The 57,671-nt window shown below is 71.6% G+C and carries 49 protein-coding genes (1 of these 49 running past the window's edge); 28 read left to right on the forward strand and 21 right to left on the reverse strand.

Going from position 1 to position 57,671, the window contains the following annotated elements; all coding sequences use genetic code 11:
- Window positions 1-151: 151 nt before the first annotated feature.
- The 6 genes from ACZ7M2_RS40560 to ACZ7M2_RS40585 form a co-directional block, all read right to left on the reverse strand.
- Complete coding sequence (locus ACZ7M2_RS40560) at window positions 152-2,779, reverse strand: SpoIIE family protein phosphatase (protein WP_471599583.1); 2,628 nt, start codon at window positions 2,777-2,779, stop codon at window positions 152-154.
- Window positions 2,776-3,534, reverse strand: coding sequence for a hypothetical protein (locus ACZ7M2_RS40565; protein WP_471599584.1), 759 nt, complete (start codon window positions 3,532-3,534; stop codon window positions 2,776-2,778). The genes ACZ7M2_RS40560 and ACZ7M2_RS40565 overlap by 4 nt, the downstream gene beginning before the upstream one ends.
- 491 nt (window positions 3,535-4,025) lie before the next feature.
- Window positions 4,026-4,433, reverse strand: a complete 408-nt coding sequence (gene msrB / locus ACZ7M2_RS40570) for a peptide-methionine (R)-S-oxide reductase MsrB (protein ID WP_471599585.1) — start codon at window positions 4,431-4,433, stop codon at window positions 4,026-4,028.
- A gap of 28 nt (window positions 4,434-4,461) precedes the next feature.
- Window positions 4,462-5,847 carry a UDP-N-acetylmuramate--L-alanine ligase gene (gene murC / locus ACZ7M2_RS40575; protein ID WP_471599586.1) on the reverse strand — a complete coding sequence of 462 codons (1,386 nt, stop codon included), beginning with the start codon at window positions 5,845-5,847 and terminating at the stop codon, window positions 4,462-4,464.
- Between the two features lie 213 nt (window positions 5,848-6,060).
- Window positions 6,061-6,534, reverse strand: a complete 474-nt coding sequence (locus ACZ7M2_RS40580; RefSeq protein WP_471599587.1) for an indole-3-glycerol phosphate synthase — start codon at window positions 6,532-6,534, stop codon at window positions 6,061-6,063.
- A 206-nt stretch (window positions 6,535-6,740) separates the two neighbouring features.
- A complete protein-coding gene (locus ACZ7M2_RS40585) occupies window positions 6,741-7,577 on the reverse strand; it encodes a pyrimidine reductase family protein (protein WP_471599588.1) in 837 nt (278 codons plus the stop codon).
- On the opposite strand from ACZ7M2_RS40585, the gene zapE reads away from it, so the two are divergent.
- From zapE to ACZ7M2_RS40625, 8 genes are all read left to right on the forward strand, one after another.
- On the forward strand, window positions 7,576-8,718 hold the full coding sequence (gene zapE / locus ACZ7M2_RS40590) for a cell division protein ZapE (RefSeq protein ID WP_471599589.1): 1,143 nt from the start codon (window positions 7,576-7,578) through the stop codon (window positions 8,716-8,718). The two genes, ACZ7M2_RS40585 and zapE, sit on opposite strands and share 2 nt — an antisense overlap.
- 123 nt (window positions 8,719-8,841) lie before the next feature.
- Complete coding sequence (locus ACZ7M2_RS40595) at window positions 8,842-9,180, forward strand: hypothetical protein (protein WP_471599590.1); 339 nt, start codon at window positions 8,842-8,844, stop codon at window positions 9,178-9,180.
- A 70-nt stretch (window positions 9,181-9,250) separates the two neighbouring features.
- The gene (locus ACZ7M2_RS40600) at window positions 9,251-9,829 is read left to right on the forward strand and encodes a carbonic anhydrase (RefSeq protein ID WP_471599591.1); all 579 of its coding nucleotides are present in this window, start codon (window positions 9,251-9,253) and stop codon (window positions 9,827-9,829) included.
- Between the two features lie 26 nt (window positions 9,830-9,855).
- Window positions 9,856-11,310: a SulP family inorganic anion transporter gene (locus tag ACZ7M2_RS40605; protein WP_471599592.1), complete on the forward strand. Its 1,455-nt coding sequence runs from the start codon at window positions 9,856-9,858 to the stop codon at window positions 11,308-11,310.
- A 99-nt stretch (window positions 11,311-11,409) separates the two neighbouring features.
- A complete protein-coding gene (locus tag ACZ7M2_RS40610; RefSeq protein ID WP_471599593.1) occupies window positions 11,410-12,345 on the forward strand; it encodes a slipin family protein in 936 nt (311 codons plus the stop codon).
- 170 nt (window positions 12,346-12,515) lie between these two features.
- A complete protein-coding gene (thrS, locus tag ACZ7M2_RS40615; protein WP_471599594.1) occupies window positions 12,516-13,781 on the forward strand; it encodes a threonine--tRNA ligase in 1,266 nt (421 codons plus the stop codon).
- Window positions 13,782-13,908: 127 nt separating this feature from the next.
- On the forward strand, window positions 13,909-14,139 hold the full coding sequence (locus tag ACZ7M2_RS40620; protein WP_471599595.1) for a hypothetical protein: 231 nt from the start codon (window positions 13,909-13,911) through the stop codon (window positions 14,137-14,139).
- Between the two features lie 64 nt (window positions 14,140-14,203).
- Window positions 14,204-15,103, forward strand: coding sequence for a PPK2 family polyphosphate kinase (locus tag ACZ7M2_RS40625; RefSeq protein WP_471599642.1), 900 nt, complete (start codon window positions 14,204-14,206; stop codon window positions 15,101-15,103).
- A 67-nt stretch (window positions 15,104-15,170) separates the two neighbouring features.
- Here the strand turns inward: ACZ7M2_RS40625 and ACZ7M2_RS40630 are convergent, their stop codons facing one another.
- Complete coding sequence (locus ACZ7M2_RS40630) at window positions 15,171-15,704, reverse strand: hypothetical protein (RefSeq protein WP_471599596.1); 534 nt, start codon at window positions 15,702-15,704, stop codon at window positions 15,171-15,173.
- A 244-nt stretch (window positions 15,705-15,948) separates the two neighbouring features.
- On the opposite strand from ACZ7M2_RS40630, the gene ACZ7M2_RS40635 reads away from it, so the two are divergent.
- The 10 genes from ACZ7M2_RS40635 to ACZ7M2_RS40680 all read left to right on the forward strand — a co-directional run bounded on the left by ACZ7M2_RS40635 (window position 15,949) and on the right by ACZ7M2_RS40680 (window position 25,510).
- Window positions 15,949-16,830, forward strand: a complete 882-nt coding sequence (locus ACZ7M2_RS40635) for a polysaccharide deacetylase family protein (protein ID WP_471599597.1) — start codon at window positions 15,949-15,951, stop codon at window positions 16,828-16,830.
- Window positions 16,831-16,861: 31 nt separating this feature from the next.
- Complete coding sequence (locus ACZ7M2_RS40640; protein ID WP_352048076.1) at window positions 16,862-17,050, forward strand: hypothetical protein; 189 nt, start codon at window positions 16,862-16,864, stop codon at window positions 17,048-17,050.
- 73 nt (window positions 17,051-17,123) lie between these two features.
- Window positions 17,124-17,879, forward strand: coding sequence for a peptidyl-tRNA hydrolase (locus tag ACZ7M2_RS40645; RefSeq protein WP_471599598.1), 756 nt, complete (start codon window positions 17,124-17,126; stop codon window positions 17,877-17,879).
- A gap of 46 nt (window positions 17,880-17,925) precedes the next feature.
- The gene (locus tag ACZ7M2_RS40650; protein ID WP_471599599.1) at window positions 17,926-18,570 is read left to right on the forward strand and encodes a TetR/AcrR family transcriptional regulator; all 645 of its coding nucleotides are present in this window, start codon (window positions 17,926-17,928) and stop codon (window positions 18,568-18,570) included.
- Window positions 18,571-18,686: 116 nt separating this feature from the next.
- Window positions 18,687-19,325 (forward strand): TIGR03086 family metal-binding protein, encoded by a 639-nt coding sequence (locus ACZ7M2_RS40655; RefSeq protein WP_471599600.1) that lies wholly within the window; start codon window positions 18,687-18,689, stop codon window positions 19,323-19,325.
- 119 nt (window positions 19,326-19,444) lie between these two features.
- Window positions 19,445-20,233, forward strand: a complete 789-nt coding sequence (locus ACZ7M2_RS40660) for a DUF4142 domain-containing protein (protein WP_352048072.1) — start codon at window positions 19,445-19,447, stop codon at window positions 20,231-20,233.
- 187 nt (window positions 20,234-20,420) lie between these two features.
- Window positions 20,421-21,782: an MbnB/TglH/ChrH family RiPP precursor modification enzyme gene (locus tag ACZ7M2_RS40665; RefSeq protein ID WP_471599601.1), complete on the forward strand. Its 1,362-nt coding sequence runs from the start codon at window positions 20,421-20,423 to the stop codon at window positions 21,780-21,782.
- A 282-nt stretch (window positions 21,783-22,064) separates the two neighbouring features.
- Window positions 22,065-22,820, forward strand: a complete 756-nt coding sequence (locus ACZ7M2_RS40670) for a DUF4142 domain-containing protein (protein WP_471599602.1) — start codon at window positions 22,065-22,067, stop codon at window positions 22,818-22,820.
- Window positions 22,821-22,942: 122 nt separating this feature from the next.
- Window positions 22,943-23,731: a TIGR04222 domain-containing membrane protein gene (locus ACZ7M2_RS40675; RefSeq protein ID WP_471599603.1), complete on the forward strand. Its 789-nt coding sequence runs from the start codon at window positions 22,943-22,945 to the stop codon at window positions 23,729-23,731.
- Window positions 23,732-23,851: 120 nt separating this feature from the next.
- Window positions 23,852-25,510, forward strand: coding sequence for an alpha/beta hydrolase (locus ACZ7M2_RS40680; RefSeq protein ID WP_471599604.1), 1,659 nt, complete (start codon window positions 23,852-23,854; stop codon window positions 25,508-25,510).
- Here ACZ7M2_RS40680 and hemQ read toward each other — a convergent pair whose 3' ends face one another.
- Window positions 25,511-26,242, reverse strand: coding sequence for a hydrogen peroxide-dependent heme synthase (hemQ, locus tag ACZ7M2_RS40685; protein WP_352048067.1), 732 nt, complete (start codon window positions 26,240-26,242; stop codon window positions 25,511-25,513).
- Between the two features lie 4 nt (window positions 26,243-26,246).
- A complete protein-coding gene (gene hemG, locus ACZ7M2_RS40690) occupies window positions 26,247-27,707 on the reverse strand; it encodes a protoporphyrinogen oxidase (RefSeq protein ID WP_471599605.1) in 1,461 nt (486 codons plus the stop codon).
- A 179-nt stretch (window positions 27,708-27,886) separates the two neighbouring features.
- Between hemG and ACZ7M2_RS40695 the strand changes: the two genes are divergently transcribed.
- Together ACZ7M2_RS40695 and ACZ7M2_RS40700 are read left to right on the forward strand one after the other, a co-directional pair.
- Window positions 27,887-28,885, forward strand: a complete 999-nt coding sequence (locus tag ACZ7M2_RS40695) for a DUF4349 domain-containing protein (protein ID WP_471599606.1) — start codon at window positions 27,887-27,889, stop codon at window positions 28,883-28,885.
- A gap of 27 nt (window positions 28,886-28,912) precedes the next feature.
- Window positions 28,913-30,301 (forward strand): FAD-dependent oxidoreductase, encoded by a 1,389-nt coding sequence (locus tag ACZ7M2_RS40700; RefSeq protein WP_471599607.1) that lies wholly within the window; start codon window positions 28,913-28,915, stop codon window positions 30,299-30,301.
- Between the two features lie 21 nt (window positions 30,302-30,322).
- Here the strand turns inward: ACZ7M2_RS40700 and ACZ7M2_RS40705 are convergent, their stop codons facing one another.
- Complete coding sequence (locus ACZ7M2_RS40705) at window positions 30,323-30,658, reverse strand: hypothetical protein (RefSeq protein WP_082417462.1); 336 nt, start codon at window positions 30,656-30,658, stop codon at window positions 30,323-30,325.
- Between the two features lie 124 nt (window positions 30,659-30,782).
- On the opposite strand from ACZ7M2_RS40705, the gene ACZ7M2_RS40710 reads away from it, so the two are divergent.
- The gene (locus ACZ7M2_RS40710; RefSeq protein ID WP_471599608.1) at window positions 30,783-31,601 is read left to right on the forward strand and encodes a rhomboid family intramembrane serine protease; all 819 of its coding nucleotides are present in this window, start codon (window positions 30,783-30,785) and stop codon (window positions 31,599-31,601) included.
- 40 nt (window positions 31,602-31,641) lie between these two features.
- Here ACZ7M2_RS40710 and hemE read toward each other — a convergent pair whose 3' ends face one another.
- Window positions 31,642-32,712: a uroporphyrinogen decarboxylase gene (hemE, locus tag ACZ7M2_RS40715; protein ID WP_471599609.1), complete on the reverse strand. Its 1,071-nt coding sequence runs from the start codon at window positions 32,710-32,712 to the stop codon at window positions 31,642-31,644.
- Window positions 32,713-32,916: 204 nt separating this feature from the next.
- Here hemE and ACZ7M2_RS40720 point away from each other — a divergent pair, with 204 nt between their 5' ends.
- The 5 genes from ACZ7M2_RS40720 to ACZ7M2_RS40740 all read left to right on the forward strand — a co-directional run bounded on the left by ACZ7M2_RS40720 (window position 32,917) and on the right by ACZ7M2_RS40740 (window position 39,557).
- Window positions 32,917-33,543 (forward strand): DUF3000 domain-containing protein, encoded by a 627-nt coding sequence (locus ACZ7M2_RS40720; protein WP_403701274.1) that lies wholly within the window; start codon window positions 32,917-32,919, stop codon window positions 33,541-33,543.
- A 345-nt stretch (window positions 33,544-33,888) separates the two neighbouring features.
- Complete coding sequence (locus ACZ7M2_RS40725; protein ID WP_054234007.1) at window positions 33,889-34,551, forward strand: response regulator transcription factor; 663 nt, start codon at window positions 33,889-33,891, stop codon at window positions 34,549-34,551.
- 123 nt (window positions 34,552-34,674) lie between these two features.
- Entirely contained in the window at window positions 34,675-35,952 is a 1,278-nt protein-coding gene (locus ACZ7M2_RS40730) for a ribonuclease D (protein WP_471599610.1), read from the forward strand.
- A gap of 255 nt (window positions 35,953-36,207) precedes the next feature.
- Window positions 36,208-37,434 carry a thiolase family protein gene (locus ACZ7M2_RS40735; RefSeq protein ID WP_352048059.1) on the forward strand — a complete coding sequence of 409 codons (1,227 nt, stop codon included), beginning with the start codon at window positions 36,208-36,210 and terminating at the stop codon, window positions 37,432-37,434.
- Window positions 37,431-39,557 (forward strand): 3-hydroxyacyl-CoA dehydrogenase NAD-binding domain-containing protein, encoded by a 2,127-nt coding sequence (locus ACZ7M2_RS40740; RefSeq protein WP_471599611.1) that lies wholly within the window; start codon window positions 37,431-37,433, stop codon window positions 39,555-39,557. The genes ACZ7M2_RS40735 and ACZ7M2_RS40740 overlap by 4 nt, the downstream gene beginning before the upstream one ends.
- 196 nt (window positions 39,558-39,753) lie before the next feature.
- On the opposite strand, the gene ACZ7M2_RS40745 is transcribed toward ACZ7M2_RS40740, so the two are convergent.
- The 6 genes from ACZ7M2_RS40745 to ACZ7M2_RS40770 are packed head-to-tail and all read right to left on the reverse strand — an operon-like array spanning window position 39,754 to window position 49,903.
- Window positions 39,754-40,770 carry a PLL family lectin gene (locus ACZ7M2_RS40745; RefSeq protein WP_471599612.1) on the reverse strand — a complete coding sequence of 339 codons (1,017 nt, stop codon included), beginning with the start codon at window positions 40,768-40,770 and terminating at the stop codon, window positions 39,754-39,756.
- Between the two features lie 28 nt (window positions 40,771-40,798).
- Complete coding sequence (locus ACZ7M2_RS40750) at window positions 40,799-42,760, reverse strand: hypothetical protein (protein ID WP_471599613.1); 1,962 nt, start codon at window positions 42,758-42,760, stop codon at window positions 40,799-40,801.
- Window positions 42,757-44,853: a glycosyltransferase family 4 protein gene (locus tag ACZ7M2_RS40755; protein ID WP_471599614.1), complete on the reverse strand. Its 2,097-nt coding sequence runs from the start codon at window positions 44,851-44,853 to the stop codon at window positions 42,757-42,759. Before ACZ7M2_RS40755 ends, ACZ7M2_RS40750 begins: the two co-directional genes overlap by 4 nt.
- Window positions 44,850-46,613, reverse strand: a complete 1,764-nt coding sequence (locus ACZ7M2_RS40760; RefSeq protein WP_471599615.1) for a stealth family protein — start codon at window positions 46,611-46,613, stop codon at window positions 44,850-44,852. The genes ACZ7M2_RS40755 and ACZ7M2_RS40760 overlap by 4 nt, the downstream gene beginning before the upstream one ends.
- Window positions 46,610-48,223, reverse strand: coding sequence for a sugar phosphotransferase (locus ACZ7M2_RS40765; protein ID WP_471599616.1), 1,614 nt, complete (start codon window positions 48,221-48,223; stop codon window positions 46,610-46,612). The genes ACZ7M2_RS40760 and ACZ7M2_RS40765 overlap by 4 nt, the downstream gene beginning before the upstream one ends.
- A gap of 15 nt (window positions 48,224-48,238) precedes the next feature.
- The gene (locus tag ACZ7M2_RS40770) at window positions 48,239-49,903 is read right to left on the reverse strand and encodes a stealth family protein (protein WP_471599617.1); all 1,665 of its coding nucleotides are present in this window, start codon (window positions 49,901-49,903) and stop codon (window positions 48,239-48,241) included.
- A 447-nt stretch (window positions 49,904-50,350) separates the two neighbouring features.
- Between ACZ7M2_RS40770 and ACZ7M2_RS40775 the strand changes: the two genes are divergently transcribed.
- Complete coding sequence (locus ACZ7M2_RS40775) at window positions 50,351-51,454, forward strand: LCP family protein (RefSeq protein WP_471599618.1); 1,104 nt, start codon at window positions 50,351-50,353, stop codon at window positions 51,452-51,454.
- 455 nt (window positions 51,455-51,909) lie between these two features.
- On the opposite strand, the gene ACZ7M2_RS40780 is transcribed toward ACZ7M2_RS40775, so the two are convergent.
- Window positions 51,910-53,034, reverse strand: a complete 1,125-nt coding sequence (locus ACZ7M2_RS40780; RefSeq protein WP_471599619.1) for a PLL family lectin — start codon at window positions 53,032-53,034, stop codon at window positions 51,910-51,912.
- Between the two features lie 179 nt (window positions 53,035-53,213).
- Between ACZ7M2_RS40780 and ACZ7M2_RS40785 the strand changes: the two genes are divergently transcribed.
- Entirely contained in the window at window positions 53,214-53,588 is a 375-nt protein-coding gene (locus tag ACZ7M2_RS40785) for a PIN domain-containing protein (RefSeq protein WP_471599620.1), read from the forward strand.
- 79 nt (window positions 53,589-53,667) lie between these two features.
- Here ACZ7M2_RS40785 and ACZ7M2_RS40790 read toward each other — a convergent pair whose 3' ends face one another.
- From ACZ7M2_RS40790 to dxs, 3 genes are all read right to left on the reverse strand, one after another.
- The gene (locus tag ACZ7M2_RS40790; RefSeq protein ID WP_471599621.1) at window positions 53,668-55,134 is read right to left on the reverse strand and encodes an ArnT family glycosyltransferase; all 1,467 of its coding nucleotides are present in this window, start codon (window positions 55,132-55,134) and stop codon (window positions 53,668-53,670) included.
- 74 nt (window positions 55,135-55,208) lie between these two features.
- The gene (locus ACZ7M2_RS40795) at window positions 55,209-56,729 is read right to left on the reverse strand and encodes an amino acid permease (protein WP_471599622.1); all 1,521 of its coding nucleotides are present in this window, start codon (window positions 56,727-56,729) and stop codon (window positions 55,209-55,211) included.
- A 153-nt stretch (window positions 56,730-56,882) separates the two neighbouring features.
- Window positions 56,883-57,671, reverse strand: the final stretch of a protein-coding gene (dxs, locus tag ACZ7M2_RS40800; RefSeq protein ID WP_403701192.1) for a 1-deoxy-D-xylulose-5-phosphate synthase. 1,143 nt of this gene lie beyond the right edge of the window; the window shows 789 of its 1,932 coding nt (coding positions 1,144-1,932); its start codon lies off the right edge, out of view — the gene reads right to left on this strand; its stop codon occupies window positions 56,883-56,885.

The raw sequence follows: 57,671 nt of genomic DNA on the forward strand, positions 1-57,671 counted from the left end.
ACCGAGGCCAACATCAACGGCACCAAGGAACTCCTCGGCCTGCTGGGCCCGTTGACGCACGCTCCTCCGGCGGCCACTTCTTCGCCCTGCCGGGCGTGAAGGACCGCTCCGACTGGCTGGGTCCCCGCTCGCTGAACAGCTGAACAAACGTTCACAACAGGGCCTGCTCTGCCCAGATGGTCTTGCCGGAGGGCGTGTAGCGTGTTCCCCACTGCTCGGTGATCTGGGCGACGATGAAAAGGCCGCGGCCGCCCTCGTCGTCGTTGGCGGCGTGGCGGAGGTGGGGTGAGGTGTACCCGGTGTCGGAGACCTCGCAGATGAGGCTCTGGTCGCGGATGAGCCGGACATGGATCGGTCCGGCTGCGTGGCGGATGGCATTGGTGACCAGCTCGCTGACGATCAGTTCGGTGGTGAACGACAGGTCTTCGAGTCCCCACTCGGCCAGTTGGCCCGTGGTCACCGTACGGGCGTCGCCGACCGTTGCCGGGTCGGCGTCCAGCTCCCACACCGCCGTCCGGTGCTCATCGAGCATCTGCGTGCGTACGAGGAGCAGGGCGGCGTCATCGCCCACGGGCCCGGGCAGCAACGTCGCCACCGCACGGTCGCAGAGCTCCTCCAGGGGAAGCCGGTGCTGGGCGAGAATGCCGGCGAGCAGGCCGAGCCCCACGTCGGTGCCGTTGTCGGGGGCTCGGACAAGGCCGTCGGTGAAGAGGGCGATGAGGCTGCCCGCGGGTAGCTGGAGTTCTGCGCTCTGGAAGGGCGGGCCACCCAGCCCCAGGGGTGGGCCCGGCGGGAGTTCCGGATAGGTGACGGCGCCGTTGTCCGGGCTCACGACAGCGGGTGGCAAGTGGCCCGCACGCGCCATGCTGCACAACCCGGACACCGGGTCGTACACCGCGTACAGGCAGGTCACCCCGAAGTCCTCGGCACCCTCGGAGCCGGTGCCGTCCCCACCGTGCACACTCGCTTGTTCCTTGGCGTTCTGCCCGACCACGTCGTCCAGGTGCGCGAGGAGCTCGTCCGGAGGAAAGTCCAACCGGGCGAGGACGCGGACGCTCGTACGGAGACGTCCCATGGTGACGGCAGCGTGCAATCCATGGCCGAGCACCTCGCCGACGACCAGGCCGACACGGGAACCCGACAACGGAATGAGATCGAACCAGTCACCGCCCACCCCGGACCGGCTGTCGGCGGGCACATAGCGGCTCGTCGGCTCGACAGCCGTCTGCGGCGGCAGGCTACGAGGCAGCAGGCTTCGTTGGAGCCTGAGGGAAGCGGTGTAACCACGCGTAGTGACCAGCATCAGCACTACGCCTAGCAGCAGGGCTCCGAGCCCCACGACGGTCACTCCGCCCGTCCGTCCGATGAAGGGCAGGTCGATGGAGGTGGCGCCGTAGTCGGGGTCGGCATAGACGACGAAGGCGGCGTAGCAGAAGAAGTAGAACATCATCAGCCCGCCCAGACCCGGCAGCAGGCCCTTGCACAGGAAGTCCCGGGAGCTGCGGGTGAGCACCTTGCGGTAGTACCAGACGCAGGCGAAACCGGTGAGGCCGTAGTAGAACGCGATCGCGAGGCCGACCGATTCGATGGAGTCGGCCAGGACGTTGCGGCTGATCGTCGTCAGCAGGATGAGGAAGCCGATGGAGACCAGGCCCACGCCGACTGTCGACCAGGTCGGGGTGAGGAATCTGCGGTGGACCCGGGCGAGGCGGGAGGGGATGGCCTTGTGCGCGGCCATGGAGAAGACGGTCCGGGCCAGGGGCAGGATCGTGGTCTGGGTGGAGGCGACCGCGGAGGTCAGCACCATGAAAATCAGCAGCTTGCTGAAGAACCAGCCCAGGCCCTGGCTGCCGAAGACGGCGTTGCCCAGGCCCGAGAGCACATCCCCGGAGTTGTTCGTGTTGCCCAGCCCGATGCCCTCGGTGCCGACTCCGGCGAACGCTTGCGCCGAGGTGGAGACCAGGCCGTAGACGATCAGCAGCAGCACGGTGGAAATGACCGCCGCACGCCCGGGGGTGCGCGTACTGTCGGCGGTCTCCTCGTTGACGGTGACAGCGGTGTCCCAGCCCCAGTAGATGAAGACGGCGGCGAGGACGCCTGCGGTCAGTGCTCTGGCCGAGTCCACATGGAGGGGGTTGAACCAGGAAGCGGCGATGTGGATCGCGGTCGGAGGCGGGCTGACGTAGACCTTGACCAGGGCCGTGACGGCGAACAGGACCAGCATCGCCACCTCGGTGCACAGCAGCCAGCGCTGAACGGTGGCCGAGACCTCGATGCCGACGTAGCAGACCGCGGTCGTCACGATGATCCAGACGACGCCCGCGACGGTGGTCCACATCCTGCTGTCCGCGAGTGAGTCGAAGCCCAGGAGCCGGAAGCCGTAGATACCGGCGATCTCTGCGAGGTTCGCCATGACGATGACGTCGGCGACGATGATGCCCCAGCCGCCCATCCAGCCCGTGCGCGGACCGAAGGCGCGGGTGGCCCAGGTGAAGGCCGTCCCGCAGTCGGCGTCGCTCGTGTTGAGCTCCTTGTAGGCGTAGGCGATCAGCAGCATGGGGATGAAGGCCAGCATCGTGATGATCGGGGCCTGCAGCCCGACCCCCGCCACAATGAGGCCGAGTGTGGCCGCCAGGCTGTACGCCGGGGCGGCGGAAGCCAGTCCGATGACCACAGAGGAGAACAGCCCCAGGGCGTCGGTTTTCAGCCCCTTCTTGCCGGCGGCCGAGCCAGGCGCAAGCGGCGCGGCGGACTCTACGGGACCACCGAAGAGCTTCACATCCGATTCCAACTCCGCAGCTCGCTCGCGCGCAACACGGGCTTTCCGTGGTGGTGGCCCGCGTGCCTGGTGGGCATGTGGCGGATGGCGATGAGGGAGGCGGCGTCGAGGCATGCTCCGGTATGGGCGAGCAGATCGCGCTCGGTCCACCGGGCGGCGCGTTCGACGAACGGGCAGAAGGTACCGTCTTGATCGCGGGCTTCGACTACGCCGTCGGCGTCATGCAGGAAGCCGTCGGTGTAGAGCAGCAGGGTTTCCCCCGCTTCGAAGGAAGACAGGTCGAAGGTGTGGTCGGCAGGGCCCAGGCCGAGCCCCAGCGGGGGTGCGGGGGACAGGTCGCCGCCGATCTGGGCCTCGTCCTCGGCCACCAGGTACAGGCAGGCAACCTGAAGTGGGCCCGGCCGGTCCGGCAGCGGCCACAACAGCACGTGCTGAGCGGCCTCGGCGACCGACCGCACCTGGGCCGGCCGCCGTCTGTGCTGCTTGCGGACCACGCAGAAGAACACGATCAGTGAGGAGAGCACCGCGAGGGCGAGGACATGCACCATCACGTTCCGAGAGAACAGCACGCCGAAGTGCCACCCGATGAACGCCTGGGCCGCCACGGCCAGGGCTCCGATCGCCCCGGTCGGCAGGGACCCGGCGAACGAGGCGGTGATCGCCGAAGCGATGACCGGCAGTGGACCGAGATGTACGTCGGCCGGGACCAGGATGTCCACCACCGTGATCACCACGATGAGCACCACCGGGATCACGAGCAGCGCATGGCCCGATTGCCACGGCTGCCTCAGACCAACAAAGCGCTGCCGCAAACCCACATCTTCCACAGTGCACCGTCCGGAGGCGGCTGACGAGCGCGGAGTACGGCGCCTGTCTCGGCGCGCGACCGCCACTGCGCGTACGTGCCTCGACCGAAAGGTCTGGACACCTATGGGCCCCAGGCGACTGGAGAGCAAATGGCCGTTGTCGACAAGACACGAGAATCGCGACGCGCGGACGGAAACGGCTGCTCGCGCTGTACCCGGCGTACAGCCCGAATCGTCGGCCATTGGGCCCTGGCCAGGGGAAACGTCCCGGCCAGGATCCCAATCCGTTCTAGGGGTGTTCCCGCCCGTACCTGCGGTTTCCCGGGAGTTCCCGCGTTGGAGTGGGCGGCCGCCAGGAAACGCGTCGGCAACGCGCTGGCGATCAGTACGCGGCGATCGGCCGGAGTGCCAGCTTCTCCCGAACAGAAACGGCTTCTCCGTTACTCCTCGTCCGGCGCCAGTCGCAAGGAGATCGAGTTGATGCAGTACCGCTGATCCGTCGGCGTCGGATACCCCTCGCCCTCGAAGACATGGCCGAGGTGCGATCCGCAGCGGGCGCACCGCACCTCCGTGCGGACCATCCCGTGGGAGCGGTCCGCGATCAGCTCGACCGCGTCGGATTCCTTCGGGTCGTAGAAGGACGGCCAGCCGCAGTGGGACTCGAACTTCTCGTTCGAGGTGAAGAGTTCGGCGCCGCACGCGCGGCAGGAGTAGACCCCCTTGGCCTTGGTGTCGGTGTACTCGCCCGTGAAGGCGGGCTCGGTGCCCGCCTTCCGCAGGACGGTGTACTCGGCCGGGGTCAGCTCCGCGCGCCACTGCTCGTCCGGCTTTTCGATGTCGTACGACATGAAGCTCAACCCCTCACAAACGTCACGGCTACTTCGACAGGCGGGTCAGGATCTCGGGACCGAGGTCCGTCACGTCTCCCGCGCCCATGGTGAGAACGAGATCACCGGGCTTCGCCATTCCCGCGACGAGCGAGGGCACCTGCGCCTTGTCGTGGACCGGTGTCACGTCCGCGCCCGCCGCCCGCGCCGCCTCGATGATCAGCTCGCTGGTGACGCCCGGGATCGGGTCCTCGCGGGCCGGGTAGATGTCGAGCACGATCGAGGCGTCGGCCAGAGCCAGGGACTCGCCCATCTCCTTGGCCAGCTCCTGGGTGCGGGAGAACAGGTGAGGCTGGAAGACCACCAGGATGCGGCCCTCGGCACCCGCGCGCATGGCCTCCAGGTCGGCCGTCATCTCGGTCGGGTGGTGCGCGTACGAGTCGACGACCTGGACGCCCGCCTCCTCGCCCTTCAGCTGCAGACGCCGCTTCACGCCCGTGTAGAAGGCGATCGCGGGGGCCAGCTCCGCGGCCGGAATGCCCAGCGCCGCGCCCGCCGCCAGCGCGGCCACCGCGTTGTGCGCGTAGTGGCGGCCGGGGACGGAGACGGCGAAGGTCAGCTCCTCGCCGTCGAGGAGCACCGTCACCTCGCTCTTCAGGCCCTGGGGGAGCACGGACAGGACCCGTACGTCCGCGTCGGGCGCGTCGCCGTACGTCACCACCCGTACGTCCGCCGGCAGGCGCCGGGTCAGTTCGCGCGCGCCCTCGTGGTCCGCGGAGATCACCAGCGTGCCGCCCGGCACGATCTTGGCCGCGAAGGTCTCGAAGGACTCGTAGATCTCGTCGATGGAGGCGTAGTTGGCGTGGTGGTCCAGCTCGACGTTGAGGACGATCGCGACCTCGGGGGCGTACTTATGGAAGCTGCGGTCCGATTCGTCGGCCTCGGCGACGAAGATCTCGCCGTCGCCGTGCAGGGCGTTCGAGCCGGGGGCGTCCAGGTCGCCGCCGATCGCGTACGAGGGGTTCAGCCCCAGCGCCGAGAGGGACACCGCGAGCATCGACGTGGTCGTGGTCTTGCCGTGCGTGCCCGCGACCGCGATCGGGCGCAGGCCGTCCATCAGCCGGGCGAGGGCGTCCGAGCGGTGGACCACCGGGATGCCGAGCTCGGCCGCGCGGGCCAGCTCCGGGTTGTCCGCGCGGATCGCCGAGGACACCACGACACAGGTGGCGTCGGAGGCCAGGTGGTCCGCCGCGTGGCCGATGTGCACGGTCGCGCCCAGCGCCCGCAGGGCCTCGGCGGTGGCGGACTCCTTCGCGTCGCTGCCCGCCACCTTCGCCCCGCGCTGCGCCAGGATCTTGGCGATGCCCGACATCCCGGCGCCGCCGATGCCGATGAAGTGCGGTCGGTCCATGGCGGTAGGAAGGCCGGGTGCCATGCGTGTATCTCCCAAGATCCGGTACGACGGTGAGCGCGCTCCCACAGACAGGAACCCGCCCCAGCCTATTCCGTGCGGCCCCCCGCAACCTCCCAGGGGCGCGGGGCCATGGCATGTGCGGCTCCGCCGCGCGGGCGCGACCCGCCACGTGCCGGCCGTACCCGACCGATCCCAGCAGCCCCCACGGCCCCCACGCCCACGCCGCCGGGAGCCCTAGACCTTGCTGTGCGAGAACAGCTTCAGCACCGGCACGCCGACCTTGTGGCGGGCCCGCGAGGCCCAGTCCCGGTGGAAGAACTCCTCCACGTAGTGCGGGTCGGTCAGCACGATGACCTCGTCCGCGTCGATCTCGTCGACCAGGTCCTTGAGCGCGTCCAGCGGGTGGTTCTCGATGAGCCGCCCCTCGGCCTCGCTGCCGGCCGAGCGCAGCGCCACCAGCGACACGTCGAGGGCCTGCTGCCCCTGACCGGCCGCGTCCGCACCCTCGGGCGTCTCACGCTCGTGGGCCGCTTCGTCCAGCTCCCCGAGCGCGACGTCGTCGATGGCCCGCAGCAGCCGGTCCGCCTGGTCGCCCCGCGGCTGGAGCAGCACATGGAAGGCGACCGCCTCGTCACCGTGCAAGGTAGTGACGAACTCCACGTCGGCGGACGTCAGGGCCTTCTCGATCATCAATACGCTTGTGAACACGACAGGCGCCCTTCTCCTCCGTGGGCCTCCTTGGCCCCCTGCGGAAACCATCCTGCCCCGTGATCGCACGGGGACTGCGATTTTCAGTGTGCCCATCGGAAGATAAACGGAACGATCTACTCCGCTACCTTGCCGTGGCCGACGGTCTTGCCCTGGCCGACGACCTTGCCCTGGCCGACGGCCGGGACCGACGCCAGGGCCACCGGTCAGGGGCGACGGTATCGGGCGAAGAGGAATCCGGCCTCCTCCAGGAGGGACGCCAGTGCGAGCCGCTCGGGAACCGCCATCGCGGGCCCCCCGGCGATCCGCTGCGCGTCTCCCGCGGTGAGCGTCGGGGAAAGAGTCAGGCACAGTTCGTCGAGGACACCCGCCGCGACCATCTGGCCCAACAGCCGCGGGCCGCCCTCCGTCAGCAGCCGGGTCATGCCGCGCTCGGCGAGGGCACGCACGGCCCGTACCGGGTCCACGCCCGTCCCGTCCCCGGCGATCACCACCTCGGCGCCCGCCTTCTCGGCCGCCGCCACCCGGTCGGGGGCCGCCGCCGCGCCCGTCAGGACGAGCGTGGGCACCAGCGGCGAGGTGAACAGGGGCAGCGAGAAGTCCAGGTCGAGGCTCGCGGTGACGACGGCGATCACGGGCGCCGGGCCCTGTCCGGCCGCCTCCCGGGACCCCGCGAACTCCGCACGTGCGCGTGCCGGACGGTAACCCTCCTGGCGCACCGTTTCCGCGCCGACGACCACGACGTCCGCGAGAGCCCGCAGCACCCCGAAGATCCGCATGTCGGCGGCGCTGGAGATGCCCTGGGACTTTCCGTCGTGCTGGGCGGCGCCGTCGAGCGTGGAGACCATGTTGGCCCGCAGCCAGGGCTCCCGGACACCGGCGGGGCGGAGCTCAGGGTAGGCGTACGCCTCCGCCAGCTCCAGCAGTTCCCACTCGCGGTCCGTCGCATCCGTCACATCCGCCACAGCCGCACCAGGGGCATCGGGGGCCCCGGCGGTGGCCTGGGCTGCTGTTTCGTAGGTCACAGGGAACAGGCGTCGCATGTCGTGCAGTGTGGCACGGCCCTTAGAGTGGGGAACCGTGTCGTCCTCCACCGCCGCTTCCGGGATCGAACCGATACCCGAAGCAGCCCCCACGTCCCTGTGCGCCCGCGAGCCGCACGTCCCCGCGGACCGGCTGGTCGCCGAGATGGTGCCGCCGCCGCGCTTCGACTCCGTGCGCTTCGAAACGTACATTCCGGACCCGAACCAGCCGAGCCAGACCGAGGCCGTACAGGTCCTCGCCGGCTTCGCGGCCGGTCTCGGCGGGGCGCACGCGCTCGGCGGCGGCAAGCGGGGCTTCTTCGGCTTCGGCAAGGCCAAGGCACAGAAGACCCCGGCCGGCCCCCGGGGCGTCTACCTGGACGGCGGCTACGGCGTCGGCAAGACCCATCTGCTCGCCTCCCTGTGGCACGCCACCCCGGCCGAGCCCGCGCTCAAGGCCTTCGGCACCTTCGTGGAGCTGACGAACCTGGTCGGCGCGCTCGGCTTCCAGAAGACCGTGCAGACGCTCTCCGGGCACCGCCTCCTGTGCATCGACGAATTCGAACTCGACGACCCGGGCGACACCGTCCTCGTCTCCACCCTGCTCGGCAAGCTGGTCGACGCGGGGGTCGCGCTCGCGGCCACCTCGAACACCCTGCCGGGCAAGCTCGGCGAGGGCCGGTTCGCGGCCGCCGACTTCCTGCGCGAGATCCAGGGGCTGTCCGCGCACTTCCGGCCGCTGCGCATCGACGGCGAGGACTACCGTCACCGCGGGCTGCCCGAGGCCCCGGCGCCGTTCACCGACGAGGAGGTCACGAAGGCCGCGTACGCCACGCCCGGGGCCTCCCTCGACGACTTCCCGCATCTGCTCGACCACCTCGCGCGCGTGCACCCCAGCCGCTACGGCGCCCTGACCGACGACCTGAAGGCCGTCTGCCTCACCGACGTCCAGCCGGTGCCCGACCAGTCGACGGCGCTGCGGCTCGTGGTGCTCGCCGACCGGCTGTACGACCGCGAGGTGCCCGTCCTCGCCTCCGGGATGCCCTTCGACCAGCTCTTCAGCGAGGAGATGCTGAACGGCGGCTACCGGAAGAAGTACTTCCGCGCGATATCCCGGCTCACCGCGCTGGCCCGCGACGCCAAGGGGCTCGTCGAGGCGTAGTTTTTCGGCCCCTCCACAGCGTTTTCGGCCCACTTCGCTGTGAAACGTCGAGTTAACCCTGCAAACAACTTGCCGCGTTAACCTATGTATTGACATGGAGGACGAGACGTCGGGAGGGGGCGCATGTTACGAGGTACGACGGCCCGACCCCTGTACGTGGTGATCGCCGCCGTCCTGATCAGCCTCCAGCTCTTCGCTCCCACCGAGGCGTTCGCGTCCGCGCACAGGGGCGAAGTCGTCTCCTGCGCCGAAGCGGAGCATCCGCACAAGGTGGCACCCCCTCTGGGCGCCCGTCAGCGGACCCGCGACGAGGATCTCGTCCCCGACACACCCCCGCGCGCGCTGCTCGCGAGCGACCCCGCGGCCTCGTACGCGCCGCTCGCGCCCGCCCCGGCACACCCGCGCACGTCGAGATCCCAGGCCGCCCACTCCCCCGCCGCACTTCAGGTCTTCCGCTGCTGAGCGGAGCGCGTCCCCCCACGCTCCGTCTTGTAAGCCGACGCGCCCTCAGGGCGCGCCAGGAGGAACTGACATGCAGCCCCTCATCGACCATGCCCGCTCCTTCGGCCGGCGGCCCGAGGAGTTCGCCTCGCTCGCCGACGGCCAGTCCCCGCAGGTCCTGTTCATCACCTGCTCCGACTCCCGGGTCGTTCCGGCCCTGATCACCGGCGCCCGCCCGGGCGAGCTCTTCGAGCTGCGCACCGCGGGCAACATCGTCCCGCCGTACGTCCCCGGCCGGCCGACCTCCGAGGCGGCCACCGTCGAGTACGCGGTGGACGTGCTCGGCGTGTCCGAGATCGTGGTCTGCGGCCATTCGCACTGCGGCGCCGTCGGCGCGCTGGTGCGCGGCGAGGACCTGACGGCCGTACCCGCCGTGCGCGACTGGCTCGCGCAGGCCCAGCGCCCGTCCGACGCACCGGGCGACGACCCCACCGTCGCCGACGCGGTGCAGAACCATGTCCTCGCACAACTGCTCAGGCTCCGCGGATACCCCTGTGTGGAAAGGGCCCTGACGACGGGCCGGGTGCGTCTGCACGGCTGGTACTACGAGGTCCACACCGGGGCCGTGCGCGAACACCGTGCGCACACCGACACCTTCGAGGCCCTGTGAGCCGCGCGATGAACACGTCGAGCCCGATGAGCAAACTCCCCCACCTGCGGCAGGACTTCGCCGCCTCGATCGTCGTGTTCCTGGTCGCCCTGCCGCTGTGCGTGGGCGTCGCCGTCGCCTCCGGTGTCCCGGCGGAACTCGGCCTGGTCACCGGCATCGTGGGTGGTCTCGTCACCGGCCTGATGCGCGGCAGCAGCCTTCAGGTGTCGGGGCCCGCGGCCGGACTGACCGTGCTGGTCTTCGAGGCCGTACGGGAGTACGGGCTCGCCGTCCTCGGAGTCGTCGTGCTCGCCACGGGTGTGCTCCAACTCCTCATGGGCGCCCTGAAACTCGGGCGCTACTTCCGGGCCATCTCGGTGGCCGTCGTCGAGGGCATGCTCGCCGGGATCGGCCTCGTGCTGATCGCGGGCCAGCTCTACTCGATGGCCGGGCTCAAGGCGCCCGCCTCCGGACTCGACAAGCTCGCCGGACTGCCGGAGGCCGTCGTCGACGCGGCCCGCAGCACCGAGGCGCTGGCCTCGGTCGGACTCGGGGCGGGCACGATCGCCGTGCTCGTCCTGTGGCGGCGACTGCCGCGCCGGGTGCGTACCGTGCCGGGGGCCCTCGGCGCGGTCGTGCTGGCCACCCTGGTGGCCTCGGGGTTCGGGCTGCCGGTGGCCAAGGTCGAGGTGCGGGGGCTGGTCGGCTCGATCCAGCTGCCGAGCCTGGAGGCCTTCGGGGAGCTCGCGAGCGTGGGCGTGCTCGGCACGGTGCTCGCCTTCACGCTGATCGCCTCCGCCGAGTCGCTGTTCAGCGCGGCGGCCGTGGACCGGCTGCACGACGGCCCCCGGACCGAGTACGACAGGGAACTGATGGCGCAGGGCGCGGGCAACACGGTCTGCGGACTGCTCGGCGCGCTCCCGATGACGGCGGTGATCGTGCGCAGCGCGGCGAACGTCCAGGCGGGCGCGCGGACGAAGGCGTCCCGCGTGCTGCACGGCGTCTGGCTGCTGCTGTTCGCGGCGCTGCTGCCCGCCGCGCTCGGCGTCATCCCGCTGCCCGCCCTCGCCGGCATCCTGGTGCACGCGGGCTGGAAGCTGGTCCCGCTGCGCGAGGTCGTCTCGCTGTGGCGCGAGCACCGGGGCGAGGCGCTGATCCTCGTCGTCACGGCGGTGTCGATCGTCGCCGTCAGCATGTTCGAGGGGGTGCTCATCGGGCTCGCCCTGGCGATCGCCAAGACGGCATGGGAGGCCTCGCACGTCCGCCTGGAGGTCATAGACAAGGGTGCGGGCCCCGTCCAGGCGTATCTGTCGGGCAACGCGACCTTCCTGAGGCTGCCGAAGATCCTCGACAGCCTCGAGGCGCTGCCCCAGGACCGCCCGGTCGAACTGGACCTCTCCGGCCTGCACCACCTCGATCACGCCTGCCGCACCGCGCTGGAGAACTGGTCGGCGCGGCACAGTCAGGCGGGGACGGAACCGGTGAAGATGACCATCGGCTGACCCCCGGGGCTCGCGGTCGGGGGGATCCTCGACCGCGAGCCCGCGTGAGGCATATCGTGGGATTAGTGGTGGTATACGGCGGCTCGAAAGGGGGTCGTCATGCTCGAAGAGCTCTTGGCCACGGCCGCGGTGGCCGGTACCGCGGGGCTGGTGTACGTCGCCGCGGCGGCCCGGGTCGTCAAGCAGTACGAGCGGGGCGTGGTGCTGCGGCTCGGCCGACTCCGGGGTGGCATCAGGCCGCCCGGGTTCACGATGATCATCCCCGGTGTGGACCGGCTGCGTAAGGTCAACATGCAGATCGTGACGATGCCCGTCCCCGCGCAGGACGGCATCACGCGGGACAACGTCACGGTCCGGGTCGACGCGGTCATCTACTTCAAGGTGGTCGACGCGGCCGACGCGGTCATCCAGGTCGAGGACTACCGCTTCGCGGTCTCGCAGATGGCGCAGACCTCACTGCGCTCGATCATCGGCAAGAGCGACCTGGACGATCTGCTCTCCAACCGGGAGAAGCTCAACCAGGGCCTGGAGCTGATGATCGACAGTCCTGCCATGGGCTGGGGTGTGCAGATCGACCGGGTCGAGATCAAGGACGTGTCGCTGCCGGAGACGATGAAACGGTCGATGGCCCGGCAGGCCGAGGCCGACCGCGAACGGCGGGCCCGCATCATCAACGCGGACGCCGAACTCCAGGCGTCGAAGAAGCTGGCGGAGGCCGCCGGGGTGATGTCCGAACAGCCCGCGGCGCTCCAACTGCGGCTGCTGCAGACCGTGGTGGCGGTCGCCGCCGAGAAGAACTCCACCCTGGTGCTCCCCTTCCCGGTGGAACTGCTGCGGTTCCTGGAACGGGCGCAGGTTCAGCCGGGGGCGCCGACGGTGGAGCAGATACCGACGCGTCCGCGGCCCGACGAGCACAGGGACGACGAGTTCGTGCTCGATGAACCCAAGGGTGACAAGTTCAGGCGCGGCGGGGCGGAGGACGACGAGTTCCCGCTCGACAACCCCGGCGCAAGCCCTCTCCCCGGCTCCGACTGATCGCCCCCACTGATCGCCTCCACTAATTGCCGCGACCGCCCGCCGACTGCCTGCTAGCGTCCCTCCCATGAAGCGTGCCGCCGTGAAGACGACGACGCCGGAGAGTGTCCCGGCGCGCTGACTGCTGACGAGTCCGAAGCCCCGGGGCGAGTGCCCCGGGGCTTCGCCGTGTGGTCACTCGCCCCTCGAGAAGCGAGGAGACCACCATGACCGCCCTTCCCGACCACCGCCGCCTCGGCCGTGAACTGGACCTGTTCGACACCGATCCCCTGATGGGCGCGGGTCTGCCCTACTGGCTGCCCGACGGCGCGGCCGTGCGCCACGCCCTGGAGGCGTACGTCCGCGAAGCCGAGCGACGCGCGGGCTACCAGCACGTGTACTCACCGGTGCTGGGCAAGCGGGAGCTGTACGAGATCTCCGGGCACTGGTCGCACTACAGCGAGGACATGTTCCCGCCGATGGAACTCGGCGGCGAGCAGGTGGTGCTGCGCCCCAGCCTGTGTCCCCACCACGCGCTCATCTACCGCTCCCGTTCCCACAGTTATCGCGAACTCCCGATCCGTATGGCCGAGTTGGGCGGGATGTACCGCTCCGAGCCGTCCGGTGTCCTCGGCGGCCTCACCCGCGTACGCGCCATCCAGCTCAACGACGCGCACCTCTTCTGCACCCTGGAGCAGGTCGCCGAAGAGGCGTCGGCGGCACTGGAGTTGATCCACCGGGCGTACGAGGCGATGGGGATCCGCGCGGCCCGTCACCGGCTCTCCCTGCCGGGCCCCGGCGGCAAGTACGTCGCCGACCCCGAGCTGTGGCGGCGCTCGGCGGCGCTGCTGCGCGAGGTCCTCGACCGCTCCGGGGTGGCGTACGAGGCCGTCGAAGGCGAGGCCGCGTTCTACGGCCCCAAGATCGACATCCAGATCGCCGATCCGGCGGGCCGGGAGTCCACCCTCTCCACCGTCCAGATCGACTTCCACCAGCCCGAACGCTTCGACCTGCACTACATCGGCGCCGACGGGGCGAAACACCGGCCGGTCATGGTCCACCGCAGTGTCATCGGCAGCCTGGAGCGAGCCGTCGCCCACCTCATCGAGGCGCACGGCGGCGCCTTCCCGCCCTGGCTCGCCCCGACCCAGCTGGTGGCCCTGCCCGTCTCCGACGCACCGGCCGAGGTCGAACAGGCGGCCGATCTCGTACGCCGCTGCCTCGACCGGGGTCTCCGGGCCCGGCTCATCACCCCTGACCAGGGCACCCTGGGCGCCCGGATCCGCGCTCACCGCCTGGTCCCGTACCAGGCGGTGATCGGCCCCCGGGAGACCGCGGCCGACGAGATCGCCCTGCGCCTGCGCGACGGCCGCCGCCTCGCCCCGCAGCCCGCCGCCGTGGCGCTGGACCGCATCACCCGTCTCGTTCGCGCCCACACCACCGAGCTGATCGGCTAGATTCCCGCGCCGTGGACGAACTGCCGGCACACCAGGGGTGGTTGAGGCAGCGGTGGCGGTCGGTGGCCGTGCTGGGAGCGGTCTTCGCGCCGGCCGGGGCGGGGCGCTGTAGGTGCAACTCCGCCCGGTGTTCCCCCCGCGGACGGACGCGCGGGCCCGCTCCGACAGCACCGTGCCGCCGGCGGAGCAGGCCGACGCGGCCGCGCTGACGCCGCCCGAGCAGGCGACGGACCTGCGCTACGACACCGTCCGTCTCCGCCTACGGACCGGGACCCCGTACGGGCTGCGTCTCATCGTGAACATCGACCCCGACAGCCGTCCGCGACCGGCCGTCCTGGTCACCCTCGACGAGGCCTGAGCACGACTCGCGGGTGCCCATCTCCCGTCGCACCATCGAGGGACACGGCCGGAAGGGGTACGCGGTGGCCAAGAAGGACGGCAAGGGTACGAAGGACGGCGAACAGCGCGAGGGCGGGACCCCGGCCCCGCTGCGCCGGCTGCTGCGCGTTCCCGGCGACAAGGACGTCGACCTCTCCTCGTACGACGCCAGGGCCACGCCCGCCGGTCCGCGCGACAAGGCCGCCGGGCTTGCCGCCGTCGCCCAGATGGTCGAACGCCTCGGCAGCCTGCAAGAACGCCTGTGGGCCGCGAGCACGGCGGGTGACCGGCGCCGGGTCCTGCTGATCCTCCAGGGCATGGACACCAGCGGCAAGGGCGGCACGGTCAAGCACGTCAGCGGGTATTTCAACCCCGCGGGCTGCCGCATCCGGGGCTTCAAGGCACCGACCGCCGAGGAGCGCGGACACTCCTTCCTCTGGCGGATCAGACGGGCTCTGCCCGAACCCGGCGAGATCGGCATGTTCGACCGCTCGCACTACGAGGACGTCCTGATCGCCCGCGTCCGCGAACTGGCTCCCCGCAAGGAGATCGCCCACCGCTACGGCGAGATCAACCGCTTCGAGAAGTCCCTCGCCGACGACGGCGTCACCGTGGTGAAGTGCTTCCTGCACATCTCCTACGACCAGCAGCGCCGCCGGCTCCTCCAACGGCTCGACAACCCCGACAAGCACTGGAAGTTCAGCCCCGACGACATCGCCGACCGTGAGCTGTGGCCCGCGTACCAGAAGGCGTACGAGATCGCCCTGGAGCGCTGCTCCACACCGGAGGCCCCCTGGTTCCTCGTCCCCGCCGACCGCAAGTGGTACCGGAACTGGGCGATCAGCACCCTGCTCCTGGAGCACCTCGAGGCACTGGCCCCGCAGTACCCGAAGGCCGACTTCGACGTGGCGGAGGCCAGACAGCGGCTGCTGGAGGACAGCTGACCTGCGGCCTCGGGCTGCCCGTCCCGGGCCGCGGGGTCCCGCGCGGGCGGCTGCCCGTCCCCGGCCTCTACGGCGACCGAGGCGGTGTGCGCGTGGCCGGCGCCGTGTGGCAGCCGAGTTGGGCGTCGATCTGGGCGGCGGTCCTCGGGCCGTCGTCGGTCCAGTACTGACCGGGCTTCAGTTTCGCGGCGGCGACCGTCCGCAGGCTCACGACGTAGTCGAGCCCCTCACCCGAGGGGTCCAGGTATGCCACATCGAGGGTGCGCGGCACCGGGGCGGGCTCGGCCGCATGACGGTCGAACCCCTCGGCGGACCAGAGCCTGACGACGCCGCTCTTCGCCGAGGCCGTCCTCGGGCCGGAGGCCCACCAGACGATCGGCGGGTTCGTGTCCTCGGCCTTGTCCCAGTCCGTGACCTCCACCCGCCGCAGTACGTCGGAGGGACAGAGCGGGATCTTGACGACGATCGTCTCCCCTTCGACCCTGGCCCCGGCCACCATCGTGTCCGCCGGATCCGAGGGCCCCAGGAAGCACCCGCTCGCCAGCAGGGCGATCGCGGTGACGAGGAGGACCGGTGGAGCAGCGCGTCGCCGGTTCGGCACCGGTACCCATCCCGTCTCGCGTCGGTCCTGCCGTTCGGATCGGTCGCGACAGGGGTTCGATCCTGCACGCGGACACGGGAAAAGGGAACCGGCGTACGAGACCGGCACATGAGACCGGCTCACGACACGGCGGGAGAGAGGGCGTGCGTTTCGCCGGGTCCAGCCGGGTGACTTCCGCGCCCCGGCCGCCGGGCACGTGCGAACAATGGGCGAATAGTAAGCATTGCCCACATATCTTCATCGGGTGATCATTCCAGTACGACGAATCGCCGCGACCTGCGCCCTCGGCGCACTCGGGGTCGCGCTCGCCGCCTGCGGGCCCCCAGGAACCCCGCACGCCGCCCGCCCAGGGCACCCCGCGTCGGCCTCGGGCAGCGCAACCGCCCAGCCCTCGCGACCCCCCACACTCGCCCCCGGCTCCAGCGGTATCACCCCCGTCTTCACCAACGGTCCGCGCACGCAGGGCAAGACCGTCGCGCTGACCTTCGACGCGGACATGACCGCCGACGAGGGGCCACGGGCCGCGGCCGGCGAGCACTTCGACAATCCCGAACTGATCGCCACGCTGCGCGCGTTCAAGGTGCCGGCGACCCTGTTCATGACCGGACGCTGGGCCGACGAGTACCCCAAGGAGGCCAGGGACATCGGGCAGGACCCGCTGTTCGAGGTCGCCAACCACTCGTACAGCCACTACGCCTTCACCGACAACTGCTACGGCCTGCCCACCGTGCCCCAGGAGCGGATGCGGGCCGAGGTGGAGGAGACCTACACCGCCCTCAAGAAGGCGGGCGTGCCGCACGCGATGCCCTACTTCCGGTTCCCCGGCGGGTGCTACGACCAGCAGGCCCTGCGCACACTGAGCGCCGTGGGCGTGACCGCCGTGCAGTGGGACGTCGTCAGCGGGGACGCCTTCGCGACCGACGCCGACGCCGTGGCCCGGCAGGTGCTGGAGGGTGTGAAGCCCGGATCCGTCGTCGTCATGCACTGCACGCGCAGCGCGGCTCCGGTGACCGAACAGGCCCTGCGGACGATCGTCCCCGAGCTGCGCAAGCAGGGTTTCCGCTTCGTGAAGGTCTCCGAGATGATCGGCTCGGCGACGCAGAGCGAGCGGCACGGCACCACGTAGGCGTGCTCCGGTCCCGGCCTACGCTGGGACCATGAGCGACGACTACTGCGCCACCCCGGCGGCCCCCGTCCCGGCACCGGACCCGACCGACGCCGGGCCGCCGTTCGCCGAGTGCGTGCTGTGCCGGAAGCCGACCGAGTACCCGGAGTCGTACAAGGGGATCACGCTGTGCCCCGTCTGCGAGTGGCAGGAGGCACAGCGGACCGCCTGTTCCGGGTGAGGGTGCCGGTGACGGTGACGGCGGCATGACCGCTCGCCGAAGAACCGATCTTCCGCCTGGCACACTGGAGGGCGTGAGCAGCGACCCGACCGTAGCCGACGCACCCGGCCGACCCGACGTACCCGGCTCGGCCGAGGACAGCCCCTTCCGATCCGAGCGCACCGCGCGCGACGAGGCCCCGCAGTTCGTGCTGCCGCTGGTCGCGCGCATCGAGAAGGCCGCTCCCCCGGCACGCACGGACGCGCTGGAGACCGCGGCCCGCGCCGTGCTGACGATCCTCAGCGATGAGCGGGCCCTCGGGGACGGCGACTGGGCGCAGGCGGTGCGGGACTGGCAGGACGCCCGGATCCGCAAGGTCGTACGACGAGCGCGCGGCGCCGAGTGGCGGCGGGCCGAGGCTCTGCCCGGCATCACGGTGACCGGGAAGTCCGCCGAGGTGCGCGTCTTCCCGCCGGTCCCCCTGGACGGCTGGCCGAAGGACCTGGTCAAACTCCAGGTGTCCGGCACCGACCTCGACGACCCGGAACCGCCGGTGGACGCGGACCCGACGGCGCCCGTGCTGTGGCTCAACCCCGACCTCGACATGTCGGCCGGCAAGACGATGGCGCAGGCCGGGCACGGCGCGCAGCTGGCCTGGTGGGAGCTGTCGGACGAGGAGCGGGCGGCCTGGCGCGACGCCGGTTTCCCCCTCGCCGTCCGCACCGCCGACCCGGCCCGCTGGAGCGGACTCACCACCTCCGGGCTGCCGTTGGTGCGCGACGCCGGGTTCACGGAGATCGCGCCGGGGTCGTGCACGGTGGTGGCCGACCACCCGGCGCTGCGCTCCTGACCGATCCCGACCGACCCTGAGTGACCTACGGACCCGAGGAGGCGCGATGGCCGGGACCCGGCTGGACGGCAGGGTCGAACGCGGCAACCGCACACGGCAGTTGGTGCTCCGCCGCACGGTCGACATCGCCTCGGTCGAGGGACTGGAAGCACTGTCCGTGGGCCGTCTCGCCACCGAGCTCCAGCTCAGCAAGAGCGGGGTCTTCGCGCTCTTCGGCTCCAAGCAGGAGCTGCAACTGGCCACCGTGCGGGAAGCGGCGCGCATCTACGTCGAGCAGGTGACCCGGCCCGCGTCCGAGACCCCCGCCGGTGTCGCCCGGACCTGGCGGCTGTGCGAACTCTGGCTGGACTACTCCCGGGGCCGGGTCTTCCCCGGCGGCTGTTTCTTCTACGAGGTCATCGCCGAGTTCGACGCCCGGTCGGGGCCCGTGCACGACGCCGTCGCGGAGGCCCAGCGGGACTGGGCGGCCCATGTGGAGCACACCGTCACCGAGGCCCGGGACCTGGGTGAGCTGCGCTCCGACACGGATGCCGCGCAACTCGCCTTCGAGCTCATCGCGTTGATGGAGACGGCGAACGCGGTGTCGGTGCTGCGCGACGAGACGGACGTCTATCGCATGGCCCGCGTCGCCATCCGTTCCCGGCTGCGCGCGGCGGCGACGGACCCGTCCCTCGTACCCGAGCCTTCCTGACCTGCCGAGGTCTCCTGACCCGCCGAGCTCTCCCGACCTGCCGAGCCTTCGACGCGGGAAGCCTCACGGCCGAAAACAAGTAGCACGATCGTTCGCTCAGTTTTATGCTCGGCTGTATGACATCGACCGGACTGGACATCGTCGAGCTCGACCGGATCGCCGTGTACGAGTCGCTGCGGCTCGTCGGGCTGGCGCGGGGCACGGACTGGGAGCGGGACACACCGTGTGCGGGGTGGACGCTGCGGCGGCTGGTGGCGCACATGGCCGCGCAGCACCACGGGTTCGCGGCCGCCGCCCGGGGAGCGGGGCACGAGACGGCGTACTGGCGGGAGCCGCAGGACATGAGCGACCCGGAGCGGACCTACCGGGGAGCGGCGACGGCGGCGCTGGCCGCGTTCGCCGAACCGGGCGTGACGGAGGGGGAGTTCGTGCTGCCGGAGATCAGGGACGGGGGCGGGTTCCCCGGCGGGTTGGCCCTCGGCTTCCACTTCGTCGACTACGTGGTGCACGCATGGGACGTCGCCGCCACGCTCGGCGCCGGGCTCGAACTGCCGGACCACGTCCGCGGGGCGGCCCTGGCCGTCGCCCGCCTCGTACCGACGGATCCGGCCGGTCGCGGGCCGGGGTTCGCGTTCGCGCCGCCGGTCGACGTGCCCCCGGGCGCGGATCCGCTGGACGAGGCGCTGCGACTGCTCGGACGTACACCGGAGAAGTGGCCGCTGTCGGCCGACGGTGCGGATCCACAGCTGATTTGACCTGAACCGAGGGTTTGCTTTACTCGTGCTTGAACATTCCCGATGTGCCGCACGTATCTCACGTCGCTGGCCAAGTACAGGTTTCCAACGACCAGTTGGTTTCCGCCGGGAGGCTCATTTTGCGGCGTATCAATGGTTCCGCCTTCGTCATCGCCACGCTCGCCGCCACGGTCGGCGCGCTCGCGTTCCCGGTGTGGTCGTACGCCGACCGCGCCGGCACGGGGCAGGCGAATCTCGCGGCGGGGACGGTGAACACACAGTGGGGACCCCTGTCCGCCGCCGACCGCGATCTGATCGTGCGCGTGCGGCTGGCCGGACTCTGGGAACTGCCGGCGGGACAGCAGGCGCTCGAACGGGCCCCCAACAAGGCGATCAAGGAGGTGGGCGATCACCTGATCGTCGGCCACACCGACCTCGACAAGCGGGTGCGGGTCATCGCGGCCCAGCTCAACGTCGAGCTGCCGAACCAGCCGAACGCGCAGCAGCAGGGCTGGCTGCAGGAGATGACCGCGGCGACGGGCACGGAATACGAACGGAAGTTCGTGAACCTGCTGCGGGCCGCGCACGGCAAGATCTTCCCGGCGATCGGCGCGGTCCGTAACTCCACCCGCAACACGCTGGTCCGACAGCTGGCCACGGACGCCAACCAGACCGTGCTCGACCACATCACCATCCTGGAGAAGACCGGGAGCGTCGACTTCGACGCCATCGCCAACGACACGGCCGCCCTGTCGACCGCGAGCCCGAGCGGCCCCCCGGCGCCGGCCGCCGGCGTCACGGCGCCCTCCGCGCCGCCGGTGCAGCCGGCCGACGGCGTCGTCGCCACGTCGAGTCCGTCGCCCGCGCCGCCGGGACAGGTCAACACCGCCCGGCCGGAGCCCTCGGATCCGGACAACGTGCCGCGGTAGCCGGTGCGGCCGCCGACGCCTCGGGGCGCCGGCGGAACCTCAAATGTTGCTCTGAACGTCCGGCGACATGGGTTCGGCCCCGCTTCCCGGGGCCATGACTCCGTCACGCCGGAACACGGGTCCGTCGTGAGGAGACAGCGGCCAGGGTTGCAGCAGCCGGGGTTCGAGCGGTGACGGAGGAGGCGACATGACACAGCCGAGGCGGCTGGGGACGGGAATCGGGTGGCGGCCGGAGATCGCCGAGGCCGTGGAGCGCATGCCCGGCATCGACTGGGTCGAGGCCGTGGCGGAGAACCTGTGCCCCGGGCATCTTCCCGAGTCGCTGCTGCGGCTGCGTGAGCGGGGCGTCACGGTGGTGCCGCACGGGGTCTCGCTCGGCCTCGGCGGCGCGGACCGGCCCGAGGAGTCCCGGCTCGCCGCCCTCGCGGAGCGGGCCGAGGCGCTGGGCTCACCCCTCGTCACGGAACACATCGCGTTCGTACGGGCCGGGGGCGCGCTCACCGCGTCGCCCTCGCTGGAGGCCGGGCACCTGCTGCCGGTCCCCCGCACCCGGGACGCCCTGGACGTGCTGTGCGAGAACGTCCGTATCGCGCAGGAGGCCCTTCCCGTCCCGCTCGCGGTCGAGAACATCGCCGCGCTGATCTCCTGGCCCGGGGAGGAGATGACCGAGGGGCAGTTCCTGTACGACCTGGTGGACCGCACCGGCGTACGCCTCCTCATCGACGTGGCCAACCTCCACACGAACCACGTCAACCGGGGCGAGGACCCTTCGAAGGCCCTCGACGAACTCCCCGTCGAGGCCATCGCCTACGTCCATGTCGCCGGCGGCTTCGAACGGGACGGCGTCTGGCACGACAGCCACGCCCACCCCGTCCCCCGGCAGGTCCTCGACATCCTGGCCGACCTCGCCTCCCGCGTGACGCCACCGGGGGTCCTCCTGGAACGCGACGAGAACTTCCCGGACCCGGGCGAACTGGAGAGGGAGCTCGGGGCGATCAGAGTCACCCTGACGAAGGCACGGGCACGGGTCGTGACGCCGTCCGAAACCCCGGCAGGCCCGTATTCGGGTGAGGCCGCCGCCACCGCGAGCGGCACCCCCGGGGCAGCGGGGAACAACGCGGCCGACGTGGCCGTGGGTACGCGGCAGCGGCTTGCGCTCGGGCAGGCCGCGCTGTTGTCCGCACTCGTCGCGGGTACCCCCGTACCCGAAGGGTTCGACCGGGGGCGGCTGGGTGTGCAGGCGCGGGCGCTCGCGGCCAAGCGGGCGGACGTCGTCGCGAAGGTGGCGGTGGAGCTGCCGGAGATCCTCGGGGACGCGTACCGGCCGGCGTTCCTCGCGTACGCGGGAGGGCGTCCGATGAGCGGTGGGTACCGCCGCGACGCGTTGGACTTCGCCGAGTACATGCTGCTCGCGGGGCACCCCGAGGATGCGGAGACGCGGCGGCGGCTGCGTGCGTGGTGGCTGGAGCGGTCCGGCCCGACCCCGCCGTCGCAGCGGCCCACGGCCCGGCTGGCCCGCGCGACCCGACGGGTACTGCTGCGCCGCTGACCCCGCCCGCGTCACAGGAGCCGACGCGCACTCCTACGCGCGCCGTAGTGCCGCGCTCCGGCAGAGTGTGCCGGGGTTAACACCGGTCCCCGTCCGACCGGATCCCACGTCCGTTTTCCAGGGTTTCCTGACGGTCTGGACTGCGGTCGAACTACCCCATTCGGCGCCTTCCTCCCACCCGGCAACCCTTTCTCCCCGTACGGCAGTTGGCGTAGCGCCCGAAGTAATATGCCAACCCGCACCCGTAGCGCACTAGCGTGCGGTGCCGCAACAGGAGGCACCATGCGATCCATCAACCGCACCGGATTGGTCAGTGGGACAGGACTCATCGTCGCGGCCCTCACCGCGACCCTCGCCGCCCTGATCTTTCCGATCTGGTCGTACGCGGACCGCGCCGGCACCGGCCTGGACACCCTGAACGCCCAGTCCGTGTCGACACAGTTCGGTCCGCTGTCCGCACTGGACCGGGAGTTCATCACCAAGGTCCGGCTCGCCGGGCTGTGGGAGCTGCCCGCCGGCCAGCAGGCCGAGGAGCGGGGCACCACCCAGGCCGTGAAGACGGCGGGCGCGCACCTCGTCGAGGGCCACACGTTCCTCGACGCGCGCGTCCGGAACGTCGCCGCACGGCTCGGACTCGAACTCCCGAACCAGCCCAACGCCCAGCAGCGCGGCTGGCTGGCCACGCTCGACGCCGCGCACGGCACGGACTACGACCAGAAGTTCGCGAACATCCTGCGCAGGGCGCACGGCAAGGTCTTCTCCGTCGTCGCTCAGGTCCGCGCGAACACCCGCAACTCCCTCGTACGGGACCTCGCCGACGACGCGAACACCACCGTGCTCGACCACATCAAGGTCCTCGAAGCCACCGGGTACGTGGACTTCGACGCCCTCGCCCAGGACGCCGCGACCGCGAGCCCGCCCCCGCTGACGGCCTCCCCGGCCCCGCCGGGTCCCACCGAGTCCCCGGACAGCCCCGTCCCCGTCGCCCCGTCCGGAACCTATCCACTGCCCCCGGCCGCGTCCCGCCCCAAGAGCTAGCACCGCGGCGCCCCTTGGGGAGCGCCACGGGGGGGCACCGGAACGTCACAGAGCCACAACGCTCCGTCCATATCGTGGGCATACCGTGGCGCCGACCTGGACTCCTCGCGTAGAAAAACGCCATGTTCTGGGTCCTTCTCCTGCTCCTGGCCTGGGCCGCGGCCGGTATCTCCTGCACTCGGCTGTGCCTGGCCGCCGTGCGCGCGGCGGCGGTCGACGCCGACGCGGCGCGCGGACACCACCTCACGCTGTACGAGGCGGCGTTCCTGTCCGGCGGCCCCGCCCGGGTCGCCGATCTGACCCTGGTGTCGATGGCCCGTCAGCGGCGGCTGCTGCTCGCGCACACGGGCTGGGCGACCGTCGTGGACCCGCGCGGTCGCGACGAGATGGAGCGCTCGGTGATAGGGGCGATCGGTCCGCAGGGGCAGTCCCGGATAGCTCCCGTACGGGCGAGCACGGCCGCCGCGGACTCCGTACACCGCCTCGCCGACCGTCTCGTCGCCGCGGGCCTCGCCGTGCCCGACGGCGCCCGCACCACCGTCGCGAGCGCCATCCGCCAGGTCCAGGCCGCCGCAGCGGCCGTCCTCGCGCTCGGCGCCGTCGCCGTGCTGATGCCCTCCCAGTCCCGGGTGAGCGAGAACGACGTGCCGATCGCCGTGTGGTTCTCGCTGCCGCTCATCCTCACCGTGAGCTGTCTCGCCATCGCCCGCATCGAGGTCCACCCGTACACGCGCTGGGCCTCCCCGGCCGGACAGCGGCTGCTCGGCACCCTCGCCCGGCACCCCGACGCCACCGGCGACGACCGTACGTACCTCACCTCGGTCGCCGTACGCGGCGTCCGCGCGGTCGGCGGGCCGGAGCTGCGCGCGGCCTTCGCACACCGCGACCGAAGCCCCGAGCGGCAGCGCTGACGGCGCCCGAGGGGGCGCATAGGGGTCATTGGGGCCGACACCGGCACCAGGTGCTTTACTTCATCAACTGACGAACCAAACATCCCTTTTGTCGCTGCCGTGCGCCGAAGGGGATACGCGATGAGAGCTGCCGTCCTGTACGGAACCACCGGGTCCTTGCTTCTGAGCGGCCTCGTCGCCGCCCCCGCGGGCGGTACGGCGGCCTGGCCGGACCCCGCGGGCGCCCTCGAGGCGCGCGGCACCGTCGTCGCCGCCGCCCGCGCCGCGACGGCCGGCATCCACTGGGGCGCGTGCCCCAAGGCGGACCACTTTCCGGTCGAGATGCGCTGCGGCACGGTCACCGTGCCGCTGGACTACGCGCAACCCGACGGCAAGAAGATCAAACTGACCGTCAGCCGCGCCGGCGCCACCGGCAAGGACCTGCGCAACTCCAAGCACAAGGTGCCGCGTCAGGGCTCCCTCGTCTACAACCCGGGCGGCCCGGGCGCGTCCGGCATGTACTTCCCGCTGATCGGCTTCCTCCCCGAGTGGAAACGCATCGCGGCCGCGTACGACCTCGTGGGCTACGCCCCGCGCGGCGTGGACCGCTCGGCCCCGCTGTCCTGCGAGGACCCGAAGCGCTTCCTGAAGGGGCCCGCGCAGTCGCCGACGAACCCCTCGGAGACGTACAAGAAGGAGCGCATCGCGGAGGCACGGGCGTACGCCCGCGGCTGCCTCAAGCGCTCCGGGCAGGGCATCCGGCACTACACCTCGCTCAACAACGCCCGCGACCTCGATGTGCTGCGCGCCGCGCTGGGCGAGCGGAAGCTGACGTTCATGGGGGCCTCGTACGGCACGTACTTCGGTGCCCTGTACGCGACGCTCTTCCCCTCGCACGTACGCCGGATGGTGTTCGACTCGGCGGTGAACCCCGACCCCCGGCAGATCTGGTACCGGAACAACCTCGACCAGTCGGCCGCGTTCGAGGCCCGTTGGGCGGACTTCCGCGCGTGGATCGCCAGGCACGACAAGGAGTACGCGCTCGGCACCACGGCCCAAGCGGTGCTGCACAACTACGAGAAGGCGCGGGCTCGGCTCGCCGCGGCGCCCGCGGGCGGCACGGTGGGGCCGCGTCAGTTGCAGGGCGCGTTCCTGGAGGCGGGGTACTTCGACGACTACTGGCCGAAGCGCGCCCTGGCGCTGTCCGCCTATCTGAAGGGCGACCCGAAGCCGCTGATCCAGCAGGCCGGGCCGCATCCGGAGGCGTCGGCCGAGGCGGAGAACGGCAACGCGGTGTACACGGCCGTGGAGTGCAACGACGCGTCCTGGCCGACGGACTGGCGTACCTGGGACCGGGACAACACGCGGCTCGCGCGCGTGGCACCGTTCGAGACCTGGGACAACGTGTGGATGAATCTGCCGTGCGCGTACTGGCCGGTGCCGCGGCAGAAGCCCCTCGACGTGCGGACGCTGCCCGGGGCGCTGGCGCCGGTCCTGATCCTGGCGGCCGAGCGGGACGCGGCGACGCCCTACGAGGGGGCGGTCGAGCTCCAGCGGCGGCTGTCCGGCTCGGTCCTGGTGACCGAGAACGGCGCCGGGACGCACGGGATCGCGGGCGGGCCCAACCAGTGCGTCAACGGCTACCTGGACGCGTACCTGCTGGAGGGCCGCCTCCCGGAGCGGCGCGCGGCGTGCGCCCCGCACGCGGAGCCGGAGCCGGCGGCGCCGGGCGGTGACAGGACCACCCGGCACGACGCCCAGGCCCGTGAGGACGCGAAGAAGACCCGCCAGGCTCCCTGATCAGGCGAGCCCGGCGACCAGCTCGGCCACGGACTTACGGCGGCCGGTGTAGAACGGGACCTCCTCGCGGACGTGCATGCGGGCCTCGGAGGCGCGCAGGTGACGCATGAGGTCGACGATGCGGTACAGCTCGTCGGCCTCGAACGCGAGCATCCACTCGTAGTCGCCGAGGGAGAACGAGGCGACCGTGTTGGCGCGCACGTCCGGGTAGCCGCGGGCCATCTTGCCGTGGTCGGCGAGCATGCGGCGGCGGTCCTCGTCGGGCAGCAGGTACCAGTCGTAGGAGCGCACGAAGGGGTAGACGCTCACATAGTTGCGCGGCGTCTCGTCGGCGAGGAACGCCGGGATGTGCGAGCGGTTGAACTCGGCGGGGCGGTGCAGCGCCATGTTCGACCAGACCGGCTCCAGGGCGCGGCCCAGCCTGGTGCGGCGGAAGAGGTTGTACGCCTCCTGGAGCTGGTCGCTGGTCTCGGCGTGCCACCAGATCATCAGGTCGGCGTCGGCGCGCAGCCCCGACACGTCGTACGTGCCACGGACGGTGACGTCCTTCGCGGCGAGCTGGTCGAAGAGCTCCTGGACCTCTTCGGCGAAGCCGGCCCGGTCCTCGGGCAGCACGTCCTTCAGCTTGAACACGGACCACAGGGTGTAGCGGATGACCTCGTTGAGGTCCTTGGCCAGCTTGCCCTTGTTCGGGACCCTGCCGGACTCGGTGGTGGGGGCGTCGTCACTCATGAGGCTATTCTCCCGCTCCGCCGTGCAGACTCTGCACCGGGTTCGCCCTCAGCGCTTCCATTCCCGCACGGTCGCCGCCCAGCTGGTCCACGGCGGCGTACGCGCTCGCGACGCACGCGGGGATGCCGACCCCGTCGTACGCCGCGCCGCAGACGGCGAGTCCCGGGAGCTTGGCCACGTGCTCGCGGACGCGGGTCACACGCGTGTGGTGCCCGACCGGGTACTGCGGCAGGCCGTCGTCCCACCGGGTCACCCGGGTCGCCACGGGCTCGGCGGCCAGGCCGGTCGCCTCGCGCAGGTCGTGCCGCGAGACGTCCACCAGGTCGGCGTCGTCGCGGCCCAGCACCTCCGTCTCGCCGTACCGCCCGACGGAGGTCCGCAGGACGAGCAGGTCGGGGTTCTCCTCGGCGATCCAGCCCCACTTCTGGGAGGCGAAGGTGGATGCCTTGATGGTGTGGCCGTCCACCGGCGGCACCAGGAAACCGCTCCCTTCGGGGAGGGTGATGTCCGCGCGCCGGTAGGCGAGCGTCACCAGCGCCATGGAGGCGTACTCGACACCGGCCAGCTCGGTGGCCGCCGCGGGCGCCTCGGCCCTCAGCAGGGCGGCGGCCGGGCCCGCGGGCACGGCGACGACGACCCCGTCCGCGTGCAGGACGCGTCCCCCGGCCACCACCCGCCAGCCGCCGTCCTCGGCGCGGCGCAGCTCCGTCACCGGGGCGCCGGTGAGGATCTCGCCGCCCCGCGCGCGCACCGACCGCGCGACCGCGAGCGGGAGTTGGCCCACTCCGCCCTCGATGCCCATGAACACCGGTCCGGTCTGCTGGGCCGCGATCGCCTTCGCCTGGATCTCGCGGACCGCCTCGGTCAGGGAGACATGGGTGCCGAGGGCGGCGAACAGCTGGGGGACGGCCAGCCGCATCGAGATGCGGTACGCGTCGCCCGCGTAGACGCCGCCCAGGAGGGGCTCGACCAGGCGGTCGACGACCTCGCGGCCGAGGCGTGCCGCCACGTACTCCCCCACCGCAACGTCGTCGCCGACTTCCGTGCGGGGCAGCTCGGCGTCGCGCTCGATGCGGGCCAGGCCCTCGTCGGAGAGGACACCGGAGAGGGCGGCGGCCGTGCCGGGCACGCCCATGACGTGGCCCTTGGGCATGGGGCGCAGCGCGCCGCGCGTCCACAGGGAGGCGGTCGCGGTGGCGGGCGGCCGGAGGCGGTCGGCGAGGCCCACCTCGCTGGCGAGCGCGACCGCTTCCGGGCGGCGGGCGAGCATCGACTCGGCGCCGAGGTCGACCCGCGCGCCCGCGATCTCGCCGGGCAGCAGCTTGCCGCCGACGCGGTCCGACGCCTCCAGGACGGTCACCCGCGCGCCGCGGTCCAGCAGGCGATGGGCGGCGGCCAGACCGGCGATGCCACCCCCGATGACGACGACCTGTCCCGAACCCGTACGACTGTCCTGTGCGCGCATGCCTCCACCTTCTCAGACCCCGCTGACAGGCCCGCCGGGACCCGGAGCCGGCGTCCCGTTCGGCGGTGTCCTGCGCGAGTCCCGACCGTGACCGCATCGCGATCGGATCCGGCAAACGTCGCGCCCGGCCCCGGCGTCGAAGGAAGGTCAGCAGTCACCGGCCACGGGGGTACGCCCACATGCACACACGACGTTCCGCACGAACCGGCCCGGTCCTGGCCGGGATACTCCTCGCCGCCGCCCTCGCGGTGACGGGCTGCGACGCCGCCGGCGGTGACTCCTCCTCCAGCGCCGACCAGGCGGCAGCGCCGGCCGCCGAGAAGGCCCGCTCGGGCGCGGCGGACGGCGTCGCCTCGGGCGCGGGCGGCGCGAAGTCCACCAAACCGTCCAAGGTCAGCGGCACATCCGTGCCGGCCGGCAGCCACATCATCCGCACCGCCTCGCTGACCCTGCAGGTCAAGGATGTGCCCAAGGCACTGGACTCGGCCCGCACCGCGGCCGTCGACGCGGGCGGCTACGTCGGCAACGAGACGACCACCCGGGACGGCGGGGGCCGCGAGCGCACCCGAGCCGTACTGCGTGTGCCCACCGACCGCTACGACGCGGTGCTCTCCGCCTTGGAGGGCACCGGGAAGGTCGTCGAGCGGACGGCGAAGGCGCAGGACGTCACCGACCAGGTCGTCGACGTGGAGAGCCGCGTCACGTCGCAGCGCGTCAGCGTGGCCCGGGTCCGCGAGCTGATGGACCGGGCCACCAAGCTCAGCGATGTGGTCGCCCTGGAAGGCGAGTTGAGCACGCGTGAGTCGGACCTCGACGCCCTGCTCGCCCAGCAGGCGTCCCTGAAGGACCGCACCAGCCTGGCCACCATCACGCTCTCCCTCTCCGAGACCCCGCTGAAGGACGCCGCGAGGAAGTCCGACGCGCCGGGCTTCGTGGACGCGCTGACGGGCGGCTGGGACGCGTTCGTCACGATGCTGCGCTGGATCGCGATGGTGTTCGGCGCGGTGCTCCCGTTCCTGCTGAGCGCCGGGCTCCTCCTCGCCCTGTGGCTGCGGCTCGCCCGTACGGGGCAGCCGCGCCGGCCCGGGGCCGAAGCGGCTCCCGCGAGCGCGGGTTCGCTGCCGGTGGCACCGCCGGTGGCGCCGCCGGTGCGCGAAGAGGGTGGCGACGAGGACTGAAATGCCCGGTCCCCGTAGCGTGTTCGCATGAGCATGAGCCGTACGGAGCGACTGGTCGTGATCGGAGGTGACGCGGCGGGCATGTCCGCCGCGTCGCAGGCACGCCGGATGCGCGGGCCCGACGAGCTGGAGATCGTGGCGTTCGAACGCGGTCACTTCAGCTCCTACTCGGCCTGCGGCATCCCGTACTGGGTGGGCGGCGACGTCCCCGAGCGGGACCGGCTGATCGCCCGGAGCCCGGCGGAACACCGGGAGCGCGCGATCGACCTGCGGATGCGCACCGAGGTCACGCAGATCGATGTCGACGGGGGCCGCGTCCGCTCGCTCGACCTCGAGACCGGGGCCGAGGAGTGGACCTCGTACGACAAACTCGTGATCGCGACCGGCGCCCGTCCGATCCGCCCCGACCTGCCGGGCGTCGACGCTCCGGGCGTGCACGGCGTGCAGACCCTGGACGACGGCCAGGCCCTCCTGGACACCCTGGCGACGACCGAGGGCCGTCGCGCGGTGGTCGTCGGCGCGGGCTACATCGGCGTGGAGATGGCCGAGGCGCTCATCAACCGCGGGTACGAGGTGACGGTCGTCAACCGCGGCAAGGAGCCGATGTCCACCCTCGACCCCGACATGGGCCGCCTGGTGCACACGGCCATGGAGAACCTCGGCGTCACCATGGTCAACGACACCGAGATCACCAAGCTTCTCACCGGGGACGCGGGCCAGGTCCGCGCGGTGGCCACCGCGGACGCGGAGTACCCGGCGGACGTGGTCGTGCTCGGCATCGGCGTACGCCCCGAGACCACGCTCGCACGGGCCGCGGGACTCCCCCTCGGCGACCACGGCGGGCTGCTCACCGACCTGGCGATGCGGGTACGCGGGCACGAGAACATCTGGGCCGGCGGCGACTGCGTCGAGGTGCTCGACCTGATCTCGGGGCGCGAACGGCACATCGCGCTGGGCACGCACGCCAACAAGCACGGGCAGGTCATCGGCTCCAACGTGGGCGGCGGGTACGCGACCTTCCCCGGTGTCGTCGGTACGGCCGTGAGCAAGGTCTGCGATCTGGAGATCGCCCGCACCGGGCTGCGCGAGAAGGACGCGCACCGGGCGGGCCTGCGGTTCGAGGCCGTCACCATCGAGTCGACCAGCCGCGCGGGCTACTACCCGGACGCGGAACTCATGACGGTGAAGATGCTCGCCGAGCGCCGCACGGGGCGGCTGCTCGGCGTGCAGATCGTCGGCGGGGAAGGCGCGGCGAAGCGGGTCGACATCGCCGCGGTGGCGCTGACCGCGGGCATGACGGTGGAACAGATGACATCCCTGGACCTGGGCTACGCGCCCCCGTTCTCACCGGTGTGGGACCCCGTCCTGGTGGCGGCACGCAAGGCGGTGACGGCGGTACGCAAGAACGCCGCGTAGGAGGAGCGCCCCACGGCGCCCCTACGCCGATTCGTGTCCGGCGTTCCCGTTGATGCGGTCGATCGCCTGCCGCGCCTGCTCGGCCGGCGGCCGCGCGGGAAGCGAGGACACCGACGCCGAGGCGGTGACGGCCGCGGGCTGGGTGGTGGGCGGCTTGGCGTGGGCGGCCGACCGCGCGGAGCGCAGTCGGTGGCTGACGGCCTCGTCGAGGGTCACCGGCCGCTGCATGCGCGCCGCGAGCCGTCCGGCCTCCTGGCCGAGCGCGGCGACGTCCTCCCAGGGGAGGTGCAGCACCAGGGCGATTTCCGCCTCGCCGTCGGGCAGGGCATGCATCGGAGGAGTAACTCGGTCGTTCATCGCCTGTGTCCTCACGTCTCTCGCGTCGCGTCTTCGTCGCGGCGCGGGCGGTTGAGGAGACATACGGATGCGGGGGCGGGGCCGTTCACGGATTCACCCGGCGTATCCCGGGCACTAGTTCCTCGTGGTCATCCCCGTCCATGACGTGAACCCGGTGCGCCGCACGCCCTATGTGACGTATGCGCTGATCGCCGCCAATGTTCTGGTGTTCCTCTACACGCCCGGCCTCGCGGGATCGGTGGCGGGTGACAGCGGGCTCTCCCAGCTGTGCCATCTGCACGCGTTCCTGGAGCACTACGCCGCGGTGCCGCAGGAGTTGGTCCACCACCGACTGCCCAGCCTGGTCCCGACCGGCGACGTCGGCGTCGGCGCAGGGGGCCCCGGGTGTCTGGTGGGGCCGCCGACCTACGACAAGTCGCCGCCGCTCTCGGTCCTCACCGCGATGTTCCTGCACGGCAGCTGGCTGCATCTGCTCGGCAACATGCTTTTCCTGCTGATCTTCGGCAACAACATCGAGGACCGCCTCGGACATGTGCGGTTCGCGGTGTTCTACGTGGCGTGCGGTTACGCGGCCGCGTACGGCTTCGCGTACCTCAACGCCGACTCGACCGACCCGCTGATCGGCGCCTCCGGAGCGATCGCCGGGGTCCTCGGCGCCTATCTGGTGCTCTATCCGAGGGCCAGGGTCTGGGTGCTCGTCCCGTTCCTGGTCTTCCTGCCGCTGCGACTGCCCGCGTGGATGGTGCTGGGCTTCTGGTTCGCGTTGCAGGCGGTGTACTCGTCCGGCGGCGGCGTCTCCACCGCCGGAACCGTGGCGTACGAGGCCCACGTGGTCGGCTTCCTCGTGGGGATGCTGCTGGCCTGGCCGCTGCGCCCGGGCACCCCGCCACCGCCGGAACCGCGCAGCCTGCTGTTCGGCAGACAGGCGCGGCACAGCTGGTGAGGCGTGCGGTGCCGAGCCGTGCGGTCTCCCCCGTACGAGGTCAGCGCGCGGTCTGCTCGTGGACGTACGCCACGAGGCGGGTCAGCGCGTCCGGGTCGGTGTTCGGCGGGACCCCGTGGCCGAGGTTGAAGACATGGCCCTCGAGACCGGCGGCGGCGTCCAGCACCTCGCGGGTCTTGGCCTCGACGGCCTCGGTGGTGGAGAAGAGGACGGCGGGGTCGAGGTTGCCCTGGAGCGCCTTGCCGGGGCCGACACGGCGGGCGGCCTCGTCGAGCGGGACGCGCCAGTCGACGCCGACGACGTCCGCGCCGGCCTCGCCCATGAGGCCGAGCAGCTCGCCGGTGCCGACGCCGAAGTGGATGCGCGGCACGCCGTACCCGGCCACGGACTCGAAGACCTTGGCGGACGCGGGCATCACCGAGCGCCGGTAGTCGGCGGGCGCCAGGGCGCCGACCCAGGAGTCGAAGAGCTGGACGGCGCTCGCGCCCGCCTCGATCTGCACCTTCAGGAAGGCGGAGGTGATCTCGGCGAGACGGTCGAGCAGGTCGGCCCACAGCTGCGGGTCGCCGTACATGAGCGCCTTGGTGTGCTCGTGGTTCTTGGACGGACCGCCCTCCACGAGGTAACTCGCGAGGGTGAAAGGCGCGCCCGCGAAACCGATGAGCGGGGTCTCGCCGAGCTCGGCCGTCAGGAGCTTGATCGCCTCGGTGACGTACCAGACGTCCTCAGGGGTCAGATCGCGCAGCTGGGCCAGGTCGGCGCGGGTGCGGATCGGGTTCGCGACGACCGGGCCGACGCCCGGCTTGATGTCGAGGTCGACGCCGATGGCCTTCAGCGGGACGACGATGTCGCTGAAGTAGATCGCCGCGTCCACGTTGTGCCGGCGTACGGGCTGGAGCGTGATCTCGGCGACCAGCTCGGGCCGCATGCAGGAGTCCAGCATGGCGATACCCTCGCGCACCTTGAGGTACTCGGGCAGCGAGCGCCCGGCCTGCCGCATGAACCACACCGGCGTGTGCGGCACGGGTTCACGCCTGCACGCCTTCAGGAAGGCGGACTCGTACGTGGCTGTCGGCGGCTGGCCCGTGGCGGGGCGGTCATTGGCACTCACGACGGAAAGTCTCGCACGCCCCGCGGACCCGCAAGTGCCGGGCTCCGGCGCCGAGAGCGGGGCGCTCCCGCCTGCGCTTTCGCGCGGCACGATCCGGACAGTGGTCCTGCGCACGGGTGTCTCTCCCTGCGCGCGGGCTCCGTTCCCCTTAATCTTCCCCGCATGGCTGCGGCTCAGGGACGACTGTCGGACGGCGCTGGCGAAATGGACGATGCCAAGGAGGGGGACCGGGATGCGAGGGAAACGGATCCGCCACCCTTCCGGGCTGCCGTCGACGCACTGAGGGGCGCGCGGCTGCGGCCCGAGATCGAGATCGACCCGACGCGCCCACCACAGCGCCTGGCCCCCTACGCGTACGCGCTGGAGGCCGCGGTCGTCGCCGACGACGAGGACCTGGCGGACGGCCGGCTCATCCTGTTGCACGACCCGGCGGGGCACGACGCCTGGCAGGGCTCCTTCCGGCTGGTGACGCTGGTCCGCGCGGAACTGGAGCCGGAGATGGCGGCCGACCCGCTGCTCCCCGACGTCTCCTGGTCGTGGCTGACCGGCGCGTTGCAGGCCCGCGGCCTGTCGTACGGCGAACCGAGCGGCACCGTCACCCGGGCGAGCTCGCACTACTTCGGGGGGCTGGCCGAGCGCCCCGCCGCGTCCCAGATCGAGATCCGGGCTTCCTGGACGCCCCGCGAGGGCCTGGGCGGGGTACCGGACACGGCCGCGCACCTCGCCGCCTGGTGCGATCTGCTCTGCCAGATCGCGGGCCTGCCCCCGGCGGGGCCGGGCGACGGCTCGGTGGTGACCCTCCCGCAGCGCCGGGGTCCGCAGTCCCGCTGAACGCGCCCTCTTCCGTTTTTCCGCTCCTCCGTCTTCCGGGGCGCCCGTGTCACATCGAACGGGCGCCCTTTTCGACCTCGCGGAACGCCGCGCCCTTTGCCGAGTTCCTTGCCGAGGTTTTGTCGATACGGCCACTTTCAGCCGTGTCGCGACATGGAACGACTCGGTTCGATCTTCGGATGATCGATCGCGTGTCCGAATTGCACGGATTGTTACTCACCAAATCGTGATCATTCTCTAAAGGCGGACGGGTTTGATGCCGAAGACGTCTGTGACCTTGAAAGCACGGTTCGCCCCGGCTTCATCCCCACAGCCGGTCCCCGTCCCGCACCCCCAGGAGGCCTGGTGTCCGTTCTCCTCGAGCAGCCCGCAAGCCTGGTCGCCTACCGCCCGAACAAGCCGACCGCCATGGTGGTCGTGGCCGACCCACGGGTCCGATCCACCGTCACCCGCCACCTCTGGGCGCTCGGAGTGCGCGACGTCATCGAGGCGTCGTCCGTCGCGGAGGCCCGTCCCCGAATCGGCAACCCGCGCGACATCTGTGTCGCCGACGTCCACCTGCCCGACGGCAGCGGGCTCACCCTGCTGTCCGAGACCCGAGCCGCGGGCTGGCCCAACGGCCTCGCCCTCTCCGCCGCCGACGACATCGGTGCCGTGCGCAACGCCCTCGCGGGCGGCGTCAAGGGCTATGTCGTCACCGGCACCCGTACGAACGTCGGGCTCCCCACCCGACCCGGTGTCGCGCCGATCGGCTCGGCCGCCGCCCGTATGCACCGTCGCCCCCCGGGTGCCCCGAGCCACCCGGGCGGCTACCGCGAGCTCTCCGGCCGAGAGGTCGAGGTGCTCCGGCTCGTCGCCGAGGGCCAGTCGAACAAGGCCATCGGCGTCTCCATGGGCCTGTCCGCGCTGACCGTCAAGAGCCACCTCGCCCGCATCGCCCGCAAGCTCGGCACGGGCGACCGCGCCGGGATGGTGGCGGTCGCCCTGCGGACGGGGATCATCCACTGAAACGGGGGCACACCCCCCACCGGACCGGAACGTTCACCGACCTGACTGGTTTACGACCCTCCTGCGCCCGTCGACGGAACGTTCCGTCGGCGGGCGTGGTCCATACACAGATACTCTTGACAGGTGACCGACGCCCAAGAGACCGCAGAAGACAGCTCACTGCGAACCACCGGAGGCGGCCCTCCGGACGACGTCGAATCGGCGCCGATCCCTTTGCTTGAGCCCCGAGAGGGCATTCCGCCCGTCGTCGCCGACGAGACCGCGCTCGCCGAGGTGATCGCGGCCTTCGCCGCCGGCTCCGGCCCCGTGGCCGTGGACGCCGAACGCGCGTCCGGGTACCGATACGGCCAGCGCGCCTATCTGGTCCAGCTGCGCCGCGAGGGCGCCGGCTCCGCGCTGATCGACCCCATCGCCTGCCCCGACCTCTCCGGGCTCGGCGAGGCCGTCTCCGGCGTCGAATGGGTGCTGCACGCCGCCACCCAGGACCTGCCGTGTCTGCGGGAGATAGGCATGGTGCCGACGCGGCTCTTCGACACCGAGCTGGCCGGACGCCTGGCCGGGTTCCCCCGAGTGGGCCTGGGCGCGATGGTCGAGAGCGTGCTCGGCTTCGTACTGGAGAAGGGGCACTCCGCGGTCGACTGGTCCACGCGCCCGCTCCCGGAGCCGTGGCTGCGCTACGCCGCGCTCGACGTGGAATTGCTCGTCGATCTGCGCGACGCCCTGGAGAAGGAGCTCGACCGGCAGGGCAAGCTGGACTGGGCCCGACAGGAGTTCGACGCGATCGCGCAGGCCGAGCCCGCGCCGCCGCGCAAGGACCCCTGGCGCCGGACATCCGGGATGCACAAGGTGCGCCGCCGTCGGCAGATGGCGGTCGTGCGGGAGCTGTGGGAGGCCCGGGACCGGATCGCCCAGCGCCGGGACATCTCGCCGGGCAAGGTGCTGGGGGACGGGGCCATCGTGGAGGCCGCGCTCTCCCTTCCGGCCAATGTGCACGCGCTTGCCGCGCTGAACGGGTTCGGGCACCGGATGGGGCGGCGCCAGCTGGAGCAGTGGCAGGCCGCCGTGGACCGCGCGAAGGCAGTGCCGGACGCCGAGCTGCCGCAGCCGGGGCAGCCCGTCACCGGGCCGCCGCCGCCGCGTGCCTGGGCCGACAAGGACCCGGCCGCCGCCGCCCGGCTCTCCGCGGCGCGGGCCGCCGTGTCGGCACTGGCCGAACAGCTCAACATGCCGCAGGAGAACCTGATCACTCCGGACACGGTGCGGCGGGTGTGCTGGGAGCCGCCGGCCGGCGCCGACGCCGAGTCGGTTTCGGCCGCGCTCGCCGGGTACGGGGCTCGGCCGTGGCAGGTGGAGTTGGTCACACCGGTACTGGTGGATGCGCTGGCCGTTAAGGGTTCGTAGTCGCCTCAAGGGGGCCTTGGAGCGAAGAGCGACGGCGAGATCACGCCAAGATCCCCGGATGGCGTACAGAGGAACGGGACGGAGATCGAGACGATGTCCGTGCCCGGGCGGAGAGGATCGGCGGATGTGACGTTCGCCGCTCCCGTCGCCGGGACTGGGCAGGGTGGTTACTCGCAAGTAGCATGACGGGGTGAGCGCGCGCTCAGTCGCGTGCGACGCGCAGCAGTGCCATCCCGCATCTGGAGGAGAGCCATCGTGCCTCGTACCGTCAGGGACGTCGTCTTCGTCGACGGCGTCCGCACCCCGTTCGGCAAGGCGGGCCCGAAGGGCATCTACCACGAGACCCGCGCCGACGACCTCGTCGTGAAGGCCATCCGGGAGCTGCTGCGCCGCAACCCGGGCCTCGACCCGAAGAAGATCGACGAGGTCGCCATCGCCGCGACCACGCAGATCGGTGACCAGGGTCTGACCCTGGGGCGGACCGCGGGCATCCTCGCCGGGCTGCCGCAGTCGGTCCCCGGCTACTCCATCGACCGCATGTGCGCGGGCGCGCTGACCGCCGTCACCACCACCGCGGGCTCCATCGCCTTCGGTGCGTACGACGCCGTCATCGCCGGTGGTGTCGAGCACATGGGCCGCCACCCGATGGGCGAGGGCGTGGACCCGAACCCGCGGTTCGTCAGCGAGAAGCTGGTCGACGAGTCCGCCCTGTTCATGGGCATGACCGCCGAGAACCTGCACGACCGCTACCCGCACATCACCAAGCAGCGCGCCGACGAGTACGCCGTGCGCTCGCAGGAGAAGGCCGCCAAGGCGTACGCCAACGGCAAGATCCAGCAGGACCTGGTGCCGATCTCGGTGCGCAACACCAACGCGGAGGTCGGTGAGACCGGCTGGGGCCTGGTCACCGCCGACGAGCCGATGCGTCCGGGCACCACGCTGGAGAACCTGGCCGGGCTCAAGACGCCGTTCCGCGTGCACGGCCGGGTCACCGCCGGCAACGCGGCCGGTCTGAACGACGGCGCCACCGCCTCGATCATCGCGAGCGAGGACTTCGCCCGCGAGCACAACCTGCCGGTGAAGATGCGGCTCGTCTCGTACGCCTTCGCGGGCGTCGAGCCGGAGGTCATGGGCTACGGCCCGATCCCGGCGACGGAGAAGGCCCTCGCCAAGGCGGGTCTGTCCATCGAGGACATCAACCTCTTCGAGGTCAACGAGGCCTTCGCCGTCCAGGTGCTGGCGTTCCTCGACCACTACGGCATCGCGGACGACGACGCGCGCGTCAACCAGTACGGCGGCGCCATCGCCTTCGGTCACCCGCTCGCCTCCTCCGGCGTACGTCTGATGACGCAGCTGGCCCGCCAGTTCGAGGAGCAGCCGGAGGTCCGTTACGGCCTCACCACCATGTGCGTCGGCTTCGGCATGGGCGCCACGGTGATCTGGGAGAACCCGCACCACAAGGACGCCGGAGGCAACAAGTGAGCACCGCTGAACTCCTGAAGGGTGCGGCCGAGCTGTTCCCCGACGAGGTCGTGACGTCCGCGCACGTACGCCACCTCGACCTGCCGTTCGGTGCCGGGCGCTTCGCGCTCATCACCCTTGACAACGGCTTCGACCACACCAAGCCGACCACCTTCGGCCCGGCGTCGCTGGCGAACCTCAACACCGCCATCGACCAGGTGGAGGCGGAGGCCGCGGCCGGCGAGATCGTCGGTGTCGGCGTCACCGGCAAGCCGTTCATCTTCGCGGTCGGCGCGGACCTGAAGGGCGTCGAGCTCCTCAAGAACCACGACGACGCGCTCGCCATCGGCAAGGGCGGCCACGAGGTCTTCAAGCGCCTCGCGGGCATCGCGGTCCCGACCTTCGCCTACTACAACGGCGCGGCGATGGGCGGCGGTGTCGAGGTCGGTCTGCACTGCCAGTACCGCACGGTGTCGAAGGCCATCGCGGCCTTCTCGCTCCCCGAGGTCTTCCTCGGTCTGGTCCCGGGCTGGGGCGGCTGCGCGCTGCTCCCGAACCTGATCGGCGCCGACAAGGCCGTCTCGGTCATCATCGAGAACTCGCTCAACCAGAACAAGCAGCTCAAGGGCAAGCAGGTCTTCGACCTCGGCATCGCCGACGCACTCTTCGAAGGCGCCGACTTCCTGGAGCAGTCGCTGATCTGGACCGCGTCCGTCCTCAAGGGCGACATCGCGGTCGAGCGTCCCGAGATCGACCGCGGCGAGGCCTGGGACCAGGCCGTCGCCAAGGGCCGGTTCATCGCCGACGGCAAGGTGCACGGGGCGGCTCCGGCCGCGTACCGCGCCCTCGACATCATCGCGGCGGCCAAGGACGGCGACCTGCAGAAGGGCTACGACGCCGAGGACATCGCCCTCGCCGACCTGATCATGGGCGGCGAACTGCGTTCCGGTATCTACGCCTTCAACCTGGTCCAGAAGCGCGGCAAGCGCCCCGCGGGCGCCCCGGACAAGAGCCTGGCCCGTCCGGTCACCAAGGTGGGCGTCGTGGGCGCGGGCCTGATGGCCTCGCAGCTCGCCCTGCTCTTCCTGCGCCGCCTCGAAGTACCCGTCGTCCTCACGGACATCGACCAGGAGCGCGTCGACAAGGGTGTGGGCTACGTCCACGCCGAGATCGACAAGCTGCTGGCGAAGTCCCGCATCAACCAGGACAAGGCCAACCGCCTCAAGGCGCTGGTGACCGGTGTCCTGGACAAGGCCGAGGGCTTCTCCGACGCCGACTTCATCATCGAGGCCGTCTTCGAGGAGATCGGCGTCAAGCAGCAGGTGTTCGCGGAGGTCGAGGCGGTCGCCCCGGCGCACGCGATCCTCGCCACCAACACCTCCTCCCTCTCGGTGACGGAGATGGCGTCGAAGCTGAAGAACCCCGAGCGGGTCGTGGGCTTCCACTTCTTCAACCCGGTCGCGATCCTGCCGCTCCTCGAGATCGTGCGCGGCGAGCAGACGGACGACGCCTCGCTGGCCACGGCGTTCGCCGTCGCCAAGAAGCTGAAGAAGACCGCGGTGCTCGTGAAGGACGCCCCGGCGTTCGTCGTCAACCGCATCCTCACCCGCTTCATGGGCGAGATCCAGAACGTCATCGACGAGGGCACGCCGGTCGAGGTCGCGGAGAAGGCGGTGGAGCCGCTGGGTCTGCCGATGTCTCCGCTGGTCCTGCTCGAACTGGTCGGCCCCGCGATCGGTCTGCACGTCTCGGAGACCCTCAACCGGGCCTTCCCCGACCGCTTCACGGTCTCCCCGAACCTCGCGGCCGTCGTCAAGGCGGGCAAGCGCGGCTTCTACGTGTACGACTCCGGGAAGCCGGAGCTGGACCCCGAGGTCGCGGCGCTCCTGAAGCAGGGCGATGTGGTCCTCACGGAGGAGCAGGTGCGTGCCCGTGTCCTGGACGCGGTCGCCCAGGAGATCGGTCTGATGCTCGACGAGGGTGTCGTCGCCGAGGCCCAGGACATCGACCTCTGCCTGATCACCGGTGCCGGCTGGCCCTTCCACCTGGGCGGGATCACTCCGTACCTGGACCGTGAGGGCGTCTCCGAGCGAGTGACCGGCAAGCGGTTCCTGGCGGCCGGGGTGGCTTCCGTCCCCGCGTAAGCGCTCCGCTGTGTCCGCCGGGTGCCCTGTATGCCGACGTGGCATACGGGGCGCCCGGCGTTTCCACGCCCCCGCCGCCCCTACCCGTGTGTTCTTCGGCTGCGGGCGGGTGGGGGCTGGTCGCGCAGTTCCCCGCGCCCCTGAAAGCCTCCGCCGCGGCCCGCGTCTTCAGCCCGGCGGGGGCGAGAACCAGCTGTCACACCGGGCGCCACGCCTCCAGTGCCAAGCCCGGTTCGTCCTTGCGTCGGGTGAGGAGGAGTTCCTCGCTGCCCGGGGCCAGGGTCGCCGCCACCACACGCCCGTCCTCGTCCTCGGCAAGAGACACCTCGGCCCCGACGGGAAGCCCAGGACCCGACTCGGTCCACCACGCCCCCGCCGCCTCCTGCTCGGTGGGATACGCGGCGAAGACGACGCGACCGCTCGCCGACCGCTGCGCGAGCAACGTGCAGTCGTAGCCGTCGAGTTCACAGCGGATCGCCGAGACGGGGCCGGGACCGGCCGACGCGAGCACGGCGACAGGCTTGGTGCCCGGGCGCCACGCGCACACGTCACCCGCCTCGTCGGTGAAGAAGAGGGTGGTGGAGGAGGGGGAGGTGGCGAGGGCCCGGAGGGTGCCCGGACGTACCGGCGTCTCCAGGGACTCCTGGAGCACCGGCTGCTTGCCCGGCTCCTCCTGGCGCCAGTGGGCGATCCCGTCCGCCACGACCGCGTACAGCTCGACGAGCCCTGACTCCCCCGTCACGGCCGCCAGATCCTCCCGTACGTCACTGCCCTTGAGGTCGCGCCACGGATCCCAGCCGCCCTTCTCCTTCTGGGCGACCATGCTGACCCCGCCGCCCTGGTTGCGCACGAAGACGTGGGCGCGTCCCTGCGCGTCGACCGCGACGGCCGGCGTACCGGTGCGGTCACCCGTCTTGTTGGGGTGCCCGATCGAGTGCCAGTCGAGCGCGGCGAGCCGCGGCCGGTAGTGCGTGGTGTGCACGAGCCCGGACTCGCCGGGCACGGTGGGGCGCCAGGAGACGAGATGGGCGTAGCCGTCGGCGCCCTGGCCGACGGCGAGGACGGGGTGCAGGCGCTGCTCGCCGCCGATGGTGCGCGGTGGGTCCCAGGGGCCGCCGGGGCCGCGCTCCGCCCGGCAGTGGACGGCGGTGCCCGACAGCAGGTACACACTGAGCCTGCCGTCACGACCGCGTCTGAGCCATTCGCCGTTCACCGGTTCACTTTAATCCGGGGCCCTCGCGTCATCGCCAGGGGCCCAGGGGGCTGCCCACGGCCGGTGACAGCTGGCGGCGGACGTGCAGGCGCCCGTCGGTGCCGATGACCGCCAGGACGACGGCGCCCGCGGCGTCCCGTGCCATCGCGGGGGCGTGGGTGAACATGTCGCCGGACTCCCGCCAGTGGGTGCCGGAGATGTCCTTGTCACGGTCGGGCAGCGACACGACGGGGCGGCCACGGCTGCCCCGGTGGGCCAGGTACGCCTCCCGGGCACCGCGTTCGGGTGCCCACAGCGCGGCCACGGCGCCCGTACCTCCGTGGCCGCCCAGCCCGGCGCCGGATCCGGGCCAGCGGCCGTCGGCGTGCCGGCGGTAGGCCATGACCTGCTGGGTGCCGGCCTCCCGGTAGTACAGGCAGGTGCGGCCCGCGCCCGAGTCGACGGCGGTGACGCCACCGGTCGCGGGGCGGCCGGTCTTGAGGGTGTCGTCGAGGGTGAAGGGGCCGCCGGGTTCGGGCTGGTACCAGCGCCATACGGTGTTCTTGCCGGGGACGTACAGCTCCACCGTGCCGTTCTCGGTGGTCAGGGCCGTGCCCGCGTCCTGGACGAAGGAGCCGCCGAGGTTCTCCCAGGGTGCCCAGGCGCCCGTGGTGTCGCGGCGTCGCAGGCTGATGCCCTGGGCGAAGTCGCGCACGAACACGTGGAGTCGGCCCATGCCGTCGACGGCGGCCGACGGCACGCCCACCTCGCGCTGACGGCGGCCGTCACCGTGGGACCAGTCCGGGTTCTCCAGGGTCCGCCAGCCGCTGAAGCCGTTGCCGTCGGGATCCTGCACGGTGTGGACGACATCGACGGTGACCCCGCTGCCGACCACCGACTGGCGGCGCAGGCCGACGAGTTCGGCGGGGCCGCCGGGTACTCCGGTGACGGCGAGGGTGGGGGCGAGCCAGCCGTCACCGAGGACGAAGGGGCCCTTCCACTCGCCGCTCGCGGGGGCGGTCTCCGTCCAGAAGGTGAGCCGTCCGGCGAGCACCCCGAAGGCGTTCAGCCGGCCGTCGGGGCCCAGGCGCAGCCAGTCGGTCGTGGGCGAGTAGCGGTAGGCGGCGCTTCGCATGTGCGTGCTGCGGAAGGGGTTCGGCCCCAGCTGCCGGTCCCCGCATCGCTCACAGGTGCCGTGCGGGCAGGCCTGGGGGGCGTCGAGGCCCGCGTAGGTGGCGAGGTACTCGGCCTTCTCCGAGACCGCCGCCGAGTCGAGGTTGTAGCCCCAGAAGCGGTTGGCGTAGGCGCGGTAGTGCTCGACGACCGGGGTGTGGCCCGCCTCGCGGTGCCGGGTGAGGGCGGCGAGCGCGAAGTGCGCGGTGGTGGTGTGGTCGACATGGTCGGAGCAGACGTACTCCTCCTTGCCGCCGTCGTGTTCGGGGTCGGGGTCCATGGTCCGTACGACGGTGGGGCGGACGTGGGCCAGCAGTGCGGTCAGCGCGCCGACGACCTGTTCCCGGGTGACGTGCTGCACCTCGCCGACCGTGCAGCCGCGCACCGGCAGCGTGGCCTGGGTGCGCAGGGCGCCCTCCCACAGCTCGTGGATCCGGGTGCGGCCGCGGTCGGTGGGCGCACCCTGGTGGAGCTGGAGGAAGTACAGGCACACGCCGTCCCGGTCGACGAGCGTGAACCGCTCGGCGGCGAACCCGGGGACGAGGTCCACGGGTTCCCGGCGCCAGCGGCTGTCGCGGTCGCCGGTCGCCATCCGGGCGTACGCGGAGCGCAGTCCGCAGCCGCGCTCGGTGCTGTAGCCGGTGAAGTCCGGTGGCAGTGCGGCGTGTTCGGGGTCGTTGGTGTCGGCGTTGATCCCGTCGCCCTCGCCGGCGGTGAGGACGACGGTGGTGACGAGGTCGCCGTCCTGGAGGGATCTGACGAGGTCGGGGTTCATGAAGTACAGGTCGTCGTCCTGGTGGGCGACGATGTGCAGGAGGGAGCGAGTCGTCGGGTTCATCGGTCCACCACATTCATGGCCATGGCTCCGGAGGCGGAGCAGTAGGGCCGTACCCACACCGGGCGTGCCGGGTGGGCGACGGCGTACGGGGAGGGCTCGTCGCCGACGAGCGGGACGGACGGATAGGCGTAGGCGCCCTTGACGTCGGGGAAGTCCTCGAGGAGGTGGCAGACGCGGACCTTGCGGCGGTCGGCGGGGTGCGGCTGGAGCCACCAGTCCCAGTCCTCCCAGCGCGCGAGGCGCAGGTCCACGATCCGGCGGAGGGGGACCTCGGCGCGGAACCCCTGGCGGCCCAGGATCTCGACGGGAACGGTGAGGTTCCTCGCGTACCGGCCCCGGCGGCTGACGACGAAGAGGGCGCCCGGCTCGACCCGGCGCTCGCCGCACAGGACGCCCGCCAGGGTGATGCCGGTGTCGGTCACCTCGACCGAGGTGCACTCGGCGTGTTCCTGGCGCAGCACGGTGCGCAGCATCAGCCGGCCGCCCGGTTGGGCGTAGGGGAGGTTCCAGCCGACGGAGCGGGTCGTCGGGCGGGCCATGAGGCGGGCGCGGGCGTCGATGAGCGCCCGGGTGTCGCGCAGGCCCGCCTTCATGTGCACGACGGGCGACTTCGGGCTGCGCATGGTCACCTGCCAGCGTCCGTCGCCGAGTTCGTCGAGGGCGGACGGAGTGAGGGCGGCCGTGTAGCGGGTGCCGCCGTTGTCGAGTGTTCTGCGGACGGTGCGCAGCGGCAGGTCGGGGCGGCGGTCGTCGTCGGAGGGTTGGTGGCGCAGCACGAACTGCCAGCGCTGCCGCCCCTCGCCGGGGCCGTCGGCGGCGAACCGCAGCCAGCCCGCGTCGTCCGCGGTGACGTCCACGGTGGCCGCGCCGAGGGAGACCGGGGGCACGGTGACCTGGGCGGTGGCGGCCTCCTTGGGGCCCGCCGGTGTGCGGTAGCCGCGGACGGCGGCGGCGCGGCGGCGGGCGGCGTCCTCGAAGAGGTCGACGTAGCGGGCGGCGACGGCGGCGGGGTCGTAGCGGGCGGCGTTGCGCAGTGCGGCGGCGCCCATGTCGCGGCGGAGTGCCTCGTCGGCCATGAGGCGGCGCAGACCCTGGGCGATCGCCTCCGTGTCGCCGTTCGGGACGAGGAAGCCGTCCTCGCCGTCGCGGAGGATCTCCCGGGGGCCCACCGGGCAGTCGGTGGAGACGACGGGCAGGCCGCAGCGCATGGCCTCGACGAGGGTCATGCCGAAGGATTCGGCACTGGAGGTGACCGCCGCGATCGACCCCTTGGCCCACTCGGACTCGATCGGTGAGAAGCCGCCCATCAGCAGGGCGCGGCCGGCGAGGCCCAGTTCCCGTACCAGGGTGCGGAGTGTGCCCGCCTCACCGCCGTCGCCGTAGATGCGCAGCTGCCAGTCGGGGAACTCCTCGGCCAGCATGCCGAAGGCGCGGATGAGGAGGTCGTAGCGCTTGATGTGGTGCATGCGGCCGGCGCTGACGACGACCTTGTGCGAGCAGTCGGAGGGCGGTACGGCGGGCTGGGGGACGCTGTTGGGGATGCCCACCACGGGGATGCCGGGGATGGGGGTGTTCTCCAGGAACGACCCTGCGTCCGCCTCCGTGACGGTGGTGACGGCGTCCAGGCGCGGGTAGACGCGGGCCATCTCCGCGCGTACGGCGGGCGGGATGGCCAGGTGGGTCATGTGCTCCTGGGCGACGCGCAGCGCGCCGTCGCGGGTGTGGGCCGCGACGAAGAGGTTGAGGCTGGGGCGGGTGCCGACGACGACGTCGGCGTCCGTCTTCTGCAGGTCGCGGATGATGCGCCCGTCGGTGAACCTGCTGTACTGCGCGTAGAACTCCTCCTGGCGCGGGACCACTTCGCTCGGTTCCTCGCTGCCGGCGGCGCCGCGGTCGGCGGAGCCGGGGCGCAGGTCGACGAGGGCGCGCACGGTGATCCGCGGCGAGATCTCGAACTTGGTGGCGGTCGCCCGCCGGAAGACGGAGACGATCTCCACGTCGTGGCGGACGGCGAGCGCCTCGGCGAGGTTGATGACCGTGCGGTTGGTGCCCCCGATGCCGTAGATGTTGTTGATGAGGAAGGAGATCTTCACCGGATCTCGGGTTCCTTCCGCTCGAAGGGGCTGGGCACGGGGTAGTACGCGTCGAGGAATCGTCTGAGCATGGCCGTCTGGCGTTCGGTGTCCTGGCCGTCGGAGAGGGTGTCGTTGATGCAGAACGCCTGCCGGTCGCGGCGGGCGAGCAGGATGCCGAGGCGCCGCTGGATCTCGGGTTTCGCCAGGTCGAGGTAGGCGAAGCCGATGGTCGAGGGCACCGCCCGGCCGGTGAAGTAGGCGTAGTAGTGGTAGAGCGAGGACGGGATGGAGATGTCGGTGGCGCTGCGGAAGCGGCTGAGCGAGGTCTGCCGGTGGGCGTCGGCGAACTCGCGCTCGATCTCCTGAAGGACGCTGCGCCGCAGGGCGTAGGGCGCGTGCCGCAGCTTCTGGACGATGGCCGAGCCGAAATTGTCCAGGATGAGGCGCCGGTTGTTCTTGCCCGCGGCGTCGACGGGGCGGTCGCCCTGGGTGAGGTCCCAGCGCGGCACCTGGGACGGCGAGAAGAACGTACGGGTCATGCCGTTGGAGAGGAAGAAGTCCTGGGGGGTGACGGGGCAGCCCAGGAACATGTCGTCGTTGAAATAGAGGAAGTGCTCGGACAGGCCCTTGATGTGGTGCAGCCGGCTCTCGATGGCGTGCGAGTTGAAGGTGGGCAGCGCGCTGGGGTCGTCGAAGATCTCGGAGTGGTCGACGACGGTGACGCGCGGGTGGCGGTCGTTGAGCCAGGCCGGGCGCTGACGGTCCGTCACCACGTAGACATGGCGGACCCAGGGGGCGTTCTGCTCCAGCGCGCGCAGTGAGTAGCGCAGTTCGTCGCGGCTGATGTAACGGGCCGCGTTCGCGGACTCGGTGTGATAGCCGCCGTGTCCGAACGCGGCGCGCCGCTGCTGCCAGGCGGGGTCGTTGCCGTCCACCCAGGTGTAGACGACGTCGATCGGGAAGCGCACGTCCTCGGGGAGCGCGTCGGCGCACGGCCGGATGGTGCGCACCGAGCGGGTGCGGCGGGTGTGCAGGGCGGCGAAGCCCGTGAGCCGGCTGACCGGGATGGTGACCCGGGGCTCGTCGGGGGCGACGTCCTCGGTGACCCGGTTGGGGCGGGGGGCCACCAGACGCCCTTCGCTCGGCTGCCAGAACTCGATGTCGCAGCCGTACGCCAGGCCGAGGACGAGGGAGCCCTTCGGGTCGCTCCACACCATGCCGACGCGCAGCACCCGCGAGGCGTGGGTGACGTGCCGGCCGCGCCGGGAGCCGCACAGCGCGGTACGGCCCGTCGCCTTGTCGCCGTGGCAGGCGCTCACGTAGACGGGTCCGGTGCGCGCGGAGCGGTCCAGGGCTCTGCGGACCCGGTCGCGGTCGGCCTCGGCGACGGCCAGGCTGGAGCGGAAGTCGGAGTTGCCGCGGATCGCGAAGTAGTCGACGCCCGCCTCCTCCAGCAGGGTCGCCACCAGTTCGAGGTTGGCCTCGCGCAGTCCGAGCGGCGACACCGTGGGGCGTACGAGGGCGATCTGCGCGCCCCGGCCGGGAAGCACCGCGAGCCGCTCGCCCTCGCCGAACAGCCGCGGCCAGCGGCGGCGGGCCCGCAGGCCGCGGAAGAGCCGGGCTCCCAGGGTGACGGACTGGAGCCGGCGCAGCAGCTGCTTGAGGGCCATGCGCAGCCGCATCGGCACGCGCCGTGCGATCCGGCGTCTGAGGCCGGTGGGGACCAGGGTGCGGTACACCCCGACCGCGGCGGATGCCTCGGGGTTGCCAGTGCTCACGAATGCGTGTCCGGGTCTTCGGGTTCCCCGTGCTCGAAGGCGGAGGCGACGGGGAAGTAGCGGCGGAGGAAGTGGTGGACGGCGTCGGTGCCGCCCCGATGGTGTGCCTCTTCGGAGCCCAGGCCGAAGAGGTGGATCTGCTGGGTGTCCCGGCGGACGAGGAGTCGCTCCAGACGGTTCTCGATCCCGGGCAGGGCCGCGTGCAGCAGCACGGACGCCTCGCCGGAGGGGTCGGCGAGTCCGGCGACGTACCCGAAGTGGTGGACGAGCCCGTCCATGGGGTGGGTGCCGGGCACGGCGGGCAGCCGCTGTCCGTCGGGGGGTTCGGGCGGGGTGGTGCCTGCCGCCGCGAGCCGGACGAGGGTGTCGCGGTGGTAGGGCTGGGGGCCCGCGGTGTAGCCGTGCGCGGTGACGCGGCCGGTGGCCGTGTAGGCGGCGCGGGTCCACGGGGCGAAGGACTCCTCGGCGTTCCAGGGGCCGCGCCGGGGGCGGGTCGCGCCGTGCGGGGTGAAGTAGTCGAAGGGGCGGACCGGGCGGCCGATCAGGGCGCCCGGGCGCAGCAGCAGGAAGTGGTCGGCGAGGTCGGGCAGTTGGTGCAGGGCTCGCTCGGCGCCCGGCGCCGCACGGACGATGTCGAGCCGGTCGTCGGCGCGCAGCCAGCCCGGCAGCGGCGCTTCAGCGAGCACGTGGACGACGTCGACCCAGGGCGCGTACTGGTGCAGCGAGCGCAGCGCGGCGCGCAGCAGTTCCTCGCCCCAGGGGGTGGGGTCCTGCCACAGGAGGACTGCGTCGACGGGGAAGGTGATCTCTTCCAGCCGGGGGATGTCGAAGTTCTCGAGCGTGATCGTCGGGTCCATGTCGCCGTCGATGTCGCAGTACCCGGAGAGCCGGTCGAGTCCGATCTCGATGCCGAGCGCGTCGCTCGGGACGGTGCGCTGGACCCGGTTGGGGCGCGGTCCGGCCAGCCGTTCCTGGGGCAGGTCGGTGTTGACGGTCCAGAACTCGATCTCGATGCCCTGGTCCTCACCGACCCACAGGTTCTCGGTGGGCTCGGTGCGCAGCCAGGTCAGGCGGATCACCTTGGCCTTGCCGAAGTGCTTCCAGGCCTTCAGATGGCTGGCCGGCAGGGTCTCGGTGTCGCTCTTCGCGGGGGACACCGAGACGACGTATCCGGTGTGCTCCTCCATCAACGCGCGCAGGGCACGGCGTACGGCGCCCTTGTCGCGCTGTTCCACGGCCAGGCAGATCCGGCGGTCGTCGAGCGCGGGCACCGCGAACCACGGGATGTCGGCGGCGTCCAGCGCGAAGGTGACCAGGTCGTGGTCGAGGCGGCGGGCGAGGTCGATCGTCAGGCCGGTGTGGACGTGGCCCACCCGCCCGTCGGGGGCGGTGATCCGGCGCTCGGAGTGCCCGAACTCCGCCTTGCGCACCCGGCGCAGGGCGCGTCGGTGCAGCCGTGCCTCGCGGCGGCCGAGGGTCCGGGCGAGGCCGCGCTTGACCTTGCGGCGGACCCGCAGGGGGACGGTGCCCGCGGCGGCGGAGCGCAGCGGCTGGGGGACGAGTCGCTTGTAGACGTGGGCCGCGGAGCTCATCGACGTCGGGTCGGACACGTCATGAACTCCGTTTCATCGCTCGTGGGGACCGGCGGGGTCTGGGCTGATCTCGTGGGGACTCGGGGTGGGGAAGTAGGCGTTGAGGAATCCGTCCAGCAGTTCCTGCTGGGCCTCGATGTCCTCGGGTGTGGAGAAGGCGTCGTTGAGACAGAAGGTGTCCTGGTCCCTGCCGTCGAGCAGTCGTTGCAGCCGTTCGGCCAGGTCGGGCACGGCCAGTTGCAGATAGGTGAAGGGCATGGAGCCCGGCTGGCCCCGTCCGGTGAGCGCCGCGTAGTAGAGCGCGAAGGACGAGGTCGGTGAGAGGTCCGTCATCGCCCGGAAGCGGCTCGCGGAGGTCCGCGCCCAGGCCTCGGGGAAGTCCCGTTCGGCCTCCTCCATCGCGCTGCGGCGCAGGGCGTACGGGATGTGTTCCATGGGCTGGGTGATCACCCTGCCGAAACGTTTCTTCAATAGCGCGCGGTTGTTCTTGCAGGCCGCGTCGACCGGCGTGTCGGTCGCGACGACCGGCCCCTGCGGGATGCGGTTGCGGGAGGGGAAGTAGCGCGCGGTGCCGCTCGGGGTGAAGAAGGCGTGCGGCGCCACCGGGCGGCCCATGAACATGTCGTCGTTGAAGTACAGGAAGTGCTCGGCGAGCCCCTCGATGTGGTGGAGCTGGCTCTCGATCGAGTGCGAGTTGAAGGTCGGCAGGTCCGCGGGGTTGCGGAAGATCTCGCGATGGGTGGCGATGCGCACACCCGGCAGGTCCTCGCGCAGCCAGTCCGGGACCTGGTCGTCGGTGACGATGTGGACGTTGCGGATCCAGGGCGCGAACAGGTGCAGCGAGCGCACCGAGTAGCGCAGCTCGTCGCGGCTGATGAAGCGCGCGTCGCTCGCCGACTCCGCGTGGTAGACCTCGCCCTTCGCCTGCGCCTTGCGCTGCTTCCAGGCGGGATCGTTGCCGTCCACCCAGGTGTAGACGGCGTCGACGGGGAAGGCGATGTCGTCGGCGCAGTTCACCAGGAACTCGGGCCGGGTGGCGAGCGCGGGCGCGAGGCGGCGCTCGGTCCAGTCCGACACGAACCGGCTGAACAGCCGGGCGGCGCCCAGGACGTTCACGCCGTCGGCGGCGACGGCCCAGGTGACGCGGTTGGCGCGGGGCGCCACGAGATGGGTGCCCTGACGCTGCCAGAACTCGATCGCGCAGCCGTACTCGTGGCCGAGCAGCAGATGGCGGCCGGGGTCGGTGCGCGACCAGCTGACCTGGAGGACGCGCGCGGTGGCGACCTCGCGCCAGGCCTTCGGGTCGCGCGAGGAGACCGGGCCGGCCTGGCGGGGTCTGTCGGGATCGGTGACGCTCAGGTGTCCCGGGTACTGGCTCAGTCCCCGGAACAGCACACCGAGCACCCGCTCGCGGTCCTCCTCGGCGACGGCGACGACGGTGCCGTGGTCCGAGGTGCCGCGCACCGCGAAGTACCCGACGCCGGCCGTGGCGAGCAGTGCGGTGAGGGCGCTGCGGTTCGCCTCGCGGGCGGAGAGCGGGGTCAGGCCGGGCTCGACGTAGACGTCGCCCCGTTCGGGGTCGGGCGTGGTGTGCCCCGGCCGGGCGGAGGCCTGCCCGGCGGCACCGGTGCGAGCCCCCGAGGCACCGCCGGAGTCACCCACCGCCCGATGGACGGCGGGGTCGGAAACGGTCGTCACACCCGCTGCCCCTCATGGGCAGACGCATGCAGCGGCACAGCCACCCTCCTCATTCCTCGCCTGGCCGGAAACCGACGGCGAGCACCTTCACGGTCGCCCGCCCTCGTGCCCCCCGGCTCGAATCCGCGACCACGTCCACACCGTCAACAGCGACGGCGCCATTCACACCAAAGTTTTAACCTTCACAGGTCTGGCACATCATCACTAGGTGAATCATCAACTGTCAACAGTGATTACAAATGACAGAAAACACACAGCCGTCCATGCCTGGGGTGAACCTCCGGTAACGCCCTCATGAATCGGCCGCCGCCGAGCTTGTTCGAAAGTCGGTCTATAGTTCAGCCACATCGCGGCACGTGAGCCGCCTCGGGCCCGGCCTCTCCCCCCACTCGTGCCCTCCCCCGTTCGATTTTCGGCACCGAGCCGGCAGCGAGAGGACACCGCGGAATGACGCACGCCCTGACGGAGACGGAGTCGGGCCCCCGCAGATCCAGGCGCGCGCCGTCGAAGCGCGACGGCAAGCCGCCGCGGCGCCGCCGGGTGTGGCGCTGGATCGCCCTGGGCCTGGCCGTCGTCCTGCTCGGGGCGGGCGGAACGGTCTGGTGGATGTACGAGAGCCTCAACTCGAACCTCTCCGACGTCGACATCGACAAGGCGCTCGGGGACGACCGCCCCGAGAAGGTGCCGACCAGTGGCCAGAATCTGCTGGTGCTCGGCTCGGACTCCCGGTCCGGCGCCAACGCCTCCCTCAACACCGGGCACGTGAGCGGCGCGCGCTCAGACACCGCGCTGGTGGTGCACATACCCGAGGGGCGCACGCGCGCGACCGCGGTGAGCATCCCCCGCGACACGCTCGTCAGCCGCCCCGCCTGCACCACCGCCTCCGGCGGACGACTGCCCGCGGCGAAGCGCGTGATGTTCAACTCCGTCTACTCACTGGGCGGTCCGACCTGCGTGGTGAAGACCGTCGAGTCGATCTCGGGCATCCGCATGGACCACTACATGGAGATCGACTTCGCCGGGTTCAAGGACCTCGTGGACGCCCTCGGCGGGGTGACGATCAAGCTCGACGAGGCGATCAAGGACTCCAAGACCGCCCTCGACCTGACCGCGGGCACCCACCACCTGGACGGGACGGACTCCCTCAAGCTCGTCCGCACCCGTTACGGCTACGGCGACGGCAGCGACCTCGGCCGCATCGGTCTCCAGCAGAAGTTCATGCTCGCCGTGCTCGCCGAGGTCAAGCGCCAGGATGTGCTGGGCAGCCCGACGAAGTTGTACGACATCGCCAGCTCCGCCACCAAGGCGCTGACCACCGACTCCGGTCTGGGCTCCCTCACCAAGCTCGCCAAGTACGGGGGCAGCCTCAAGGCCATCGACCCCGGCAGCATGGAAACGATCATGCTGCCCGTCCAGTACGACACCCAGGACCCCAACCGGGTCGTGGCCGCGCAACCGCAGGCCGGCCGACTCTGGAAGGCCCTGCGCGAGGACGAGACCGTCCCCGAGTCGGCCAAGAAGTCACCCGCGACGGGCGGCACCAAGTCCTGACGGCCGGCGTGCGGAACCCGCACCGGCCGACCCTCCCGACGCCCTGCGGTGACAACACCAGGAGCTGGGCAACGGGCCGGACTCAGCGCGGGGCCCGGTGCGTTGCGGAACCCGTCCGCACCGAGCCGCTCGGAGCAGAAACGGCGCGCCCGGTCCAGGTCTTGGGTGCCGGTCCTTCGGTGGCGATCCGTGGGTGGCGGTCCTTCGGTGGCGGTCCGTGGGTGGCGGTCCGTGGGTGGCGGTCGGTCGGGTCCGGCCCGCCGGTGACGCTCCGCCGGGTCCGGTCCGCCTGTGGCGCTCCGCCGGGTCCGGTCCGCCTGTGGCGCTCCGCCGGGCCCAACCCGCCGATGACCGCCCAGCCAGGTCCAACCCGCCGATCACGCTCCATCGGGTCCGGCCCGCCGATGACACTCCGCCAGATCCAGCCCGCCGATGACGCTCCGCCGGTGACGCCGTCAGAGGCGGATGGACGGGGCCATCACCAGACCCCCGTCACCGTTCTGCCGCGCGACGCACAACGCACCGTCCGCGCCGATCATCCCGAGCACGACACGCCCGTACGCGTCGAGGGCCGCCGCCGGTGCGCCCACGCCGCGCTCGCCGGTGGGTGACCACCACAGCCCGGCCTGCTCGTTCTCCGTGCCGCAGGCGGCCAGCATGAGCTGACCGTCGAGGTCACGATGGGCCAGCACCGTGCAGTCGTAGCCGTCGAGGACCGCGCGGAGTGCCACCACGGGTTCCCCGGCCGGCGCGCCGCCCAGCGGGATCACCCAACTCCCCGGCCGGTGCGCGACGATCCCGCCGGTGGCCGGGTCGGTCCAGTAGTACGTCGCCCGGTCGGGCCCGGTCGCCAGTGCGACGGCGCTGCCGGGAGCCACCGCGAGCGGGATGTTCGGGGCCTGCCGGAAGTCCCCGCCGGGCTCCTCCTGGACCCAGCGCATGACACAGCCGTCACCCCCGGCCATCGCCTCCACACGACCGGAGGGATGGACCACCGCGGCCACCGGATCCTGTACGCGGCTGCCCTTCAGGTCGGTCCAGGGGCCCCATTTGCCGCCCGGCAGCTCCCGGCGCAGCATCACGCCGCCCCCGGCGTTGCGCACGAAGACATGCACCGTGCCGTCCGGGCTCACCGCTGCGGACGGCACGCCGAGCCGCGCCGCCTTGTCCCGGTCCTTGTGCGGATTGCCCAGCGAGCGCCACTCGGTGACGGGGCGGTCGGTCTGGTACTGGATGGCGTGGACGATCTCGACAGCGGGCGGTCCGTCCCCCTTGCGGACCTCGCGCCGGCCGAGGAAGTGGACGTAGCCGTCGGCTCCCTGGGCCACGGACACCCACGTCAGATCGGCCGCCGGGAAGACGTCCGGGCCCGTCCACCGCGAGCCGCCCCGCCGGGCCTCGGTCCAGCGCAGCAGCCCCGCACGGCCGTGGGCGTACGCGCTGAGTTTGCCGTCCTTGCCGAGGACCAGCCAGGGGCCGCCGACCACGGTGTCCGCCACGTGCCGCCCGACTCCCCCGGGTGCGTCGGCGTCGACCTTCGCTCTGCCCCGGACGGCGGCGCGCCCGGATCTGGTCCGCATGACGTGACCTGCCCTTTCCCATGACACTCGGCGCGGCTCCCCTGCCGCCTCCGCGTGCGGGCACGCGGGAGGCCGAGCGCGCCCCATCATAGGATGAACGTTTCCTCAAGCCCCCGTGACGGCCGTTCAAACGACGGTGCAAACGGATGTCCCCAGGCTGCTCGTGCGACGCTGGCCGGATGACCGACCAGCCTCTGCTCGTGATCATCGACGCCGCCAACGTCGTCGGCTCCGTCCCCGACGGCTGGTGGCGCGATCGCCGGGGTGCCGCGGAGCGGCTGCGGGACCGGCTCGCCCGGGACGGACTGGCCGGGCACGAGGGTCCGGTGGAGCTGGTCCTCGTGGTGGAGGGCGCGGCCAGGGGTGTGGAGTCCGTCGCCGGTGTTCGGGTCGTGGCGGCACCCGGCAGCGGCGACGACCGCATCGTGGAGGTGGTGACCGAGGCCGGTGACCGCCCCGTCCTGGTCATCACGGCGGACCGTGAACTGCGGCGCAGGGTGACCGAGTCGGGCGCGGAGGTGGCGGGACCCCGGATGGTACGGGGGCCCTCCTGAGCCGGCGCGCGACGGTGAGCCGGAGCAGGTCGGCGGGCGAGCGGGTGGGGCGAGCCGGGCGCGCGGCGCGGCCCCGGCGTCAGTCCGGCCGCCCCGCGCGGGCGTACAGCACCGCCCCGTCCACCGTGCCCGCCTCCTCGTAGCCCGCGGCCAGCAACCGGCGCAGCGAGCTGACCCGGTCGGGGGCGTACGGCTTGCCCCGGGAGTCGTCGACGACGAGGGCCGGTGGGTGGGCCGTCAGTTCCGCGCGGAACACCGGCCAGGCGCCCTCGACGGCGTACTTCTCGCCCACCTGGGGACCGTCGCGGCCCCCGCTGTAGTTGGTGAGGAGCCCGGCGGTCAGATAGCGGCTGGCGGGGGTCCGGTTCGCCAGCCAGTACGTCTCCGGGTGTATGCCCCACACGAGGACGCGGTCCCCGGGATCCGTGCGGTCGTCCAGGGCGGCGGCGAGGCGCTGGGCGTGCCCGAGTTCGGGGCGCGGCTCGAGCAGGCCCCAGGCCAGGAACAGCGCGCAGCAGCCGACCGAGGCGAAGACGGCGGTCAGCAGGCGGTCGCGGGGCAGGATCTGGAGCGCGGCCGTCGCCAACAGGGCCACGGACGGGATGAGTTGGAGGTAGTAGTGGCCGAAGAAGTGGAAGCCGACCAGGACCGCCACCGCCGACGAGCCGAGCCACAGCCAGAGTTCGGCCGCGCCGGTGCGAGCCACGCACAGCGCCCGCAGGATCGGCGGGATCAGGCCCGCGCAGGCCGCCGCGAGGATCCCCGTGTTGGTCAACCCCCGTGACAGGACGTGGAGTTCGGAGCCCGTGAAGGAGACGTAGGCACCCGAACCGGTGACCGTCCAGAACAGGAAACCCGCCGGGGTGGTGAGCAGCGCCGCGCCGAGCACCGGGGCGACCACGCCAACTCCCAGCCACAGCAGGCCCTTTCGGGGTGGCGTCTGCTGCCGCCACAGCATCCAGAGCACCGGCACGAGCACTACCCCACCGGTCTGCTTGGCCAGGAAGGAGCACGCCACGGCGACCCCCGCGGCGCCCCAGCGGCACCGGTCGGCGCACCACATCGCGGCCGTCGTACAGGGCAGTATGAACACCTCGAAGGTCGCCGCCTGCGCGTCCTCGGGGTTGAGCCCGATCGAGACCAGCACGTACAGCACCCCGGCCGTGCGCCCGGCCGGATCGCCCCAGCGACGCCGGGCCAGCGAGGCCAGCAGCACGGCGGTCGACAACTGGGCCACGATCGCGAGGACGCGCACGGACGTCAGCGAACCGGAGCCGAACACCGCGAACGCCGCCTCGTACAGCCACGGCACGAGCGGCGGCTTGCGGTCCACGACGGTCTCGTACAGCTCTCCCCCGCCCGCCAGTATCCGCGCCTGTACGGCGAGATAGCCCTCGTCGGGGTTCCACAGCGGCCGTACGAAGGAGGGGGCCCGGGTGAGACAGACCAGCACCCCGAGGACGGGCAGCAGCCGTCTCCAGTAGCCGGGGCCCGACATCCGTGACGCGGCTGCGGAGCGTGGTGTTTCCAGGAGCCCGGCGAGCATACGGTGCACGCTATCCGGCCCCGCGGTATCCACCGAAGCGGGACATACGGGGCCGGAGCATCAATAGGGGCCGATCACTGGGTGTGGGGGCGCGGCCGGTGCACCGCGGCCTCGTTCGTCTCCTCGTGCCGCCCGAGACGGCTGTGCGAGCGGCCGTACAGGAAGTAGACGACGAAGCCGATCACCATCCAGATCGCGAACCGCAGCCAGGTCTCGGCCGGCAGGTTGAGCATCAGCCAGAGCGAGGCGAGGACGGAGACGACCGGGACGAGCGGGACCAGCGGGGTGCGGAAGGAGCGGTGCAGGTCGGGGCGGGTGTGGCGGAGGATGACGACGCCGATCGCGACGACGACGAAGGCGAAGAGCGTACCGATGTTGACCAGTTCGGCCAGTTCGCTGAGGCTGGTGAAGCCCGCCACGATCGCGATGATCACACCGAGCAGGATGGTCGGCCGGTGCGGGGTGCGGAACCTGGGGTGGACCCGGGAGAAGAACCGCGGCAGCAGTCCGTCGCGGCTCATCGCGAAGAAGACCCGGGTCTGGCCGAGCAACAGGATCATGCAGACCGTGGTCAGACCGACGGCGGCGCCGAAGCTGATGACGCCCGCGAACCAGGGGTGCCCGGTCGCCTTGAAGGCGTCGGCGAGCGGGGCGTCGATGGACAGCCGGTCGTACCTCTGCATGCCGGTGACGACGATCGACACGGCCACGTAGAGAGCGGTGCAGATGAAGAGCGAGCCCAGGATGCCGCGCGGCATGTCCCGCTGCGGGTTCTTGGTCTCCTCGGCGGCCGTCGCCACCACGTCGAAGCCGATGAAGGCGAAGAAGACGACGGAGGCGGCGGTGAAGATGCCCATCACGCCGAAGTTGGTGGGTGTGTAGCCGAAGATGAGCTGGACGAGCGGGGCTTTGAGACTGCCGCCCGCCTCCTGGGCCTGCGCCTTGGGGATGAAGGGCGTGTAGTTGTCGCCCACGATGAAGAAGGCGCCCGCGATGATCACGATCATCACGACGGTGACCTTGATGGCGACGACGACCGTGGTGACGCGGGCGGACAGCTTCACGCCGATGACCAGGATCGCCGTGAGCACCAGCACCAGCGCGGCGGCGAGGATGTCGAAGCCGAACCCGGAGGACCCCTCACGCCCGCTGAGATAGCCCGGCAGATGCCAGCCCGCGTTGTCCAGGAGCGAGCGCACGTACCCCGACCAGCCGACGGCCACCACCGCCGTACCGAGCGCGAACTCCAGCACCAGGTCCCAGCCGATGATCCAGGCGGGCAGCTCACCGAGCGAGGCGTACGCGAAGGTGTACGCGGACCCCGCCACCGGGACCGTGGAGGCGAACTCCGCGTAGCACAGCGCCGCCAGGGCGCAGACGACACCCGCGACGACGAACGCCAGCGAGACCGCGGGTCCCGCGTTCTCCTTGGCGACCTTGCCGGTGAGGACGAAGATGCCGGTCCCGATGATGACACCGACGCCGAAGACGGTGAGATCCAGAGCCGACAGCGACTTCTTGAGTGCGTGCTCCGGCTCCTCAGTGTCCAAGATCGACTGTTCGACCTTCTTCGTCCTGAAGAGGGTGCTGCTCACGGGCCTACCTCCACGCTGGGTGTCCTCGACATGATCGAGGGGGCGTGTTCCGCGCATGCCCCGATGCGGTCGGGTTCACGCAAATGGGCCGGTTTCGCCACCCGTGCGGGGTGGCGAAACCGGCCCAATGGACCTGCGTTCGATCGTGGTACGTCAGTCTCGGGCGGGCTCCACCGAGTCCACCGCCTGCGCGGCGGCCCCCGGGAAGCGGCCGTCGAGCTTGGAGACGAGACCGGTGACCTGACGGGCGATGTCCGGTGCGGTCAGGCCGATCTCCGCCATGACCTCGGCGCGCGAGGCGTGGTCGAGGAAGCGCGGCGGGATGCCGAAGTCGCGCAGCGGGACGTCGACGCCCGCGTCGCGCAGGGCCTGCGCGATCGTCGAGCCCACGCCACCCACCCGGGAGTTGTCCTCGACGGTGACGACCACGCGGTGCTGCTCGGCGAGCGGGGCCATGGCCTCGTCGACCGGCTTGACCCAGCGCGGGTCGACGACGGTCGTGGAGATGCCCTGCTGGTCGAGGAGGCCGGCGATCTCCAGGCACATCGGGGCGAGGGCGCCGACGGAGACGAGGAGCACGTCGGGCACGTCGGTGCCCGGCTCACGCAGCACGTCCATGCCGCCGATCCGGCCCACCGCGGGCACCGCGGGACCGACCGCGCCCTTGGAGAAGCGGACCACGGTCGGCGCGTCGGTCACGTCGACGGCCTCGCGCAGCTGGGCGCGGACCTGGTCGGCGTCACGCGGCGCGGCGAGCCTGAGACCCGGCACGACCTGAAGGATCGACATGTCCCACATGCCGTTGTGCGAGGCGCCGTCCGTACCGGTGACACCCGCGCGGTCCAGCACGAACGTCACACCGCACTTGTGCAGCGCCACGTCCATCAGGACCTGGTCGAAGGCGCGGTTGAGGAAGGTCGCGTAGACGGCGAAGACGGGGTG

It is taken from the genome of Streptomyces sp. NPDC111507 (assembly GCF_055638955.1).

What these genes read in the sequence shown, in the direction of transcription:
- zapE (WP_471599589.1), top strand. Translation starts at nt 7,576, where the DNA reads ATGTCGTGCAGTGTGGCACGGCCCTTAGAGTGGGGAACCGTGTCGTCC.
- ACZ7M2_RS40600 (WP_471599591.1), top strand. Translation starts at nt 9,251, where the DNA reads ATGCAGCCCCTCATCGACCATGCCCGCTCCTTCGGCCGGCGGCCCGAG.
- hemG (WP_471599605.1), bottom strand. Translation starts at nt 27,707, where the DNA reads ATGCGCGCACAGGACAGTCGTACGGGTTCGGGACAGGTCGTCGTCATC.
- ACZ7M2_RS40670 (WP_471599602.1), top strand. Translation starts at nt 22,065, where the DNA reads ATGCGATCCATCAACCGCACCGGATTGGTCAGTGGGACAGGACTCATC.
- ACZ7M2_RS40610 (WP_471599593.1), top strand. Translation starts at nt 11,410, where the DNA reads ATGCTCGAAGAGCTCTTGGCCACGGCCGCGGTGGCCGGTACCGCGGGG.
- ACZ7M2_RS40655 (WP_471599600.1), top strand. Translation starts at nt 18,687, where the DNA reads ATGACATCGACCGGACTGGACATCGTCGAGCTCGACCGGATCGCCGTG.
- ACZ7M2_RS40675 (WP_471599603.1), top strand. Translation starts at nt 22,943, where the DNA reads ATGTTCTGGGTCCTTCTCCTGCTCCTGGCCTGGGCCGCGGCCGGTATC.
- ACZ7M2_RS40665 (WP_471599601.1), top strand. Translation starts at nt 20,421, where the DNA reads ATGACACAGCCGAGGCGGCTGGGGACGGGAATCGGGTGGCGGCCGGAG.
- ACZ7M2_RS40595 (WP_471599590.1), top strand. Translation starts at nt 8,842, where the DNA reads ATGTTACGAGGTACGACGGCCCGACCCCTGTACGTGGTGATCGCCGCC.
- ACZ7M2_RS40775 (WP_471599618.1), top strand. Translation starts at nt 50,351, where the DNA reads ATGACGCACGCCCTGACGGAGACGGAGTCGGGCCCCCGCAGATCCAGG.
- ACZ7M2_RS40785 (WP_471599620.1), top strand. Translation starts at nt 53,214, where the DNA reads ATGACCGACCAGCCTCTGCTCGTGATCATCGACGCCGCCAACGTCGTC.
- ACZ7M2_RS40650 (WP_471599599.1), top strand. Translation starts at nt 17,926, where the DNA reads ATGGCCGGGACCCGGCTGGACGGCAGGGTCGAACGCGGCAACCGCACA.
- ACZ7M2_RS40695 (WP_471599606.1), top strand. Translation starts at nt 27,887, where the DNA reads ATGCACACACGACGTTCCGCACGAACCGGCCCGGTCCTGGCCGGGATA.
- msrB (WP_471599585.1), bottom strand. Translation starts at nt 4,433, where the DNA reads ATGTCGTACGACATCGAAAAGCCGGACGAGCAGTGGCGCGCGGAGCTG.
- murC (WP_471599586.1), bottom strand. Translation starts at nt 5,847, where the DNA reads ATGGCACCCGGCCTTCCTACCGCCATGGACCGACCGCACTTCATCGGC.
- ACZ7M2_RS40780 (WP_471599619.1), bottom strand. Translation starts at nt 53,034, where the DNA reads ATGCGGACCAGATCCGGGCGCGCCGCCGTCCGGGGCAGAGCGAAGGTC.
- ACZ7M2_RS40680 (WP_471599604.1), top strand. Translation starts at nt 23,852, where the DNA reads ATGAGAGCTGCCGTCCTGTACGGAACCACCGGGTCCTTGCTTCTGAGC.
- ACZ7M2_RS40700 (WP_471599607.1), top strand. Translation starts at nt 28,913, where the DNA reads ATGAGCATGAGCCGTACGGAGCGACTGGTCGTGATCGGAGGTGACGCG.
- ACZ7M2_RS40640 (WP_352048076.1), top strand. Translation starts at nt 16,862, where the DNA reads ATGAGCGACGACTACTGCGCCACCCCGGCGGCCCCCGTCCCGGCACCG.
- ACZ7M2_RS40790 (WP_471599621.1), bottom strand. Translation starts at nt 55,134, where the DNA reads ATGCTCGCCGGGCTCCTGGAAACACCACGCTCCGCAGCCGCGTCACGG.
- ACZ7M2_RS40705 (WP_082417462.1), bottom strand. Translation starts at nt 30,658, where the DNA reads ATGAACGACCGAGTTACTCCTCCGATGCATGCCCTGCCCGACGGCGAG.
- ACZ7M2_RS40605 (WP_471599592.1), top strand. Translation starts at nt 9,856, where the DNA reads ATGAGCAAACTCCCCCACCTGCGGCAGGACTTCGCCGCCTCGATCGTC.
- ACZ7M2_RS40720 (WP_403701274.1), top strand. Translation starts at nt 32,917, where the DNA reads ATGGACGATGCCAAGGAGGGGGACCGGGATGCGAGGGAAACGGATCCG.
- hemQ (WP_352048067.1), bottom strand. Translation starts at nt 26,242, where the DNA reads ATGAGTGACGACGCCCCCACCACCGAGTCCGGCAGGGTCCCGAACAAG.
- ACZ7M2_RS40750 (WP_471599613.1), bottom strand. Translation starts at nt 42,760, where the DNA reads ATGAACCCGACGACTCGCTCCCTCCTGCACATCGTCGCCCACCAGGAC.
- ACZ7M2_RS40585 (WP_471599588.1), bottom strand. Translation starts at nt 7,577, where the DNA reads ATGCGACGCCTGTTCCCTGTGACCTACGAAACAGCAGCCCAGGCCACC.